This is a genomic window from Peptostreptococcus sp. (assembly GCF_036639115.1).
Classification (GTDB): Bacteria; Bacillota; Clostridia; order Peptostreptococcales; family Peptostreptococcaceae; genus Peptostreptococcus.
This window is the reverse complement of sequence record NZ_JAVWJH010000007.1, coordinates 30511-71209: the sequence shown is the minus strand read 5'-3', so window position 1 is coordinate 71209 and position 40699 is coordinate 30511. Positions and strand designations below refer to the sequence as shown.

The 40699-nt window shown below is 29.7% G+C and carries 28 protein-coding genes; 17 read left to right on the top strand and 11 right to left on the bottom strand.

Translation table 11 applies throughout. The features are described from left to right. Positions 1–329 precede the first annotated feature (329 nt). Both RR561_RS08640 and RR561_RS08635 read left to right on the top strand, forming a co-directional pair. Positions 330–1589 carry a DUF4236 domain-containing protein gene (locus tag RR561_RS08640; RefSeq protein WP_332507436.1) on the top strand — a complete coding sequence of 420 codons (1260 nt, stop codon included), beginning with the start codon at positions 330–332 and terminating at the stop codon, positions 1587–1589. Positions 1590–2009: 420 nt separating this feature from the next. Beyond that, positions 2010–3038, top strand: a complete 1029-nt coding sequence (locus tag RR561_RS08635) for a cyclically-permuted mutarotase family protein (protein WP_332507434.1) — start codon at positions 2010–2012, stop codon at positions 3036–3038. 181 nt (positions 3039–3219) lie between these two features. On the opposite strand, the gene RR561_RS08630 is transcribed toward RR561_RS08635, so the two are convergent. Both RR561_RS08630 and RR561_RS08625 read right to left on the bottom strand, forming a co-directional pair. Continuing rightward, positions 3220–4764, bottom strand: coding sequence for a sodium:solute symporter (locus RR561_RS08630; protein ID WP_332507432.1), 1545 nt, complete (start codon positions 4762–4764; stop codon positions 3220–3222). 195 nt (positions 4765–4959) lie between these two features. Further along, positions 4960–5838, bottom strand: a complete 879-nt coding sequence (locus RR561_RS08625; RefSeq protein ID WP_332507430.1) for an N-acetylneuraminate lyase — start codon at positions 5836–5838, stop codon at positions 4960–4962. A 479-nt stretch (positions 5839–6317) separates the two neighbouring features. On the opposite strand from RR561_RS08625, the gene RR561_RS08620 reads away from it, so the two are divergent. The 4 genes from RR561_RS08620 (at position 6318) to glyA (ending at position 10662) form a co-directional block, all read left to right on the top strand. Then, the gene (locus tag RR561_RS08620) at positions 6318–7271 is read left to right on the top strand and encodes an ROK family protein (RefSeq protein WP_332507428.1); all 954 of its coding nucleotides are present in this window, start codon (positions 6318–6320) and stop codon (positions 7269–7271) included. Between the two features lie 204 nt (positions 7272–7475). Next, the gene (locus RR561_RS08615) at positions 7476–8180 is read left to right on the top strand and encodes a GntR family transcriptional regulator (protein WP_332507426.1); all 705 of its coding nucleotides are present in this window, start codon (positions 7476–7478) and stop codon (positions 8178–8180) included. 179 nt (positions 8181–8359) lie between these two features. Continuing rightward, positions 8360–9055 carry an N-acetylmannosamine-6-phosphate 2-epimerase gene (locus RR561_RS08610; protein WP_332507425.1) on the top strand — a complete coding sequence of 232 codons (696 nt, stop codon included), beginning with the start codon at positions 8360–8362 and terminating at the stop codon, positions 9053–9055. A 374-nt stretch (positions 9056–9429) separates the two neighbouring features. Further along, positions 9430–10662: a serine hydroxymethyltransferase gene (glyA, locus tag RR561_RS08605; RefSeq protein ID WP_332507423.1), complete on the top strand. Its 1233-nt coding sequence runs from the start codon at positions 9430–9432 to the stop codon at positions 10660–10662. A 155-nt stretch (positions 10663–10817) separates the two neighbouring features. On the opposite strand, the gene RR561_RS08600 is transcribed toward glyA, so the two are convergent. Together RR561_RS08600 and RR561_RS08595 are read right to left on the bottom strand one after the other, a co-directional pair. Further along, on the bottom strand, positions 10818–11828 hold the full coding sequence (locus RR561_RS08600; protein WP_332507421.1) for a GGGtGRT protein: 1011 nt from the start codon (positions 11826–11828) through the stop codon (positions 10818–10820). Positions 11829–11855: 27 nt separating this feature from the next. Then, entirely contained in the window at positions 11856–12548 is a 693-nt protein-coding gene (locus RR561_RS08595) for an iron-sulfur cluster assembly scaffold protein (protein ID WP_332507419.1), read from the bottom strand. Positions 12549–13016: 468 nt separating this feature from the next. On the opposite strand from RR561_RS08595, the gene RR561_RS08590 reads away from it, so the two are divergent. After that, a complete protein-coding gene (locus RR561_RS08590; RefSeq protein ID WP_332507417.1) occupies positions 13017–14543 on the top strand; it encodes an acyl CoA:acetate/3-ketoacid CoA transferase in 1527 nt (508 codons plus the stop codon). A 205-nt stretch (positions 14544–14748) separates the two neighbouring features. Then, positions 14749–14958, top strand: a complete 210-nt coding sequence (locus RR561_RS08585; RefSeq protein ID WP_332507416.1) for a hypothetical protein — start codon at positions 14749–14751, stop codon at positions 14956–14958. Between the two features lie 42 nt (positions 14959–15000). Here the strand turns inward: RR561_RS08585 and RR561_RS08580 are convergent, their stop codons facing one another. From RR561_RS08580 to RR561_RS08570, 3 genes are all read right to left on the bottom strand, one after another. Further along, entirely contained in the window at positions 15001–16368 is a 1368-nt protein-coding gene (locus RR561_RS08580; RefSeq protein WP_332507414.1) for a metallophosphoesterase, read from the bottom strand. 442 nt (positions 16369–16810) lie between these two features. Next, positions 16811–17503: an LrgB family protein gene (locus RR561_RS08575; RefSeq protein ID WP_332507412.1), complete on the bottom strand. Its 693-nt coding sequence runs from the start codon at positions 17501–17503 to the stop codon at positions 16811–16813. Between the two features lie 31 nt (positions 17504–17534). Then, on the bottom strand, positions 17535–17891 hold the full coding sequence (locus RR561_RS08570) for a CidA/LrgA family protein (RefSeq protein ID WP_332507410.1): 357 nt from the start codon (positions 17889–17891) through the stop codon (positions 17535–17537). A 584-nt stretch (positions 17892–18475) separates the two neighbouring features. Between RR561_RS08570 and RR561_RS08565 the strand changes: the two genes are divergently transcribed. Next, on the top strand, positions 18476–20302 hold the full coding sequence (locus RR561_RS08565) for a glycerophosphodiester phosphodiesterase family protein (RefSeq protein ID WP_332507408.1): 1827 nt from the start codon (positions 18476–18478) through the stop codon (positions 20300–20302). A gap of 250 nt (positions 20303–20552) precedes the next feature. Continuing rightward, entirely contained in the window at positions 20553–21113 is a 561-nt protein-coding gene (locus RR561_RS08560; protein WP_332507406.1) for a TIGR00730 family Rossman fold protein, read from the top strand. A 225-nt stretch (positions 21114–21338) separates the two neighbouring features. Here the strand turns inward: RR561_RS08560 and RR561_RS08555 are convergent, their stop codons facing one another. The 3 genes from RR561_RS08555 to RR561_RS08545 all read right to left on the bottom strand — a co-directional run bounded on the left by RR561_RS08555 (position 21339) and on the right by RR561_RS08545 (position 24701). Then, entirely contained in the window at positions 21339–22028 is a 690-nt protein-coding gene (locus RR561_RS08555) for a CPBP family intramembrane glutamic endopeptidase (RefSeq protein ID WP_332507405.1), read from the bottom strand. A gap of 259 nt (positions 22029–22287) precedes the next feature. After that, positions 22288–24129 (bottom strand): biotin synthase BioB, encoded by a 1842-nt coding sequence (bioB, locus tag RR561_RS08550; RefSeq protein WP_332507403.1) that lies wholly within the window; start codon positions 24127–24129, stop codon positions 22288–22290. Next, complete coding sequence (locus RR561_RS08545; RefSeq protein ID WP_332507401.1) at positions 24129–24701, bottom strand: biotin transporter BioY; 573 nt, start codon at positions 24699–24701, stop codon at positions 24129–24131. Before RR561_RS08545 ends, bioB begins: the two co-directional genes overlap by 1 nt. Positions 24702–25059: 358 nt before the next feature. On the opposite strand from RR561_RS08545, the gene RR561_RS08540 reads away from it, so the two are divergent. From RR561_RS08540 to RR561_RS08515, 6 genes are all read left to right on the top strand, one after another. Then, positions 25060–25863, top strand: coding sequence for a TraX family protein (locus RR561_RS08540; protein WP_332507399.1), 804 nt, complete (start codon positions 25060–25062; stop codon positions 25861–25863). 628 nt (positions 25864–26491) lie between these two features. Then, entirely contained in the window at positions 26492–28522 is a 2031-nt protein-coding gene (locus RR561_RS08535) for a Cna B-type domain-containing protein (RefSeq protein ID WP_332507397.1), read from the top strand. Positions 28523–28541: 19 nt separating this feature from the next. Further along, on the top strand, positions 28542–29246 hold the full coding sequence (locus tag RR561_RS08530) for a class B sortase (protein WP_332507395.1): 705 nt from the start codon (positions 28542–28544) through the stop codon (positions 29244–29246). A 240-nt stretch (positions 29247–29486) separates the two neighbouring features. After that, positions 29487–29993 (top strand): AI-2E family transporter, encoded by a 507-nt coding sequence (locus RR561_RS08525; RefSeq protein ID WP_332507393.1) that lies wholly within the window; start codon positions 29487–29489, stop codon positions 29991–29993. A gap of 540 nt (positions 29994–30533) precedes the next feature. Next, positions 30534–32735 carry a cell wall-binding repeat-containing protein gene (locus tag RR561_RS08520; protein WP_332507391.1) on the top strand — a complete coding sequence of 734 codons (2202 nt, stop codon included), beginning with the start codon at positions 30534–30536 and terminating at the stop codon, positions 32733–32735. Between the two features lie 522 nt (positions 32736–33257). Beyond that, positions 33258–38069, top strand: coding sequence for a cell wall-binding repeat-containing protein (locus RR561_RS08515; RefSeq protein ID WP_332507389.1), 4812 nt, complete (start codon positions 33258–33260; stop codon positions 38067–38069). A 195-nt stretch (positions 38070–38264) separates the two neighbouring features. Here the strand turns inward: RR561_RS08515 and RR561_RS08510 are convergent, their stop codons facing one another. Beyond that, positions 38265–39248, bottom strand: a complete 984-nt coding sequence (locus RR561_RS08510) for a choloylglycine hydrolase family protein (protein WP_332507387.1) — start codon at positions 39246–39248, stop codon at positions 38265–38267. A 250-nt stretch (positions 39249–39498) separates the two neighbouring features. Here RR561_RS08510 and RR561_RS08505 point away from each other — a divergent pair, with 250 nt between their 5' ends. Next, a complete protein-coding gene (locus RR561_RS08505) occupies positions 39499–40386 on the top strand; it encodes a diacylglycerol/lipid kinase family protein (RefSeq protein ID WP_332507385.1) in 888 nt (295 codons plus the stop codon). The last annotated feature ends 313 nt before the right edge of the window (positions 40387–40699 follow it).

The window sequence follows — 40699 nt, the reverse complement described above, 5'->3', positions numbered from 1 at the left end:
AAGCAAAAGCAAAAGCAAAAGCAAAAGCAAAAGCAAAAGCAAAAGCAAAAGCAAAGGTAAATTTTTAGTTATTAAACGATTTTTATTTTGAAAATTGACAATTAAGAAGATAAAATATATAAGTTTTATAAAAAATAAAATTAAGGTCTTAATCTAAATAAAATAATAATAAATTAAAAATACAGTTATAAAATAAATATTAATTGAAAGTATATATAATATTTTAAAGTGAGAATAGAGACTTTTGAAAGCCAATTATTAATTGTGGTATAATATAGTTAATAATTGTAAAGATATCCAAGGATGGATTTCATAAAAGGGGGGATTTTGTGAGGTTTAAAAAAAGTAAAAGTATCTGTAAAGGTTCAGAAATAGATTTTTCAAACTCAGGTGCGAGCTTTTCTTTTGGAGTTCAAGAAATTGCAATAGACGTAAATGAACAGGGGATGTGTCTGGGGATTGCGATTCCAGATTCAAGTGTCTATAATAGGCATAATAATTCAGCACGCTCTAAAAATAATAAGGAAAAAGATGAAGATATACCTAGGTATAATATAAGAGTTGATGAGTCTGGAGATGTTGCCTTCTATGGAGACAGTGGTCTAGATATAATTGATGAGTCTTTAAAGGAAAAAATAAAGAGAACTCAGTTGTATAGCTATGAAAAAAATAGGCAGATGAAAATTAATTACGAAAGAATAAATGCTGAAACAGAAAAATTTTTAGAAATTTATAAGTTGTCACCAAATATAAAGGACGAAGAATATTTTAAGGCAAGGCTAGACTCTTTATCACTAAAGACCTACAAGAGAGAAAGCTTTAAGAAGAAGGAACCAACTATAAATGATGCTATAAAATCTTTAAAAAGAGAAGCAAAACAAGAAATTAGTAGCTGGAGACCTCTAAAATGTTGGATAATGAGAAGAGAATATATAGAACAAAATAAGGAAGATAAGCTTACTGAGCTAAATATTGAGTGGCAAGGCGAAAAGATAAAATTTGAAGAAGAGGAAAATAGAATAGAAAGTCAAAGAAATACAATGTATATACAGGAGTATTATGAAGAAAAAAAGTCACTTGAAATGACGATTAAGGGTGATAAAAAATATATAGAAGAAAAGACTGGTCAGTGGTTGGAAACTACAATATTACCACTTGATTTTGAGCTAGCATATGAATATAGAAAGTCTAGTCTTTTTGTAGATATAAATCTTCCTGAAATAGAAAAAATTCCAGAATTTAAGGCAGTTAAACTGTCAAATGGAGCTTTTAGAAGGGAAGATAAGAATACCTTGGATCTGAGAGAAGAGTATATAAACTGTGTATTTGGATTGGCGGTGTTTTTTTCAAGTAACTTATTTAATATTAGCCCTTGTATCAAAAATATAGTTATGTCCGCTTGTACTAAAAGAAAAGTAGAAGCTAAAAGTCAAAGTGATAATGAATATATTTATTCTATAAAGTTCAACAGAAATGGATTTGTAGGCAAAAATATGTCTCAAGTAGATCCTTATGAATTTTGTATGGGATTTGAAAACAGATGTAATATAAACAATGAAAAGTACATGGAAAAAATAAAACCATATTAAAAATTAGATGGACCCTCTTTTTGTATTAAAAATTTGGTTTTTAAAAGTGAAAGCAAGTATTTATGATTATTTATATAAAAAGAGAATTATTTCTTATAAGCTGTATAATAGATTTTTAAAAGTCTCTTATACGGCTTATTTTTATTTAAAAGCAATATAAAGTATATAAATTGATGTTTTAAAGCTAATGAAAAGTAATATAAAGAATCTTAAAAATTATATTTAAAGTTCACTAATCTTTGAAAAATAGAAGTTCTATTATTTTACGAAAAGCAAATAAATGGAAAATTTAATGTGTTAAATATTGAATTAAAATATATATTTTGATATAATTAAACAATAAGTAGTGTTGAAATAGAAGGTTTTTAGCTTTTAAAAACTATATTCCAATAAAAAATTCGGGAAGAAGGAAAAGTTAACATGTTAAATTGTAAAGCAATAGGCAAAGTAGCTGCTCAAAAGTCTTATAAAGAAAATATAGGTGTATCTGGACTTTTATATGGTGTACTCGAGGATAAGATGATAATAGGAGGGGGAGCTAATTTCCCTGAGGGAGGAGTTTTAGAAGGTGGTAAGAAGGTAACTCATAGAGATCTATATCTTATAGAAGATGTAAATGATAGTTTAAAGATTTTGGATCATTCACAGCTTGAATATCCCGTGGCATACGGTGCTTCTACTAGCTCTAATGATAAAGTTTTCTATTTAGGTACAAATTCTATGGGTAATAAGTCAAATCTTTTAGAAATATATATAAAAGATAATAAGTTATATTCAAAGACTATAAAAGAACTAGATTTTTCTCTTGAGAATATTGTTTCAGAATATGTAGATGGAAAAATATATTTTGGAGTGGGAAGTATAAGTGGAGAAAATAGTGGGAGCTTTTATTCTTTAGATCTATCTGATTTGAAAATTTGTAAACTGAAAGATTTCCCTGGAAAGCTTCGTAACCAGTGTGTATCAGCGGTTCTTGATGGTAGTATAGTGGTATTTGGTGGAGGATCAAACATTACATATTCAGATGGCTATGCCTACAATATAGAATGCGGAGATTGGAAGAAACTATCAGATATAGTTGTATATGGAAAAGAAATATCTGTATTAGGAGCAGCCTCAAGCAAGATATCAGAACATGAAATGTTAGTTGTAGGTGGCTTTAATAAAGATCTGTGGAAGAGTGCAGTAGAGAATCTGTCTACGCTTAAAGGTGAGGAGTTGCAAGACTATCGTAAGAAATATTTTAGTCAAGAAGCAAGTTTTTATAATTGGAATAAAGAAGCTTTATTATACAATTATTCTAAAGATACGTGGAAGAGCATTGGGGAGATATCCTTTGATGCACCTTGTGGAAACGCTTTGCTGAAAATAAAAAATAGTGTATATTCTGTAATGGGTGAAATAAAACCAGGGACTAGAACAGCTGAAATCCATAAGATTAATTTATAAAATTTAAGATTAATCTAAAATTGGAGTAATAAAGAAAATCTACATTTAGTTTTAAAATAGAGATCTTCTAGATAAGTAGTGTAAGTTTATTAAAAATACCCTTGAATGAACTGCAAAATTATCCAAAAATAAAAAAGAACATGTATACATGTTCTTTTTTATTTTTATATAATTTTAGGCTTTATTGTACATACTCATCATCTTTTGTATAGATAGTAAGACCAGTGATATTTTTCTTATCCTTGTTAAATATCAAACTGAAAATATATCCAAACACTACTGCAGATATAAATGAGAATGTAGAGAAAACAAATGGATTGGCAGCCCAAGCTGTATGCCCCTGAATCCAGTAACAAGAAAATGCTGAGGCAAATAATCCTATTAAAGCACCTGTACCATTTGCTCTTTTAGTAAATATTCCCAATCCAAATATACCAGCGATTGGAACTCCGAATAGTCCTATAAATGTAAGGAATAGATCCCAAGTTTCTTTCTGGTTAGTCTTTATAAAGAATAACGCTGCAATAGTACCTAGTATTCCAGAAATTATTATTATCAAACGAGCAAGTTTAACATCATCCTCTTCCTTTAAACTTTTACCAAAGAAACGTTGCTTGATATCTACTACAACACAGGCAGATATAGAGTTAAGACTTGAAGATATAGTTGATTGAGCTGCAGCCAAGATAGCTGCGATAACTATACCTGCAACGCCTGCTGGAAGAGCTGTCAGTATAAAGTAAGGAACAAGAGCAGTAGTATTAGCTGCGGCTCCTACAACATCTGCATTCATAAAGTTTGGAAGAACGCCAGCTGCATTTGTTCCCTTGTAGAAACTATACAAAACAGTGCCCATTCCGTAGAAGATCGGTATAGTTATAAATGCCAAAAAACCGTTTGTCCAAAGACTCTTATTAGTTTCTTTTTGATTCTTTGTTGTATTGTAACGCTGTACCACATCTTGAGAAGACGTATATTGTTGTAAACTGTTAAATATTGACCCTATAAAAATAATAGGAACAGTTGCTGCTGTAAAGGACCACTTCATTGTTTCCGAAGAGATAATTTTTTTATTTGAAACTGCATCAGCAGCTACCTGACCAAATCCACCCACATTGAATACTCCGACAGCAATTACAAGCAAAGCTCCACCTATTAGTATCACGCCCTGTATAAAGTCAGTCCAAATAACACCTTCCATACCACCCAAAAATGAGTAGATAACACATAACACACCTATTGCTGCACATACTAGATATGGATTAATAGTAGATACAGAAGTTATAGCTACTGTTGGTAGATAAATTACTATTGCTATACGTCCTATATGGAATAGTGAAAATAAGACACTACCAAACACACGCATTATTGGGTTGAATCTTGCCTCCAAATATTCATATGCTGTAGTAACATTTAACTTTCTAAAGAAGGGTACATAGAAGTATATAAGTATAGGTATAATTACTATAATTGATAGATTTCCTGCTGCGTATGCCCAGTCTCCGTTGAATGCTTTTTCTGGTGTTGCCATAAAAGTGATAGCTGAAAGAGTTGTTGCGTATATTGAAAAACCAACAGCCCAAGATGGCACGGAACCGCTTGCCTTAAAGAAAGCATCAGTATTTTTGCCAGCCTTTTTTGCAAATAAAGCGCCTATAGCGGTCATTGCCAAAAGATAAAGTATTAAAACGACTCCATTTGCGAAGCCAAAACCGATTTTATCCATTATTTTTCTCCTTTAATATTTAGTTTTTAGTAAAATGACCTCGAAATAAAACTCATATACTTATAAATTTTAGGGTCTATGTATATGAAGATTTACTTTGAGGTCCAATAAATTGATTGCTATATATAAGTTTTTAGAAATACACTTGGGGGAGCAAAGCTATATTTCTAAATAGTATACTTAACTAAAGTTATTTTACAGATTGTAGTCTTTTACTAATTTTTCTACTTCTATAATTTTACTTTCATCAAATTCTTTCATAGGCTTCTTGCAGTAACCAGCATTTAGCCCTTTAACTTTTAGTATTTCCTTTAGAGTTTGATAAAGTCCAAGTTCTAACACTTTTTCTATAACATCATTTGCCTGATGCTGTAACTCATAAGCCTTAGACACTTCGCCACTCTTGGCTAGGTCGAATATTTCACGACTAACTTTACCATTTACATTGTACGTTGATCCGATAGCTCCATCTACACCTGTTACTGCAGCCTGAACGAGCATTTCATCAAAGCCAGAGAATAAAAGTGTATCAGGGAATCTCTTTCTAAATCTTTCTAGCTGGTAAAAATCAGCAGCTGTGTATTTTACACCGATTACTTTTTCATTAGATAAAAGTTCAGCAAACTGGTCTAAACTTATCTTTACGCCTGTTAAAACAGGTATATAATAAAGTATCATATTGTTATCAGTAGCATTTATAATTGTTTCATAATAACTTTTGATTTCTTCAAAAGAAAGAGGATAATAAAATGGTGTAACTGCTGATAAACAGTCGTATCCAAGATCAGTAGCAAACTTTGCAAGTTCAACAGATTCATTTAAATCGAGTGAACCAATTTGAGCTATAAGATTTACCCTATCTCCTACTTCTTCCTTAGTAATTTCAAATATACGTTTTTTCTGAGCTGTATTTAGCAGGAAGTTTTCACCACTGCTACCATTGACATATAGCCCATCTACCTTGTTTACCTTTATGTTATAGTTGATTACTTCTCTTAGTCCTTCTTCAATAAGGTTTCCTTTTTTATCAAAGGGAACCAAAAGAGCAGAATATAGACCTTTTAAATTTTTCATATTACTGACCTCCTAATTTTGTAAGAAAATATAATTTTTAATAGATGCAGTTTAAGAATATAGCAAGAAAATCGATTGCCGAGAGAACAATAATTTTTGCTATTTTCTACTATATTTGCACTTGATTGCTCGAACTTAACACATTAAATATTTACAAAACCATATTAATACGTTTTCCGAAAAATGTCAATACTTTTCATAAAAAATGAAAAAACATATCAAAATCAAGGCTTTCAATCTTTACAAGAGAAAAAAATAGTGATATTATAAAAAGTAATTTAACACATTAATAGAAAAGGGTATTGCTTTAAAAGCACTTTAATAAAAGCTTTAAGCTGAATGTGTAAGCTTAAAATAGCTATAAGTACTGGGGATTTTATACTCTTGGATTTTATATTTAGTAAGTGAAAATAAATCTATCACGTATAATTCAATTCTTGATTATACTTAGATAGAAATTTAGTCAAAGGAGCTAGTAGATGTATTTAGGGATTGATGTTGGTGGAAGTAGCATAAAGTTTGCGGTAATAGATGAAAAATTAAATATTATACACTATGAAACTTGTGACACACCAGACAATAAAAATGTATTGATTGTGGATGAACTCTACAGAGTAGCAAGTAGACTTAAGGATAGTTACGATTTTTCCTATATGGGAGTGTCGACAGCAGGAGTTGTAGATACAAAAAAGATGGAAATTGTGAGTGCGACTGAAACTATAAAAAATTACATTGGCCTGAACTTTAAGGATAAATTAGAAGAACGATTAAATGTTGAAGTATCTGCAGACAATGATGTGAACTGTGCCTTGTTGGGGGAACAACTTTTAGGGTGTGCAAAGGGTCTAAATGAAGTATTTTGTGTTGCGTTAGGAACTGGCATAGGTGGGGCATACTATCTAGATAAAATGCCTGAAGGATCAAGTTTTAGCGTAGGAGAGATAGGTCAGATAATGTACGATCCGAAGACAGGGAAAAATTTTGAACAAAGGGCATCGACAATAGCATTAGAGCAAAGAATTGCCAAAGAGATAGATGAAAGCATAAGTGTAAAAGATTTTTTTGATATATGTAAATATCTAGATTCAAAAGAAAAGAATGGAAAAAACATGAAAAGTTCTGTAGAATATGATTCAATGGATAAAAAACTCCTAGAGATGGCTATGAAATATAAAGATTCTTCAAGAAAGTTAATGAATAGTTGGTTAGAGGATTTAGCAGAAGGAATAACTAATATGCTTTTGATAATAGATCCCAAATATGTAATAATTGGTGGGGCTATATCGGGACAAGGTGACGATCTTATTAAAAGGCTTGAGGAAAAAATAGATATGTTTATGCCAATAAAAATCAATAAATCAAAGTTACTTTGTGCGAGCCTAGGTAATAATGCTGCTATATATGGTGCAATTAGACCCTTTATTGCTGAATAAAATAAATTAGTGGATTATAAAATAAATATGAATTATTAATAAATGACTGTGTGAATTGGAAATTTGTGCTAGTAAGCTTAGCTATACTGTAAATTTGACATCGTTTACATAGCTTCTTTACAAATGAATAATATAATGATAATATTAGTATGTGTATAGTTAACACATTAAATTTTTAGGGTTAAATTTGTGGGAGAGATTGCTATGAAAAAGTATGAAAGAATATTTGCAAGTATAGTAGGAAAGATAGAGACAGGGGTATTTAAGGAAGGCGAACAAATATATACAGAAAAAGAGATAAAGGATCTGTATGGAGTGAGCAGTACGACAGCCGTAAGAGTATTAACTGAATTGGAAAATCGTGGATATATATTTAGAGTACAAGGTAAAGGGAGCTTTGTCAGCAAAACTTTAGTAAATAAAAAAATATATTTCACTGAAAATAATAATTTTCACAAGTATTTTACAGACAATGTAGAAGAAACTTCTAAAGTAATAGGAGTAGAGATCGTTCAAGATAAGGAGTTCTGTGAAAAAATAGGTATGCCAGTATCTCAACTCTTGAAAATTACTAGAGTAAAGTATATTTCAGATGTTGCTTGGGCACATCAAACTAATTATATGTCTATGAAATATTTACCTAATATAAATATTGAAGACTTGGAAAGTTTTAAAGAATTAGCGACTATGATACGTGAAAATTATAGAATTGATATACATCAAGAAAAAAGCAAGAAAAAAATAAAGGTAATAACTGATGTTCCTGAAAGTGTGGCATATTATATTGCAAAAGATGGAGAACCATGTTTTGAATTTGATAGATTCACATACCTATCAGATGGGGACATTTTTGAATATGTAAAAATATATATTAACTATAAATACTATGAAATTACAATTAAAGATTAATATTAAGAAAAGTAGAAAGTATTTATAAACAAATTAGTATTGTATAATAAAACTTGAAACTTCATTATATAGTGGAAATCCATATAAAATATTTATTAATTATTTATTTAAATTTATTATTTCTTACATTGTTAATTTTATAGATTGAAAATGAAACTTAGGAAAAAGAGGATATAAAAATGAATAAAGAACAAATATTTGATCAGATTAAAGATGGATTAATAGTATCTTGTCAAGCCCTTGAAGATGAAGAACTATACAGAGAAAATGGCGGAATAATGCCTTCGATGGCTTTGGCTGCAAAGCGTGCTGGTGCTGTAGGGATTCGTGCTCAGGGAGTAAGAGATATAATAGATATAAAAAAAGAGCTTGATCTTCCAATAATTGGAATTATAAAAAAATCATATGAAGGCATGGAACAATATATTACGGCTACTATGAAAGAAATAGATGAATTAGTGGCTACTAATTGCGAAATAATTGCTCTTGATTGTACCTTGAGACCTAGATTTGATGGAAGCACAATAAATGATTTTGTAAAAGAAATTAAAGAAAAATATCCGAAAATAATTTTGATGGCGGATATATCAAATCTTGAAGAGGGAATTAATGCAGCAAATATTGGTGTAGATATGGTAGGAACAACACTCAGTGGATATACACCATATACAAAATCTTTAGGGGATGAACCTGACTTGGAGTTGGTAAAAAATTTATTCGAAAACATCAATATTCCTATAATAGCTGAAGGTAAAATTCATTATCCGGATCAGGCAAAAAAAGCCCTGCAAGCTGGTGCGCATTCTATAGTAGTTGGAGGGGCGATTACTAGACCTAGAGAAATTACAAGTAGATTTGTAGAGGGAATAAAATAGATAAAAACAATTTAATATATAAAAATATCGATAAGCAACTATCCACTGCTTATCGATATTTTTATGTTTAAAATCTTAATATTATCAAAAAAATGAGAGTTACAAAATTGGCAAATATTGGTGGAAAAACATAAAAAGGGGTAAAAAAATAATATTGGAAGAGTTTTTTGTGATATAATAAATCCAATACATTTTTTAGACAAAAAATTATGACTATTTAGACATATAGTGCTTTTACAATATGACTTGCAATTTGTATGACTAAGTGTAGCTACAAATATCTATAGAAACTTGTATTTTGCCATATATTATATAGCAGTCATGATTTGTGTATATAAATAGAGAAATTTAGAGCTTTTGAGGAGGTTTACACAATGATTAAATTTGAAAATTTGAAAAAGGAAGATCCAGAAATTTATGATGCTCTCGACAAAGAACATCAAAGACAAGAAAGAAATTTAGAACTTATAGCATCAGAGAACATAGTATCACCAGCAGTACTTGAGACTATGGGAAGTTACTTTACCAATAAGTATGCAGAGGGCTATCCAGGTAAGAGATATTACGGTGGATGCGAGTATGTGGATGTAATGGAAAATCTTGCAAGAGATAGAGTGAAAAAAATATTTGGAGCAGATCATGCCAATGTTCAACCTCATTCAGGATCACAGGCCAATCAAGCAGTTTATCTAGCCATGTTAGATCATGGTGACAAGGTATTGGGTATGGATCTATCTCAGGGTGGACATTTGACTCATGGCTCACCTGTCAACCTGTCAGGAATCAATTACAACTTTATAGCATATGGAGTAGACCCAGAGACTGAAAGAATAGATTATGACAAATTAAGAGAAATAGCACTAAAAGAAAAGCCAAAGATGATAGTTGCAGGTGCAAGTGCATATTCTAGAGAAATAGACTTTAAAAAAATATCAGAAATAGCTAAAGAAGCAGATGCCTATCTGATGGTAGATATGGCTCATATTGCAGGTCTTGTAGCAGCTGGGCTTCACAATAATCCAGTGGAGTGTGCAGACTTTGTCACAAGTACTACTCATAAGACTTTGAGAGGTCCTAGAGGAGGTATTATTCTTTGTAAGGAAGAATATGCAAAGAAAATTGATAAGGCAATATTCCCGGGAATACAGGGCGGACCATTGGAGCACATAATAGCTGCAAAGGCTGTATGTTTTAAGGAAGCCCTTCAAGATGATTTCAAGGAATATCAAAAACAAGTAGTTAAAAATGCTGCTGTTTTGGCAGAAGAGTTAAAGAAGAGAGGCTTTGATCTAGTATCAGGTGGAACTGACAACCATCTAATACTTATCAATTTAGTATCTAAAAATGTATCAGGTAGAAAGGCAGAAGTCCTTCTAGATGAAGCCTATATCACTGTTAACAAGAATTCTATACCTTTTGATAAGGCAAGCTTTGTAGAAACTAGCGGAATAAGAATAGGTACACCCGCTGTTACAACAAGAGGGATGAAGGAAGAAGATATGGTCAAGATTGCAGAGGCAATGGACCTTGTAATTACTGACAATAATATAGAAAAGGCGCAAGAAATAGTAGTGGCACTGACAGACAAGTATCCTTTGCCATATTAATAGATATAGCAAAATAATATAGTGTTAGAGGATAATAAAAAACATAAATTAAAGGGACGTGAATCACGTCCCTTTAATTTATGTTAATAGCTAAAATATTAATTGTATGTAATTATAAAATATATAGCCAAAATATTAATTATAGAATATGTTTATTAAAATCTATTTTCCTTTGCAGCTTCTTCTATTGAAACGGCAACGGCAACTGTCATACCAACCATTGGATTGTTTCCAGCACCTATCAGTCCCATCATTTCGACATGTGCAGGCACAGAAGATGAACCAGCAAACTGTGCATCTGAATGCATACGTCCTAGAGTATCAGTCATACCATAAGAAGCAGGACCAGCAGCCATATTATCTGGATGTAGAGTACGTCCTGTACCTCCACCAGAAGCTACTGAGAAGTACTTTTTACCTTGCTCTAGACATTCCTTCTTGTACGTTCCAGCTACTGGATGTTGGAAACGAGTAGGGTTTGTAGAGTTACCAGTAATAGATACATCTACACCTTCTTTATGCATGATTGCAACACCTTCACGAACGTCATTTGCACCGTAGCAGTGTACCTTTGCACGAAGTCCTTCAGAGTAAGCAATCTTTTCAACTTCTTTAAGTTCACCTGTATAATAATCATAATCTGTGTGAACATAAGTAAATCCATTGATTCTAGAAATTATCATAGCAGCATCTTTTCCAAGACCGTTTAGTATAACTCTTAGAGGTTTCTTACGTACCTTGTTTGCCTTTTCAGCAATACCAATAGCACCTTCAGCAGCAGCGAATGATTCGTGACCTGCTAGAAAAGCGAAACAATCAGTATTTTCTTGTAAAAGCATCTTTCCTAAGTTTCCGTGTCCTAGTCCAACCTTACGTTGGTCAGCAACAGAACCTGGTATACAGAAAGACTGAAGACCTTCACCGATAGCTTCAGCAGCCTCAGCAGCAGTTCTACATTCCTTCTTGATAGCTATTGCAGCACCTGCAGTGTATGCCCAACAAGCATTTTCAAAACAAATTGGCTGAATTGATTTTACCTGTGTGTATACATCTAGTCCAGCATCTTTAGTTATTTTTTCAGCTTCTTCTAGTGAAGCAATGTCATAACTATTTAAAACTTCATTTATTTTATCTATTCTTCTCTCATAAGATTCGAATAAAGCCATCTAAATTTCCTCCTCAAAGTGTGAATATTATTCTTTACGTGGATCTATCATTTTAACAGCGTCTTCAACACGTCCGTATTGACCCTGAGATTTTTCCCAAGCTTCATTTGGTTCGTCTCCAGCCTTGATAAAGTCTGTAAATTTACCTAGGCTTACAAATGTATATCCGATGATTTCACTATTTTTGTCTAGTGCTATAGCAGTTATATATCCTTCTGCCATTTCTAGGTAACGAGGTCCCTTTGCAAGAGTACCGTACATTGTACCTACCTGAGAACGTAGACCTTTTCCAAGATCTTCAAGTCCAGCGCCTATTGGAAGTCCACCTTCAGAGAATGCACTCTGAGTTCTTCCGTATACTATCTGTAAGAATAACTCTCTCATAGCAGTATTTATAGCATCACAAACAAGGTCTGTGTTAAGTGCTTCCAAAATAGTTTTTCCAGGAAGTATTTCTGATGCCATAGCAGCTGAATGTGTCATTCCTGAACATCCTATAGTTTCTACCAAAGCTTCCTGTATTATACCTTCCTTTACATTTAGAGTCAGTTTACATGCACCCTGTTGTGGAGCGCACCAACCTATGCCGTGTGTAAGACCAGAGATATCAGAAACATCTTTAGGTTTAACCCACTTTGCTTCTTCTGGAATTGGAGCAGGTCCGTGATTTGCACCCTGAGCTACAGGACACATCATTTCTACTTCTGTTGAATATATCATGATTAAAACTCCTTTATAATATATTAGGTTTAATTTTTTTCCCACACTATAATTTACTACGTTTACAGAAAAAAATCTAGTCAATTATGCAAAAATTAACGAAATATACCATAAAAAGTATTAAAACTACGAAAAATATAGGAAAAAAATAAAAAATAGTACGAAAAATAGTAGCGGTGATCATATATTCTCGATTGTTTTTAACTATAGAAAAGAGTGATATTTTTAATATTTTAAAGTTAATAATGGGAAAATAAATTAAATCTTAAAGCACTTGATTTAAAAGGCTTTTGCTAATGATAATTATTATTTGGGAAATATATAAAAAAATAAAAGCGGAAAATCTGGAAAATCATAATATGAAGCAATGTTACTTAAATATGATATAATATATAATGTGAAAACGTATATAAAAAAGATGAATTATAAAATAAATAAATATATATAGATTCAAAAAGGGAGATAAAAATGCGTAAATTATTTAGCTATGATGAGGCTATAAAACTAATAAACGATGGAGATACAGTAGCTGTGTCAGGATTTATGTTGGCTACTGCAGCCAGAGAAATGATGGTTAAAATTGGTGAAAACTTTAAGGAAGTAGGACATCCAAGAGATATAACTTTATATCAAGGGGCAGGTATAGGAAACAATAATGATCAAGGTGTCTGTGAAATGACATATAAAGGCTTGATCAAGAGATATGTAACCGCACATTTTGCAAACAATAGACCTATGATAGAGATGGCTCTTAAAAATGAAATAGAGGCTTACAACTTTCCACAAGGAGTAATTGCTCATATATATAGACAGGCAGCGGCAAATAAGCCTTTTGAAATATCTAAAATTGGATTAAATACATACTGTGATCCTAGAATAAAGGGTGGAAAAGTAAATGAAGCAGCCAAAGACAGCTTGGTTGACTTGATTGAAATTGATGGAGAAGAATATTTGAAATATAAGGTTCCTAAGTTTGATATAGGAATCATTAGAGGGACTACATCAGATGAGTTCGGCAATATTACAATGGAAGAAGAGTCTTCTATAATAGACTCTTTAGATGTAGCTATGGCAGTCAAGGCAAGTGGTGGCAAGGTAATAGTTCAAGTCAAAAACATAGTGTCGTCTTCATCTATAGATAGAAGAGATGTTGTAGTACCAGGTGTATTTGTAGATGCGGTAGTCAAATCAGAAAATCCAGAAGAATTTCATCGCCAAACTCCAGGAACATATTATGATCCTATAATAGCAGGTAAGTATAAATCAGATAATTTTGGTTTTCCAAAGTTAGAATTAGATGAAAGAAAGATTATAGCTAGAAGAGCAGCCAAGGAATTAAGTGATGACTCTGTAGTAAACCTTGGAATAGGTATACCAGAAGGTGTTGCTTCTGTTGCCAAAGAAGAGGGAATAGAAAACATTGTTCTTACTGTAGAGAGTGGACTTATTGGAGGAATTCCTCTGGGAAGATCAAACTTTGGTTCGGCAGTCAACGCATGGGCAGGACTTCCTATGGCTAGCCAGTTTGATTTTTACAATAGTGGTGGGCTTGATAGAACTTTTCTAGGATTTGCAGAAATTGATCCCTCAGGAAATATTAATGTCAGTAGATTTGGGGATAGAATAGGTGGCTGTGGAGGATTTATAGATATTACTCAGTCAACAAAGAATATAGTATTTTGTGGAACTATGACAGCTGGAGGATTGAAGACTAGAGTAAAAGATGGAATATTGATAATAGAAAAAGAAGGTAGAAGAAAGAAATTTTTATCCAGTGTCGAGGAAGTCACATTTAGTGCGAAACAAAGTAGAGAAATTGGTCAAAAGGTAATATTTGTAACTGAAAGATGTGTATTTGAACTAGGAGATGAAGGACTATTATTGACAGAGATTGCTCCAGGAATAGATATTAATAGGGATATACTCGAGCAAATGGACTTTGAGCCAGAGATTTCAAATTCTTTAAAAATCATGGACAAAAGCATATTTGAGTAACTTAAAAGTAATTTAAGATATAGGGTGTATAGTAGAATTATAGTTATTTATAATGATAAGGTTCATCTCTCAAATATGGAGAATATCTTTAATTGATGCGCTTTATTATAAATATATAGAAGAATATAGACACATATTGTATAATATAGTTGCTAGTAAGATAGTACTAGTATTATATTTAAGTGTTGTGGTGAAAAGGTGAAAAATGAAACTTAAAAAGAAAAACAGAGATAAAGCCTATTGGACGAGAAAGTATAATAGGTGGATTAGCTTTACAAGTGGTATGGCAGCATTAGCTCTTATGACTTACATAGGAAGTAAAAACCTTGCTCAGACTGGGGATGTAATAGCTGTTGGAATATTATCATTAGTTGTGGCTCTTTATAGTAGAAGTAAAGCAAAGAAAATGGACTAAAAATATCCAGAGCCTTGAGGCTCTGGATATTTTATTATATCACTATCTTACTTCCTTGTTTTCTAATTTACTTTCTTTTGTGTACATATCATATGTTTCCATTACTTTCTTTGCAGTATCATAATCCTTAGAGTAGATATAATATAGGTACTGATTGTCTTTCGGTGTATGATATTCATTTTTTATTTCAATATCCAAGTCTTTTGGGAAGTCAATCTTTTTATCAGAAACAACAACAGTATCTAGCAAGATATTTGGATTATCTTTTTTCATCTTTAAATATTGAGCTTTATCAATTTCTTGGAAGTTTATTTTCTTCATTTTTTCTGGAGTATCAGCTACAAAGGCATCATCTTCTACATCATTTTTATTAGATTTAAACTTTTCAGCCTTTGAAGTAAGTGAGCTGACAGCCCATTTATCATTTTTCTTTTCAAAGTTTACTGTTGTTTTTGCGATACCTTTTGCATGATTTCCTGGCTGAGTAACTATAACTTTCTTGCCATTTGGACCCTGATATTCATGTTCATCAATAAATGTATGTGTATGACCAGCAACTATCAAGTCAATATTTGGAACTTTTTTGGCAAGTTCTTGTATTCTATTTCCAGAGTGTCTAGGCTTTTTGGGTTGTTCACCTGTATGGGCCGCAAGAATAATCATATCTGGATTTTCTTTTTCTTTTAATTCTTTTGATATCTTGATGCTTTCTTCCACTATATCTGTCATATAAACCTTACCTTTGAAATTAGGGTCATTTTGAATATATACATTTTCATCAAGTACAACTTTACCGTCTTTAAAAGGTTCTTCGTGGTTGATAGTATTTGTTGTTACAGGTATTATACCAATCTTGATATCTCCATTGTCCGTATGTATATTTTTTATAAGATATGGATCGGATATCCTTTGATCTGTCTTTGTTTTGGCAAATTCTTTTGTGTAGAATGTATTGGCAGACATAAGTGGAAGTCCAGCCTTGTTGAAGCTATCTATTAACTCTTTGAATTTTTCTGGAGTTGAGTAGAATTCATGGTTTCCAAGTGTAGCCATATCATATTTTTCATCGACCATATTTTTACCTATAGGTGGAAGTCCAACTGATGGCTCAGATACTTTTTCTACAACTCGTCCATTAAACTCTGTGAGATAACCATACTCCTTGATTCCACTTGCCCATTGACCATCATCTTGTGTTTGAATATCTGTCATATCACCACAATCTATCAAGATTGAATTATCTCTGTCAATTTTTGAGAGATAGTTTTTAAGGCTATCTGGGAAATGACTGTGCATATCTGATGTTGAGTATACGTTTACCTCAGTTTTATTATCACTACAGCCAGATAAAAATAATAATGGCAAGATAAGAGCCGATATAGACAATAAAATTTTCTTTTTTATTTTCATAATATAAATTCCTTTCAAGATATTTATTTGATATACATATTTAAAATTATATTTTTTATTAGGGTTTATTATCAACAAAAGTCTATCATTAAAAAAATAGTGGAGCTTGAAAATCATTTATTTATTTTTACAGATAAATCTTGATAGTTTTGAATTGATAATAAAAGTAATTAGAAGCTATGATTTTAAATAAATTAATATTATACGGTAAATAATAGTATTTAATATTGAGCATATAATACTATTATATTTTAGAACAAGGTAATTATAGCATAAAAAAACAACGTACAAAACAGCAATTTGCATGCTTGAGTACATTGTTTGTTTTTATAGATTATATTTTAAAGTTTAAATAGATAGATAATAACTATTTAGCTCGCAATAAGCTATTAAAATATTAAATATGATAGCCTATAGCTATAAGTGAGTTAAAAACTTTAATTTATAAGAAGTTTGCAAATATAGAAGCAACACCTACAGTCAATACTCCGGATACAGCAAGTGATAAACTGCTGATTGCACCCTCTAATTCACCAATTTCCATGGCTTTTGCTGTTCCAAGTGCATGTGACGATGATCCATATGCAACACCCTTTGCAATGGGATGTTTAATATTGAACTTATCAAGAACAAACTCACCGACAACATTTCCAATAATACCTGTTATTATGATAACTGCTATTGTAATCGAAACGATTCCTTTTAGTTCCTCAGATACACCCATACCAATAGCAACAGTAATTGATTTTGGAAGGAGCGTTACATACTCTTGATGGTTGAGGCTAAAAATAACAGATAAAGCAAGTACAGTCACTGCACTAGAAAACATACCTGATACAATACCAGCCATGATTGCAAGCCAATTATCCTTTAGATGTTGTAATTCTTCATATAAAGGTATTGCAAGACATACAGTAGCTGGAGTTAAGAAAAAGCTTATATACTTTGCTCCATTGTTATATGAATTAAAATCGATATTAAATAATAATAAAACTCCTATGATTGCTATCTGTGCTATTAACAAGGGATTGGCAAGTGGATGTTTAGATTTTTTCTTTATTAGTTCTCCTATATAAAAGGCTACTAGTGTTATTGAAGCGCCAAAAAATACGGAGTTTACTATTTGTTCTTTCATTTATAAAACCTCCTAAAGCTTAAATGAACTTTTATTCCTTACTTTCTTTATTTTTGATTAAAGTTTCTGTAAACTTTCCCGACACTACCATTACTACTATGGTAGATATAAAAGTGATTATTGTAACAGGTAATATTATAGGACCCAATTTATTCCATGCAGTGATCAGTCCAACACCAGCAGGTATGAACATGATGGGCATCGTTTGAATGAGCAACCTACCAACATCTTTTACTTTATCAACGGGTAAGATCTTACTCATAAGTGCTACTAACATAATCACAAGTCCATATATACTAGCAGGTATAGGAAGAGGTAAGAGTTGATTGAGTGCTTCTCCTATGAATGTAATCACAATTATAATTGCAAATTGTTTTAAATACTTCATATATTCTCCTTAATAATAAAAAAATATTTGGCTTTTTTGCCAAATTTTATATTTATTAAATTTAAAAATTGTGCATTGACTAAAATGCAACATCTTTAATTATAGCAGAAAAAACATATTATACAAGGAAATTTCAAGCCTTGAAAGCCCTTCAAAATCTTCATTTAAAAAGAAAAAAACAAGAGAGTATATTGTATACAAAAGATAAAAAAATAAAATATACTAAAGAGTTTTATTTTAAAGTGTATTAATAAAAAATCACTTTAGTATAAACGGAATATGATAAATATAAAAATATAGGAAAAAATCAAATAAAATAAAGACAAAAAATAAAAGAAACATAAGAAATCCTAAAGAAAATTAAAAGTAATTTGTAAATTTTGTAAAAAATGGCAATATTATGCTTTTTTAAAAGTTTTCTTCTTTGAAAGAAAGCTGTAAAGTAGTATAATACAGATAGTGGTAGGATTTGTTATATATATTGTTTAAATTGTAAAATAAAATAACGAAGTAAGATGATATTTAAAACCCAAAAATGATAAATAAAGGGGGTGTTAGTTATTTTTATAATATTAAAAGAATATATGAAGTTGATAGGAAAATTTACTCTCAATATTAAAAAATTCTTGAAATATCAAATTATTACAAGAGGTGTTCTAGCGCTAATTATTATACCTTTATACGGACTTTTGAGTGGATACTTAGTTCAAAAAAATGGTAGTGCAGTATCCACAAATGGAGATATATTGAAGTTTATGTTAACCCCGTCTGGCGGTATTTTCCTTTTGTTTTTTCTTGCAATAGTTATCCTCGAAATCATTATAGAAATAGGCGGTTATATTACAATTAGTTGTAAAATTGAGGGAGGCTATAAAGAATCAAGTTATTGGGAAATTCTAAAATATAATATTAGACTCTTGCCTAGAATGTTGTCAGTAGGAGGAATAATAATTTTTCTATATGTTATTTTTATGGGTCCAATGTCTGGGATTGGTTTTCAGCTCAGCTTTCTAAAAGGATTTAGCATGCCGAACTTTATTATGAGTGAAATAGATCAAAGTGTAATATACACAATAATATATACTGTGGGAATTATACTACTAATATATGTAAGTCTTAAATTTATATTTACTTTCAACTACATGATAATAGAAGATATGAAAGCAAGTGAAGCGATTTCTGCAAGTTGTAAGCTATTTAAAGATAATAGAAAAAATGTATTAAAAGAAATGGCAGTAATGCTAATTGTCACAGCTGTAATATCTTCATTTATACTATTTATTTGGTTAACCTTGATAATTAAGCTTTCAGGACAACTAAATTTGGATGGATATACTGGAAGAATAATTATGATAGGGCTTTTACAAGTGCAAAGTTTTGGAATATTGGTGATATCTATATTGGTAGTTCCTTTTGAATGTTATTATGTCACTAAATTATTTTACAAAATGATTGATGAAAAGGACGTTAGATATCCTCAAATAGCCGAAAAAACTAAAAGATCTATGCTAGATAAAATTTTACAAAAGAAAAAAACTCTAATAGGTATTTCTTTAGCCGCTCTTGTACTTTATTCGATGACTATGGGAATATTTACTAGAGAAATAGTAGGTTATAATAATAAAATAGATGTGTATGGTCACAGAGGGTATGGTGTAGGAACACCAGAAAATAGCTTGAGTGCCATTAAAAAATCAATTGATAATAAAGTAGATTACATAGAGATAGATGTTCAAAGGACAAAAGACAGAGAGTATGTTTTAAATCATGATAAAACCTTTGAAAGAGTTTCTTATAATAAGCCGGATTTTATAAATAAGAAAACATTGGATTTAACCTTGGACCAGATAAAAACTTTGGATATAGGAAGTAAAGTATCCCCTAGATATGCTGGTGAAAAAGTACCAACAATAGAAGAGGTACTAGATCTTTGTAAAAACAAGATAAAGATTAATCTTGAGCTAAAAGAGGGTGTTGATAATAAAATGATGGATGATTTAATGGATCTTGTGAAGAAAAAGGGTATGAAAAAACAAGTATTTTTCACATCATTAAATATTAATCACACCAAGTATATAGAAGAGAAAGATTCAACATTTGATACAGGGCTAATATACTTTATAAAGCTAGGAAACTATAGTGATGTAGCTGCTGATTATATGATAATGGAAGAGAGGGAAGCAACTGAAAGTAGTATTAAAAAACTTCATAAAAAAGGTAAAAAAGTAATTGTGTGGACTGTTAATACTCAAGATTCAATAGATAAGTTTTCAAAAATGGATGTCGATGGAATTATATCGGATTATCCAATAGAGGTAAAAGAAGCAGTTGATAAAAATGCAAGAATGACCCCAGATGATTTAATAATGTCATCTTTTGTTAGAGATATAGAAGATCGGCTTCTTCCATGATTAAATTAATATAAAAATAAAAGGACATCTTAATATATTAGGATGTCCTTTTTTCATATATTGTATATAGATTATTTCAAATAAAATACGAAAACTATAAGATGTATAGATATACAATAAACTTGATAAGTAAAATATATTATTCATAAAATGGACAAAAGAAAAGAAGAATATAGTAATATAGAGGTATGATTGAAAATGATAAATAAAGAAAATATACTTGTCTAAAAGTATAGGTAGGAGGAAAAATATGAACATAACAGTATACTGTGGTTCTAGTATGGGAAATAATGAGTTATATAGAAACTCAGCAGTGATAGTAGGTACTTGGATAGCAAAGAATAATCATACGCTTGTATATGGTGGAGGAGCTTCTGGATTGATGCGCTTGCTAGCTGATACAGTTCTTGAAAACGGAGGCAAAGTATTGGGTGTTAGACCTGACTTTTTGGCAGATCTTGAGCCGGCACATCCAGGTATTACTCAATTGATTAAAGTAGAAAATATGAGCGAAAGAAAAAAGATAATGATAGAAAATGGTGATGCATATATTGCACTTCCAGGGGGGCTAGGAACAATAGAAGAAATATCAGAAGTGCTGTCTTGGGCAATGATTGGAAGAAATAGCAATCCATGCATAATTTTTAATTCAGGTGGGTTTTATGATGATTTAAAAAAACAATTCGAAAAAATGGTTGATTCAGGGTTCTTAACAAAAGAAAATGAAAGATTAATATTATTTTCAAATTCAATGGAAGAAATAGAAGATTATATAAAAAACTATAAATTAAAAGCAATGAATAAAAAATAATTGAATTAAAATATATAACAAATAAAGTTATAAATTCTAAAATCTATAAAATTTTTAGATATTTATTTAAAGAATATTTAAAGTTATAATTAAAAAATAAACCTTATATTTAAAGATACAAGAAGTGAAAATTTAGTAATAGATAAGTTAAGATATAGAAAATAGTAAAAAAGTACCCAGATATATTTTAGGGAACTTTTTTACTATATATATTATTACTTATTTTTATCTAAGCAATTGTATTATTAAAACAAAAAGTGAGGATCCTATACTTAGAGCACCGTTGTAAAACATATGTGCAAAAATGGATGTCCAAATATTATCTGTAAGCTTGTAAATAATACAATAGAAAAAACCAACGGCCATCAGCGGTATAGTAAGAACGATATTTCCATTATAATTAAAATAATGTAAAAGACCAAATAATATTGATGATATTATAGCAAAAATAAAGCCTGTTAATTTACTAGAATTCAGTCTATAAAATAATTCATATCTAAATACAGTTTCTTCTAAAAATGGTGCCAAAGTAGGAGGGATTGAAGCAATAAGCATTAGCCAAGCATTTGGTAAATCGGAAACATTACTTGAAGACATTGAAAGTGAAGTTAAACCCGATGCAAGAATCAGCTTTTTTATAAAGATAACTAGAAGGGCTGAAACCACAGCGGATACTATACTTATAAGCAGTAACTTCATTTTATTTTCCTTAAATTTTTGAAAATCACGCTTCAATAGATCTCCTCTTAGCAAAAAAACTAGTGATACAACTATAACCGAAACTCCTAACAGCAATAAATTTTTAAAAAGTGAATCCACTGGAAGATTCAACGTATTGACTATAAGCTGAAGAAAAAATTGAAGAGGCACTATAAAAATAACGAATATTGTTTTTTTATCTACTTGTTTTATCATAAAAACCTCCTAAGTTTTATAAAAAACTATAATTTAAATCAGATATATTAATTGTACAATGCCAATTTAGTGGTAAGAAGCATCTTAAAAATAAAAATTAAAAAGTTTAAAAAAATATTATTTACTAGTATTAGTAAAATATTATTTATCAGTATTAACAAGGGGTAAATAAATGCCATATAGTTAAATAATACCCAAGTAAGATACAAATAAATATTTAAAATAGGCTTAGACTAAATATCTAATGAGTATATACCTGCTAAATTGTAGTATCTTTGGCAAAAAATACTCTTGTAGCGGTTAGTTTTTCTATTAATCTTTTATTATCTATATGCTTTACATTATTGATATCAAATTTATTCATGATTATAGCCAAGATATTGATACCCTTATCCAAACAGTATTGGTAAGAAGTAATAGCTGCATTTATAGATCCTAAATCAGATGATATAACTAAAATAGTATTCAGCTTCATCGATTTTATAAGGTCTTCTTGCATCAATAGTCTATTATCTGATTCATATATTGGGCAAACTATTCCACCACACCCTTCGACAATAGTAAAATCCTTTAAAGAAGAAATTCTTTTAAAATCTTTTACTATTTTTTTGCTTTCTATTAGCTGATTGTTAAACCTTGCTGCTAAATGAGGAGAGTATGCCTCTTTAAATATATAGCTAGAAAGTTTGTTTGGATCTTCATCCAAATAAGAATGCCTAACTACATAGTCGCAGTCACCAGCAACAAGCTTTTCATTATTTAAATAGGCTCCACTTAAAACGGGTTTATAATATCCCAGTGAAATGCCAGTTTCTTTAAGTATATTTATTATTTGGCTACTTATATATGTTTTTCCTATATCTGTATTGCATCCAGAAACAAAAATAGCATCATCTCTATTTAAAAAATTATGTTGATTATTATCAGAAATTTCTTTGGAATAAAAAAAACTTGAAGTGTTTTTATAGTCCATAGCATTTAACTCTTCTTTTAAAGTTGATTGAGAGGGCTTTGTATAGTCATTATCTGTATTACTAGAAACTTTATTTTTGTTAGATAATAATATTTCACCTATATTTTCTAGACTGTCAGATAAGATATTTCTATCATTTGTTTTTTTAATTGAAAAACCCATATTTTTTATCATTTCAGTATCATCAGTTGTATTAATTCCAGAAGTAGTAAGCATTTCACCAGAAATCATTGAATTAAGACCTGATTCAATTGCCTTTTTACCTTTATCTGAAAGAAGAATTCTACCTCCTGCCAATCTAATATTTATTTTAGGCAGAATAAATCTATAGATAGATATAGACCTTCTGATTTCATCGTATTCAAGAGGCTTGTTATTTTCTAAAGGAGTATTTGTTATTGGGTTTAGTATATTTATAGGTACAGAATCCACATTTAAGTCTCTTAAGCTAAATGCCATGCTGATTCTGTCATCTAAGTCTTCTCCAAGTCCAAATATACCGCCACTGCATACTGATAGGCCAGCTAACTGAGCATTTTTTATAGCGTTAATCTTATCATCAAAGCTATGACTCGTACATATATTTGGGAAAAAATTTCTGGAAGTTTCAAGGTTATTGTGATACCTAGTAACACCAGAACTTCTTAGCTTTTTGAACTGATCTAGCTCTAAAAGTCCATTTGATGAACATAGATTAATAGGACAAATTTTTTTTATGGCTTCAAATTGTCCACATACTATATCTAATTCATTGGCAGAAAGTTTTCTTCCAGATGTGACAATAGAAAATCTATTTACACCATTTTTATAATTTGTAAGAGCTGAACTAGTTAGCTCTTTATTTTCAAGACAATCATATTCTTCAATGTTCGTATTATGATGGACTGATTGGGCACAGAAGCTACAGTTTTCTGAGCACTTTCCACTTTTTCCATTAATTATAGTGCAGAGTTCAAATTGACCATCAGAAAAATAATCCCTAATTTCACAAGCTAGTCCAGAAAGAAGATCAATGTCAATGGATTTAAGAATATCTATATCTTCAAAGCTTGGCTTATAGCCCTTAATAATCATATCTTTTAGTTTAATTGCTTTGATTTTGTTATTATTACTTGTATTTATATTCATTACAATTTCACCGCCTTTTTAATTTTAATAGCAAATATTGATGCAAGTATAGTAGCTAGAAAGTCCCCAGGCATATCAAGAGGGAAGGCTCCCCAAAATATAAGATAAAATGGAGTTTCTATTCCTAGATAGAAATTTAATATAAAATATTTATATGAAAACCCTATAAAATAAATTACTATAAAGCCTGCCAGACCAGCCATGAAATACTTTAGAAAATTATCTGCATTGTTTTTTTCGACAAGGTATCCAGTTATATAGGCAGCTACTATAAAACCAAGTAAATATCCAAATGTAGGCTTAAGAAGGTAGGTAATACCTCCACCTGCTGCAAATACTGGGAATCCAACTAGCCCTGTCAACACATAAATAGATAGCGATATTAATCCTCTCTTTGAACCAAGAAGCATAGCCGTAAGCATAACGAATAAATATTGAAGTGTAAAATAATCGAGATTTGGTAGAGGTATCTGTATAAATGCTCCAACAGCACAAAGCGCCGCAAACATTGAACACAGAACCATCGACTTAACATCTAATAATTGATTTTTTGCTATAGTACTATCTTTCATATTAATTTTCCTTTCAATTTATATATTTTAATAGATGTATATTATCATAAAAAAAAACAATTGTAAACCTATTAGAAATATAGGGTGACAAATAGCTGGCTTAGCAAGTATATAAAACAAGAAAGTCGAGTTATAGTTAAAAAGTAGAGCTAGTAGCAATTAATTTGATTTACCGAATGAGTATTTATCTTTATCGATACTTGCATAGATAAATGGGTAAAGATATTTAATAGAAGCAATAAAACGTTATCATTTTAATCTTACAATTCTGTAAGAAGATTTTTTACTAAAGTATTGTTATAATCTAAATTACAATAATATTTATAAGCAATTAATAATTTTAAAAGGGAGGACACTTATGGAAAATACAATGATAAAAAAATATGGTGGTTTAACATCTTTTCAATTGAAGATATTAGGAATTATATTGATGGTATTTGACCATATTCATCAGATGTTTTATATGAATGGGATTCCACTATGGTTTACAGGTCTAGGAAGACTAGTTGCGCCAATATTTTTATTCCTGTTAGCTGAAGGATTCTACTATACAAGAAACAAGAAAAAATACATGGCCAGACTCTGGATTGCATATGTATTGATGGCACTTGCGAGCAATTTAATACAAAAGGCATTCCCTCTAGATTCAGTAATGTTGATGAATTCAATATTTGGTACATTGTTCTTAGGTTTATATTATATGTATATGGTGGATTTATTGAAGTTTGGAATAAAAGAAAAAAACGCTAAGAAAATAGTGTTATCAGTAGTGGCAATGGTGATTCCATACTTAATAAGCTTTATATTAATGTTTATGTTCTTTAGTACTTCACCAGAAAATAGTATATTCTTACAGGCAATAATGGTACTATTACCTTTACCATTGTTGGTTGAAGGTGGAACACTATGGATTGTTTTGGCAGTTGCATTTTATCTATTAAGAGATAAAAAAATATGGATACGTTTAATGCCGCTAGTTCTAGTATCAATATTGGTATTTGTAACAGGAAACAAGCTACAATCACTTATGATTTTTGCAGCTATACCTTTAGCAATGTACAATGGAAAACCTGGTAGAAAAGGAGCGAAATATTTCTTCTATATATTCTATCCAGCACATATATATTTCTTATATATAATTTCATATGTGATAAACAAGTAAAATAACGTGAGAATTTCATAAAAAAATTTAAGAAACAAAAAATGAAAAAGAGTATGCTTTTATTTATAAAAACATACTCTTCTTTGTTTTTAATAAAGATTAAATAATATCACTATTTATTTAAAAAAAAATCTAAAAATATAAAATATTAAAAAAGATTATTAAATATTAAAAAAATTATTGTGTTTTCTAAAACTATATATTATAGTCTATATAAGTCTAAATAATGGTTATATTTGAAAGGTTAGGGGGTGTGTACAAAAATATTGAAATCATCCAAAATAATATTTTCAAAAATTATATTATTTTGGTAATTATGTCTTTAAAGTAACGAAAAAATCATGAGTTAAAAAAGATCTTAGGAGAAATCATATAAGTCAATAAAAAATCTTTAAATTGTAGCAAAGATTTTTTGTTTTAAGCAATTTATTTAATTAATCATAAAAAATCCATTTTAAAAATATTTAAGTAAAAAACACTAAAAGGTATACAAAAATTAAAAATATTAATAGACGATATTTAAAAGTGTGCAAGTGTTCTTAGGAATATAATTTTTATTTAAAGGCTTATATTAAGATAAAAGTATGTTAATTTGTTTAAACATATTTACAAAGAAAGGATAAATATTATGTTGAAAAAAAACAAAAAACTAATATCTCTATTGCTAATCATGTTTCAATTAATGAACATAGTTAGTTTTCACTCCTTTGCATCAGAAAAAGATTCTGATGGTGTAACACTTGTTACTAAAGAAAATACCTATGAAAAAACAGGTTTTTTTAAACCGAGCATGTTTGGTATTGCTGGTGGTTTTCATTTGGTAGGTTTTAATAGTGTCAGTACAGGCTCTCATGTAAATGGAAATATACTTACAAAAAATTTGAATTATCAGTCCAACTTTGGAACAAAGGGTGTTGAAGAAGTCAGCTATATACAAGAAAAAATAGATAATACACAGGGGTTTCAAGGAACTTCGCATCAGCGTTCAGTTATTGTTGTAGGTGAAAATATAAAAACTGGTACAGCAGATAATGGATCTGCATGGTCTCTTAATGGAAATAAAGTAGATAAGCCAGAAAAAAGAACTAACGAGGATAGTTTATGGAAGGACAAGACTGAAAAATTTATAGATATAGACTTACTTGAAAACGAAATGATAGATTTAAGTAAAACTTTGTCTAAACATGAAAATAATTCTACATATATAGAAAATAACGATAAAAATAAACAGTCTATAAACATAAAAAATAGTGAAGTATTCAACATTTATAACTTGAAAAAAGGTGACTTTGATCTTTCAAATGATATAAATATATATGGATTTGATAAATCAAAACCAACTACATTAATAATCAATGTTGATATGAAAGATTTTGGAAACAGTTTTTCATTGAAAAAATCAGTAATTCATTATACAGATGGATCAACAGCTCCCACAGGTGAGGTATCAACTTGGCAAAATGCAAACGTTATATGGAATATATTTGACTCATCAAAAGATGATTATATGTTTAAAGGAAATATAACAAATCAAGATGCCATAACAGGATTATTACTTTCTCCAGGTGCAGATGTTAATATGACTAAAAATTTTAATGGTACAATTATAGCAAAAAATATAAAAAACTCAGGTGAAACACATAGAGATGATTATGTACCATCAAATATCAATATACCAGTAAAAAAAATCTGGAAGGGAAAAGCACAAAGTGAAGTAGAAATAACACTTCTGGCAGATGGAAAAAAAGTAAAAACTGTGACGTTAAATGATAAAAACGACTGGAAACATATATTTAAAGATCTTCCATTAGTAGACGAAAAAACAAATAAGAAAATCGAATATACGATAGAAGAGAAAAAGATAGATGGATATCAGACAGAGATAAAAGAAAGTAGAAAAGGTTTTATTATAATAAATACAAAGATTAAAAAGATAAAGACTAAAAATATACCTGTAAAGAAAATTTGGAAAGGAAAAGCACAAAGTGAAGTAAAAATAACACTTTTGGCAGATGGTAAAGAGATAGATAGAGTAACTCTAAGTGATAAAAATAATTGGGAACATGTATTTACAGACTTACAACTGGTAGACAAGTATACAGGAGAGAAGATAAATTATACAGTGAAAGAAAAAGAGATAGAAGGTTATAAGTCAGAAATAAAAGAAATAAAAAATGGTTTTATTATAATAAACACAGAAAAAGAAATACCAGGCTTAACTCAAATACCTGTAAAGAAAATTTGGAAAGGAAAAGCACAAAGTGAAGTAAAAATAACACTTTTGGCAGATGGTAAAGAGATAGATAGAGTAACTCTAAGTGATAAAAATAATTGGGAACATGTATTTACAGACTTACAACTGGTAGACAAGTATACAGGAGAGAAGATAAATTATACAGTGAAAGAAAAAGAGATAGAAGGTTATAAATCAAATATTAAAGAAAAAAAGGGAGAGTTTGTCATTACAAACACCGAATTAGATAAAAGTATTATTCCAATAAAAAAAATAAAGCAAATTACTAACCCAAGTGAAAAGAGTAGTATTTCAAATATAAAAACATCTAATCCAAAAACATATGACAAAGGTATTTTTTTTAGCGTAATAATATTAATTTTTGCGATTGTGGCGATGGTAATTATTTTCAAGATAAAAAGATAGTTAGTTAGAGGTTTAAATTATGAAAAAAATATTAATATTATTTGCAGAGATACTTATAATTGTTACGATTATAGTTTCAGTAAAAGATATAGCAAGTTATTCAAATAATTATATAAAAACAAAAAAAATTGAATCAAATTTAATGGAAATTAAAAAAAACAATGGTAAAAATATTATGAAAGAAGTATCAAAAAAATATGATGATGCTGTTGGATTTATTGAGATAACAAATACTAGAATTAGTTATCCGATAGTCCAATCAGATAATAATAGTTACTATTTAAATCATTCAATTGATAAAGAATATAACAGCAATGGAAGTATATTTTTAGATTATAGAAATAAAAATGATTTTACTGATGATAATAGTGTAATATATGGACATAATATGAAATCTGGAAAACAATTTCATGATTTGAAGATGTTAAAGTCACAAGAATTTTATAACAAAAATAAAAATATAAAAATTACTATAAATTCACTATCTAAAGTATATTTGATATATTCAGTGTATACGGCGGAACCAAATTATAGTTATAGGGAAATAAATTTTAATACTGAAGAAGATAAAATTCAATTTATAAAAAATACAAGTGAAAATAGTATTGTAAATGCAGATGATTTTATTATTAATAATGATATCAATAAAAAAAAATTAATCACTTTATCCACATGTTCAGATGACGGAACAGAGAGAATAGTTGTTCATGCTATAGAAAAATAATAATGTTTTTTAAATATATTGTTCTATAAATAAGAAGGAGTGCTCATACGAGTAACTCCTTCTTTCTTTTTAGTTGTATCTATAAATTCAAGTAAATTATTGTATAGATACTGCTTTTGATAGTAATATAAAGAATATTTATTACAATAAAAGTAGTAATGGTATATAATAAATGGATAGAGGAGATTATTTAACATGATTCATTATACGATGATTAAAATACTAGTTTAAGGAGGAGACATGGATAAGTATATCGAATATTTAAGGGAAGTTGTAATAGATGCTGGTATAGGTATAAAAGGATATGTGAAGGCTCAGCTTAAGCTGATGCTCGTGAGTTTTGTAGTACTGTCGATAGGCTTATATATTATAGGAATAAAATTACCTATATTAAAGGCGATGGGTATAGCAATAGTTGATGTATTGCCAGTTGTAGGAAGTGGTATAATAATGATTCCTTGGGCTATAAGCTTTGTAATAAGAGATCTAAATTCTATGGGAGCAAATGTAATTATTTTATATGTAATATTGGTAGTTTTAAGGCAAATAATAGAACCTAAAATATTAGGAGATAGCATAGGGCTTAGGCCTTTATATACGTTTGTAGCTACGATATTGGGAGGATTAATATTTGGACCTTTAGGTGTGTTTCTTGGTCCTTTAATAGGAATAATAATGAATTCTATATATCAAATTAGGGAAAGAGAAAAACTAAAAAGAAAATTCGAAGAAAATAATAAATATTAAAAAAAGAACTCTTTTCGGAGTTCTTTTTTTAATATTTGAAATTTAATTATAAAATTATAACTTATTACTTGAGTTTAAAAAGCTACCCTTAAGAGCGTAAATTTCATGATTATGTATAATTTAAAAGACGGGTTCGTTTTAAAGTAGTACTTAACTAAAATTTATGCTTTAAAAATATAAAAAATAATAGAGGATTATTAATTATTATAAGGCTTAGAATTTATTGACATATCTATTGATAATATTGATTAAAAAGATATTTAATTAATAAAATAATGTAAAAATAGATAATGTATTGAATAAAATAGGCTATGAGGATTGATGTTTTAATGTAATTATTATAAAAAAGGTTTTAAAAAAATTAGAATAAGATGTTTCTAATATGACCCATTAGGGTATATTTAGATAAAATCAGAAATCTTATTTTATAGTTTTTGAAAGTTATATTTTATTTACGTTTGAAAGGAAATAAAACAGGTAGGTTCGAGAAAATATTTAAATTAGAAATTATAAGAATATATTTTATATGAGGGGATGACAATGAAAATAAAAATCAGGAAAGCGTTATATGTAGGACTAGTGTCGAGTATGATATCTACAGCGGTAGTGCCAGCACTTGCAGCTAATGAGAACACGCAGTCTGCACAATCAACAGTAGAACTGGGGGATTCTACAAAAGACAAAGAGGATATTCTTCCAGAAAATATTAATATGTCGAGTACAATAAATTCTAAAACAGCAAGAATAAATCAAAAAATTATACAGTATATAGATAATGTAAATTTTGAAAATTATAAGGCAAACTCAGATAAAGAACTGGGTCTTAAAGAGGTTAAAATAAATATATATCCTTGGAATAGATACGATGATGCTGCAGAACTTGAGAAAATAGTGATACCTTGGACAGAAATAGAGAAAAAAATGCCAGATGGATCTTTTAAAGAGTTGTCTGGAGTTAGAATTATTTTAAATGGTTATTCAGGTATATATGATACCTTTATAAAAAAAGATTTTAAATATGATGGAAGTTCTAAAGAAGACATGATTTTTACAAGAAAAGAAATGACTGATTACATGGATAATAATCCGGATTATCAGAGGGCATATAAGGACTATCTAGAGGCTAATCCTGGAAAGTATAGATGGTCATACCAAATGGGTCTAATTGTTGTTCCTCTTGATAAAGATGGAAAAGAAATGACATTTAAAGATGGTATTACCAAGATGCAAATAGATGGACCAATAGAAGTTCACTATATATCAAAAGATGAACCAACATATGGTGATTGGGGCTTAAATAGAGTCCATGAGGGAACTTTACTAGATAATACTACGGGTGTAAAATACACAGATATTTATTATGAAACTTCTACTCTAAAAATTTCTCCAGATAAAAAAGAAAATCTTCAATCAAATGATAAGATTAATTTAGATTTAAATCTAAAAAATACATCAAAAAATGTGGTCAATAAAATGTTAGTTATGGGATATGATGTTGTAGATGGAGATGGTAAAGTAATAGAATCTAAGGAAATTTCGGATGAAGATGGATCTAAAAAATTAGTGACTGTTAAGCCAGGAGAAGAATTCAATACAAGTGAAGTATATACAATACCAGATGGATATAAGGGTAAGAAATTGACATTTAAGCCATATGTCTATGGAGTATATGGAGAGTACGATGGAAAAGAGCGTAAAGTATACTATAATCCAGATGAAAAGGAATACGACGAGCCAGTTGATATAATGATGAAAGAATCTACGTCAGGCGGAGGAAATACGGGTGGAGGTTCTGGCGGAGGTGGAGATACTACTTCAAAGAATAATGTAATACTAGCAAGTGGAGACAAGTACACTGATGTATTGGCAGCAACAGTTCTAGGAAATGAGAAAAAATGTCCAATACTTCTATCAGAGAAAAATCAAGTATCAGACAATGCTTTAAAAGAAATGAAAAGGCTAGATACTGATACAGTAATAATCTCTGGTGGACCAGAATCTGTGTCAGATAATGTAGTAAATCAACTTAAAAAAGAAGGATATGATATAAGAAGAATAGCAGGTCAAAATAGATACGAAACAGCTAGAAAAATAGGAAGTGAAGTGAGATTAACTACCAAGAATATGGACGAAGCAATCTTGGTAGATGGAACAAATTTCCCAGACGTAATTACAATGTCTGCTCTAGCAAATCAAAAGAGAGTTCCGATACTTCTAACAGAGCCAAAAGCACTTAATAATACAACAGAAAAAACATTAAAGGATTGGAATATTGAAAATGTAACTATAGGTGGAGAAAAAACTTCAGTATCTCAAAATGTTGAAAACTCAGTAAAATCAAATGTTAAAACAGTTGATAGAATTGGTGGGCATGATAGATATGAAACAGCCTACAAGGTTGCTGATGAAGTAAGATCTAAGACTAATAATAAAAATGATATGATTTTGGTAGATGGAACAAACTTCCCAGATGGAATCACGATTAGTTCACTATCTGCTAAGTTCAAAGCTCCTATACTTTTAACTACACCAAATACTCTTCATCCAACAACAGCAAAGGCAATAAATGACTGGACGATAGAAAATATACTAATAGGTGGAGGATATAATTCAGTTTCTAAGTCTATAGAAGATAATTTAGGAGCTAAAAATAAGGAAAGAGTAGCAGGAAGTAACAGATATAATACAGCAGTAGAAATATCTAAGAGATATACAAATTCAACAAGTTTAGGCAAAAATTAAAACAGATAAAAAGTACAAAAATATTATGCGATACTAAACATTTTTAATCAGGATAATTTAATTATCCTGATTTTTTTATTATTAAATTGTAATCGTGATTAAAATGAAATAAATGAATTATGCAAAGGGTTTAGATAATATATATAAAAAAATTAAACATTTTTGAGATATATTTTAAACAGTTAAAATACGAAATATTTTTATACATAATTGTAATACTCAAACAAAAATGATAGAATAATTGGAAAATAGCTATAATTTATAGCAAATTTTAACTATAAGCTTAAATAAAACAAATAAAGTTTAGTATTAATAAAAAAGTATATATACAAAAAAGTATATATACAAATTATAAAAAATATATAAGACAATTAAATATAACTGACTAGCATATGTAATCATGTAATAAAATATTTACCAAAGATTACAATCTAAATATAATAAAAAGTATTTAAGGGGGTGATTAAAACTAGAATTCAAAGAGTATGTTTTTAAAAAAAATTATGTATAGGAGGTTTTATTATGAAAAAAATAATTAATTTAATGCTTGCTGTTGCATTATTCGTGGGATCTGTGGGAAATACATTTGTTCCAATAACAACATATGCGGATGATTCTATTGAAGCAGTAAGTTCTAGTAATGCAGATCATGTGAAAATTAACTCTGAAGAAAATGTTTTCACAAAGGCTATAGAAGGAAATGAGAAGGATAATAATAATAATTTTACTTTGAATGACTCAATAAATGAAAACCGAGGAGAAAAAGAATCTTCAGGAATATATTCGGCATCTCTCTTACTTACAGATGAGGAAACATCATATTATGGTGGTGAAATAATAAATTTTTATAACAATATTTCAGTATCAGGGAATGTTGCAGATTTAGAAGAGGGTTCACATATAGTAATATCGATTCCGAAAAAGGACTACCAAAAGCCGGAATTAAAAAATATTTCAACATCACATGATTTAATAAAAAATGTTGAGATAAAAGAGACTGAAGACGATTGGCAAATAGTTACAACATATCATGAAATATATGGTGGATACACTGGAGCTACACCATTTAAGATTAACTTATTAGAAAGCAAAACTATAAATAAATCAATCAGTACAATAAAACAAGAGTTTTTTAATAAAGATGGTGACCTATTAGCAAAAGATTCTATCGATATAGAGGGAAAATCTGATATAGAAAAGCCTCGTTCATCGTATTATTCAGCAGAAAGGCTTACTAATGATGTTGATGAAAATTATGTAATTAAAGAAAGAGTTTACAATACTTTTACATGCGATAGTTTAAATGCTCCCCTAAGCAATAGAAATGATCCAAGAGACAGAAGAGTGTACGCAACTATACCTGAAGGTACAAAGGTAAGAGAAAATACGGGATGGATTTTTGAAGAGAGTACAAACAGATATTATAAAGATCTTAAAAGAAATGAAGTAACTATATCGAATCTAAGTATACAGCTCGATCTAGCTGGAATAAACCTAAGTGCTCACGATAGCTCTAACAAAGCCAAGGAAATAAAAGTGGACTTTAGTGTTCAAGCAGTTGTAGATGGAGAAGTGAAAAATGATTTGGGTCCAAATAATTGGAGTTCTTTAAGAAGGTACTATATTCTTAAGGAAGAACCAACAATAGGGGCAACAACATATATAACTAGTACAAAGTGGAATAAATTAATAGACAAGAACTATGATTCTGTCAATAAAAACTATTCAACTACTCGGACAAATAATTTTTCGATTCCTTATGACAAAGAAAAACTAGAAAATCAAAGGATAAGATATACATATAAAAATATAAGAAATCTTTCTATAAACAATAAAGTAGATGAAACTGATCCACAAAAACTATTATTAAAAAGTTCTAAAATAAATGTAGTGAACTTTGTAAACCCAAGAGAGGCGAGAGTTAGTGTAATAGGAAACTTGAGTGATGATGATTACAATAAATTGAAATCAATGCTTGATGGTACAAAAGTTTATGCCTACCAAAAAGATGGTAAAAAAGTTTTGATATCTGATAAAATGTCAGTAGTTAGATATGCTAATTATAATGATTCATTTACAAATGAAGGTTGGCAAAAATTCACAGGTGGAGAAGAGTTTACTTCAATAGAATTTGAATATCCAAATGAAGGTGTTACCTTTAATGGAAAAGATGAAATAAATAAGCTTTTTAGTTTGATACATACAGAGGTAATTGCTGACTTAAAGCCTTCAATTGTTGATGAACTAAAGGAAAAATTAGATAAAAATATGACACCGAGCCATGAAGAAAATTCATATGGATACTCAAACGGTAGCATAGATTACCACAAAAATTCAGGGAATCAAAATGCTACTACAGAAGCTTTTTCAATTTCGGACTACACAAGAGACACTGTAAACTTACAATATGAAGTTATAAAAGCTAATGATACAATATCGATAACGAATGGGTCAACTTTTTATACGGACGATGTAATAACAACTAGATTATCATATAATCATGAAAGGTATGGTAATTTCTTTGATGCTACACAACCAGAGAATATTAATCTATACTACCTTGCTCCAGATGGATTAGAGCCTATTAACGATCCAAATGTATTTGAAAGTATGGAGATAGTAAGGGGTTATAAACCTGGTTACAATTTGATAGTGACAAAGCCTAAAACAGTTAAGATACCAACTCTAACTGATAATGCTATTTCAAAAACTGCTCAAAATTATTATGAGTTGAGCTTTAAAGCAACAAACAGGCTATTGATAGGCGGGTATTCTATACATGCAGCCTTGTCAATTGATAATAATAAAATTGACAATAAAGATGGGAAGCAGTACGGAATACTACAGTTAGACACTCCTAATGGTCTTTGGAATAATATTTTAAAAGATGCTAAAAATAGACCAGAAACATCTGATAAGTTTACAAATCTAAGTGGACTAAAGGGAGCTTTCAAAATATACCCACCAAAGGTACTTTCTTCATTCAAAGAGGTAAAGATGTCTACTGAAGATGATGGTCATTATGGGTCTTCTACAGGCAAGAGAGCGACTATTGGTAATAATATTGATTATAGGTTAAAGTTTGTAAATAGTAGTACTCAGGCTATTGAAGAACTTTCGGTGATAGATATTCTTCCATATAATGGTGATAGAAGTATTGTTGCAGATCAAGATGGAAATTACCCAAGTAGAGAATCTAAATTTAAAACACCTTTGATAAGCGTAGAAAATCAAGAAAAATTTGATATCTATTTTTCTACAGAAGCTCCAAAAGCAACGATAGAAGAAAATAAAAATGTTGATTGGAAAAACTCAGTTGAAGATATGTCAAAGGTTACAATGATAAAAGCAGTACTTAAAAAGGGACAGTCAGTTAAGGTAGGAGAGACTGCAAATATTATAACGCATAATAAAATAGAAAATAACAATTCAATAGCAGATGGAGAAAAAGCATATAATAGCTTTGCAATATCTGTAAACAATGAAAAAACGTATATAGAGGCTTTAAAGGTAGAGGTATCAGTTAATTATGATAAAAAAGATATATCTCTGGAAAAAGTAGATAAATACGATCATGATAAAAAATTAGAGGGAGCAAAATTCTCTTTATATGATAATTTGGATAAAAAACCTATTCTAGAGAACCTAGTAACAAATAGAAATGGGATGGTAACAGTTCCAAATCTAGAGTTAGGTAAGAAATATTATATCAAAGAAACAAAGGCACCTGAAGGGTATGTTAAAGACAAAGATGTAATAGAATTTACTGCTACAAAGGATTTAAATAAAATTCAAGTTGAAAATGTAATAAAACAAACCCCTTTAGAACCAGCAAAAATGGATATAAGTGTTAATAAAAAATGGGTAGGAGATAAAAAAGAATCCGTAAATATAAAGTTACTAGCAAATGGAATAGAAAAAGGATCTGTTACACTTAATGAGGAAAATGAATGGAAGCACACATTTAAAAATATGCCAGTAGTAGAGAATGTATCTGATAAGGAAAAAATAAACTACACAGTTGAAGAAGTTACTATAGAAGGATATGATTCTAAGGTCATAAAAAAGAGTGATAATAACTTTGAAGTTTTAAATGTATCTCAAGAAAAGGTAAATATTCCAGTAGAAAAGAAATGGGTTGGAGGAAAAGCTAAAGAAGTAGCTATCAATCTGTTGTCAGATGGTAAATCTACAGAAAAAATAATGATTTTAAATAATGATAATACATGGAAAGATCAGTTTAAAGATTTACCAAAGTATGATAAAGAAACGGGTGAAGAAATTAAATATACTGTTTCCGAAAATAAAGTGAACGGATATAAAGAGAAGATAGAAGGAAATTCTAAAGATGGCTATATTGTTACTAATACTAAAGAGTCCACAGGTGGTGGAGGAGGGGGAATAACTCCTAAAAAATATGTAATAATTGCAAGTGGAGATAAGTATACTGATGTATTGACAGCAACTGTCTTGGGAAATGAGAAGAAGTGCCCAATACTTTTGACTGATCTTGATCAGGTTTCTGATAATACAATGAAGGAAATAAAAAGACTTAATGTAGATGAAGTAATTATCTCTGGTGGACCTTTATCTGTTTCAGAAAAAGTAGTTTCTCAATTAGAAAAGGCAGGCTATAATGTAAGAAGAATATCTGGTAAAGATAGATATGGTACAGCCGAAAGAATTGGCGATGAAGTAAGGCTTACAAATAGCAATAAAAAAGAAGCTGTATTAGTAGATGGGACTAATTTCCCAGACGTTATTACACTTTCTACACTAGCAAATGAAAAGAGAATACCGATACTACTTACTCAGCCAAAGGAACTTAATAAGATTACAGATAAATTATTAAAGTCTTGGGGAATAAATAAAATCACGATTGGTGGAGAAAAAACATCAGTGTCTCAAAATGTGGAAGATACTGTAAAATCAAAAATATCTAGTGTTGATAGAATAGGTGGTCAAAACAGATATGAAACAGCCTATAAGGTTGCCGATGAAGTAAGAACTATGACAAATAACAAAAAAGATATGATTCTGGTAGATGGGACAGATTTCCCAGATGGAATAACAATCAGTTCATTAGCGGCTAAGTTTAGGTCACCAATACTTTTGACAACACCAAACAATGTTCATCCAACAACAGACAAAGCAATAAATAGTTGGAAGATAGAAAACATGTTAATAGGTGGAGGATACAACTCTGTATCTAAGTCAATAGAAGATGATTTTGATATCAAGAGCAAGGAAAGAGTAGCAGGAAGCAATAGATATAATACAGCAGTAGAAATATCTAAGAGGTATACAGATAGCAAAACTTTAGGAAATAAATAGATAATATATATGTAATAAGACTAAAAAAGGGAACCGTACGGTTCCCTTTTTATTTTTATAGGTATATTTTTGAAGTTTTATATCATTGATACTCTGCAAAAGCTAAACTTTAGATTATTAATGCTTTGTTGAAGTAATATATAAAAACTTTAGGTTTCTATATTGCTATATGGATATAGATTTTCAAAAATATATTTATACAATACTCTCAGAATGGAAAGAGTCATCTATTTCTAAAACTACTAGTTTATTTTCATCAAGATCAAAATCCAAAAGTGAAAATGATCTTATATTAGGATTTCTATATGTTTTAAAATAGTAAGTTAAATCTTCATGAGATATAGAAGAAACGTATTGAGTATAATCAATTGTATTATGAGCTGTTTTGACGCTACCCTTAGTTATCATAACATTATTTAAAATAGCAAAAGATGCAATTAAAAGGTCATCTTTTGAGTCTTCCATTCTACAACTTAATTTATTGAACACCGCTCTGACAAATCTTGATGGTGGAGTATAATCCCCAGGGAGTCCAAAGCTTCCACTTCCTTGTCCAAAAGGTTGAAGAGTTAGATCATTAATTTTTCTTGGATTTAGTTGATTGATATCAAGAGCAATATAGTTTCTCATATTTGTATAATGCCAGTTCAAATCAGGGCTATTTGTAAGCACACCCACTTTATTTTCTTCTACCACCAACTCTCCATCAAGAGGTTCAACTATAATAGATTTGCCAGTAGCATCTGTAATCACCCAGTGAAGAGGTGCAGCTTTGGCGATAAACTCTAAGACATAGCTTACGATGTTTATATTTTGTATGTTTTTAATAACATCCTCTACATTTTTTGATGAAGCCAAGATCCAGTGCAAAAATTCTTGTGGAGCAAGGTTTATTTTTTGCTTATCACAATCTTCATTATACTTTGCATAACCTTCAAAATAAAGGGCCGCACACGATAAACCATGTTCGTTGATTCCATCAGCAAGATAATATTTTCCTACATCTTTACCCAGACCAGAAAAAGCAAAATGATTATTCATTGGATTCTCGTAAATAAAGTCAACACTATAATTTCTAGGAAATACAAGTGCCAAGGGATTTAATTCTAAAGAAAAATCCATGGTTCTTGCAGAAAGTAATTTTGAATTTTTGTTTTTTAATACGATGTGTGTACACATAATAAACCTCCTTATTGGTATAAAATTTTATTTCACAAAAGTTAATAATTATAGGTATTCTAAAGATACATATAATATAATCTTATTATATAGAAAGATAAATATCAATATATATGTGCGTAAGATAAAAAAGAGATTAAGAGATGATAAATTTGTGAATATATAGGAGTATAATCATGAATAATTTTAGTTGAAAATAATAAGTTTTAATTTATGGATGGCTACACAAACACAGGTAAGGAGGTTTTATATGAAAAGAGCATTATTGGTTATAAATCCTAGTGCAGGTCTTGAAAAAGCAAAAAAATATGAAGATTTTGCAATAGAAAAATTAGAGGGTTTATTTGATGAATTAACTATAAAGTATACCGAAAAATCAGGTGATGCATCAGCATTTGCCAGCCAAGCAGCAAAAGATAGTTATGACAGCGTATTTGTAATGGGTGGAGATGGAACGGTAAATGAAGGTATAAATGGTTTGGCTGAACATGAACATAGGCCAAATTTTGGATTTTTTCCACTTGGTACAGTGAATGATTTGGCAAGAGCTTTGTCTATTCCATTAGATCCACAAAAGGCAATTGAAGGATTAGATTTATCTAAGAGTAAGAAAGTAGATATAGGAAAGATAAATGATAAATATTTTATGAATGTTGTCGCAATTGGGGTAATTCCAGAGGCAGTAAATGATGTAGATTCCAGTAAGAAAACGAGACTTGGAAGATTTGCTTATTTTGTATCTGGATTTAAACAGTTTAAAAATACGCAATCTTATGCTTTTTCTATGCTTGTAGATGGTGAGGAAAAACATATTCAAAGTAGTATGATATTGATAGGATTGACTAATTCTATTGGAGGATTTGAACAAATATTACCAAATGCAGTAGTGGATGATGGTATGTTGCACATGATATATTTAAAAGATGAAACGATACTTGATACTATTAGGACATTCCCAGATCTTTTAAAAGGGGTAGATACTTCTAGTAATTATGTTGGATATCTACAGTTAAAACAAGTAAGTATAAAATCAGATGATGAACACGAGCTTGCTACGAACATAGATGGAGATGAAGGCGACAAACTTCCAATTGATATAAGAGTGCTACCAGCTCATATAAATGTATATTGTGGGTAAAATTTAAAAAAAATTATATAATTAGAGTCTTATAGTGAAGAGTTATCATTTAAAAAATGATTAAAAGTGCCATTTATATGGTGCTTTTTTTATGAAATCTATTCTTATTATCTTTTGTATATAAGTTTTTAATATTATGAAAAATATGAATAAAGAATGCATAAACAAGTAATAGAGAACTTGCTTTTGTAATTTTAAAAAAAATATCATAATACAGAGGTTTATAAAGTAGAGAGCTCCTTTTAAGAAGGAAAAACTTATTTTATAAAATAAAAAAATGAAAAAAATACTCATAATATGTTATACTAAAGTA

What these genes read in the sequence shown, in the direction of transcription:
- RR561_RS08635 (WP_332507434.1), top strand. Translation starts at nt 2,010, where the DNA reads ATGTTAAATTGTAAAGCAATAGGCAAAGTAGCTGCTCAAAAGTCTTAT.
- RR561_RS08630 (WP_332507432.1), bottom strand. Translation starts at nt 4,764, where the DNA reads ATGGATAAAATCGGTTTTGGCTTCGCAAATGGAGTCGTTTTAATACTT.
- RR561_RS08625 (WP_332507430.1), bottom strand. Translation starts at nt 5,838, where the DNA reads ATGAAAAATTTAAAAGGTCTATATTCTGCTCTTTTGGTTCCCTTTGAT.
- RR561_RS08620 (WP_332507428.1), top strand. Translation starts at nt 6,318, where the DNA reads ATGTATTTAGGGATTGATGTTGGTGGAAGTAGCATAAAGTTTGCGGTA.
- RR561_RS08615 (WP_332507426.1), top strand. Translation starts at nt 7,476, where the DNA reads ATGAAAAAGTATGAAAGAATATTTGCAAGTATAGTAGGAAAGATAGAG.
- RR561_RS08610 (WP_332507425.1), top strand. Translation starts at nt 8,360, where the DNA reads ATGAATAAAGAACAAATATTTGATCAGATTAAAGATGGATTAATAGTA.
- glyA (WP_332507423.1), top strand. Translation starts at nt 9,430, where the DNA reads ATGATTAAATTTGAAAATTTGAAAAAGGAAGATCCAGAAATTTATGAT.
- RR561_RS08600 (WP_332507421.1), bottom strand. Translation starts at nt 11,828, where the DNA reads ATGGCTTTATTCGAATCTTATGAGAGAAGAATAGATAAAATAAATGAA.
- RR561_RS08595 (WP_332507419.1), bottom strand. Translation starts at nt 12,548, where the DNA reads ATGATATATTCAACAGAAGTAGAAATGATGTGTCCTGTAGCTCAGGGT.
- RR561_RS08590 (WP_332507417.1), top strand. Translation starts at nt 13,017, where the DNA reads ATGCGTAAATTATTTAGCTATGATGAGGCTATAAAACTAATAAACGAT.
- RR561_RS08585 (WP_332507416.1), top strand. Translation starts at nt 14,749, where the DNA reads ATGAAACTTAAAAAGAAAAACAGAGATAAAGCCTATTGGACGAGAAAG.
- RR561_RS08580 (WP_332507414.1), bottom strand. Translation starts at nt 16,368, where the DNA reads ATGAAAATAAAAAAGAAAATTTTATTGTCTATATCGGCTCTTATCTTG.
- RR561_RS08575 (WP_332507412.1), bottom strand. Translation starts at nt 17,503, where the DNA reads ATGAAAGAACAAATAGTAAACTCCGTATTTTTTGGCGCTTCAATAACA.
- RR561_RS08570 (WP_332507410.1), bottom strand. Translation starts at nt 17,891, where the DNA reads ATGAAGTATTTAAAACAATTTGCAATTATAATTGTGATTACATTCATA.
- RR561_RS08565 (WP_332507408.1), top strand. Translation starts at nt 18,476, where the DNA reads ATGAAGTTGATAGGAAAATTTACTCTCAATATTAAAAAATTCTTGAAA.
- RR561_RS08560 (WP_332507406.1), top strand. Translation starts at nt 20,553, where the DNA reads ATGAACATAACAGTATACTGTGGTTCTAGTATGGGAAATAATGAGTTA.
- RR561_RS08555 (WP_332507405.1), bottom strand. Translation starts at nt 22,028, where the DNA reads ATGATAAAACAAGTAGATAAAAAAACAATATTCGTTATTTTTATAGTG.
- bioB (WP_332507403.1), bottom strand. Translation starts at nt 24,129, where the DNA reads ATGAATATAAATACAAGTAATAATAACAAAATCAAAGCAATTAAACTA.
- RR561_RS08545 (WP_332507401.1), bottom strand. Translation starts at nt 24,701, where the DNA reads ATGAAAGATAGTACTATAGCAAAAAATCAATTATTAGATGTTAAGTCG.
- RR561_RS08540 (WP_332507399.1), top strand. Translation starts at nt 25,060, where the DNA reads ATGGAAAATACAATGATAAAAAAATATGGTGGTTTAACATCTTTTCAA.
- RR561_RS08535 (WP_332507397.1), top strand. Translation starts at nt 26,492, where the DNA reads ATGTTGAAAAAAAACAAAAAACTAATATCTCTATTGCTAATCATGTTT.
- RR561_RS08530 (WP_332507395.1), top strand. Translation starts at nt 28,542, where the DNA reads ATGAAAAAAATATTAATATTATTTGCAGAGATACTTATAATTGTTACG.
- RR561_RS08525 (WP_332507393.1), top strand. Translation starts at nt 29,487, where the DNA reads ATGGATAAGTATATCGAATATTTAAGGGAAGTTGTAATAGATGCTGGT.
- RR561_RS08520 (WP_332507391.1), top strand. Translation starts at nt 30,534, where the DNA reads ATGAAAATAAAAATCAGGAAAGCGTTATATGTAGGACTAGTGTCGAGT.
- RR561_RS08515 (WP_332507389.1), top strand. Translation starts at nt 33,258, where the DNA reads ATGAAAAAAATAATTAATTTAATGCTTGCTGTTGCATTATTCGTGGGA.
- RR561_RS08510 (WP_332507387.1), bottom strand. Translation starts at nt 39,248, where the DNA reads ATGTGTACACACATCGTATTAAAAAACAAAAATTCAAAATTACTTTCT.
- RR561_RS08505 (WP_332507385.1), top strand. Translation starts at nt 39,499, where the DNA reads ATGAAAAGAGCATTATTGGTTATAAATCCTAGTGCAGGTCTTGAAAAA.